General features: G+C 66.7%; 58 protein-coding genes and 4 pseudogenes (2 of these 62 cut by a window edge). 41 read left to right on the top strand and 21 right to left on the bottom strand.

The window, feature by feature from the left end; translation table 11 throughout:
- The 8 genes from J2S75_RS19625 to J2S75_RS19660 form a co-directional block, all read left to right on the top strand.
- Positions 1-47 carry the 3' portion of a VIT1/CCC1 transporter family protein gene (locus J2S75_RS19625; protein ID WP_307022442.1) on the top strand. The gene continues 655 nt to the left of window position 1, outside the view, so only the last 47 of its 702 coding nucleotides appear in the window; the start codon falls outside the window, past its left edge; the stop codon is at positions 45-47.
- 120 nt (positions 48-167) lie between these two features.
- Complete coding sequence (locus tag J2S75_RS19630; protein ID WP_307022444.1) at positions 168-1,523, top strand: ferredoxin reductase family protein; 1,356 nt, start codon at positions 168-170, stop codon at positions 1,521-1,523.
- A 492-nt stretch (positions 1,524-2,015) separates the two neighbouring features.
- Entirely contained in the window at positions 2,016-2,417 is a 402-nt protein-coding gene (locus J2S75_RS19635) for a hypothetical protein (protein WP_307022446.1), read from the top strand.
- 98 nt (positions 2,418-2,515) lie between these two features.
- Positions 2,516-4,021, top strand: coding sequence for a multicopper oxidase family protein (locus tag J2S75_RS19640; protein ID WP_307022448.1), 1,506 nt, complete (start codon positions 2,516-2,518; stop codon positions 4,019-4,021).
- A gap of 120 nt (positions 4,022-4,141) precedes the next feature.
- On the top strand, positions 4,142-4,735 hold the full coding sequence (locus J2S75_RS19645; protein WP_307022450.1) for a Spy/CpxP family protein refolding chaperone: 594 nt from the start codon (positions 4,142-4,144) through the stop codon (positions 4,733-4,735).
- A gap of 34 nt (positions 4,736-4,769) precedes the next feature.
- The gene (locus tag J2S75_RS19650; RefSeq protein ID WP_307022452.1) at positions 4,770-5,072 is read left to right on the top strand and encodes a DUF2933 domain-containing protein; all 303 of its coding nucleotides are present in this window, start codon (positions 4,770-4,772) and stop codon (positions 5,070-5,072) included.
- Positions 5,069-5,746 (top strand): methyltransferase family protein, encoded by a 678-nt coding sequence (locus J2S75_RS19655; protein WP_307022454.1) that lies wholly within the window; start codon positions 5,069-5,071, stop codon positions 5,744-5,746. The genes J2S75_RS19650 and J2S75_RS19655 overlap by 4 nt, the downstream gene beginning before the upstream one ends.
- Positions 5,739-7,865: a heavy metal translocating P-type ATPase gene (locus tag J2S75_RS19660; RefSeq protein ID WP_307022455.1), complete on the top strand. Its 2,127-nt coding sequence runs from the start codon at positions 5,739-5,741 to the stop codon at positions 7,863-7,865. Before J2S75_RS19655 ends, J2S75_RS19660 begins: the two co-directional genes overlap by 8 nt.
- Before the next feature lie 61 nt (positions 7,866-7,926).
- Here J2S75_RS19660 and J2S75_RS19665 read toward each other — a convergent pair whose 3' ends face one another.
- From J2S75_RS19665 to J2S75_RS19680, 4 genes and pseudogenes are all read right to left on the bottom strand, one after another.
- On the bottom strand, positions 7,927-8,724 hold the full coding sequence (locus J2S75_RS19665; RefSeq protein ID WP_307022457.1) for a sulfurtransferase: 798 nt from the start codon (positions 8,722-8,724) through the stop codon (positions 7,927-7,929).
- An 18-nt stretch (positions 8,725-8,742) separates the two neighbouring features.
- Positions 8,743-9,984, bottom strand: coding sequence for a chromate efflux transporter (gene chrA / locus J2S75_RS19670; RefSeq protein WP_307022460.1), 1,242 nt, complete (start codon positions 9,982-9,984; stop codon positions 8,743-8,745).
- Entirely contained in the window at positions 9,981-10,283 is a 303-nt protein-coding gene (locus J2S75_RS19675) for a PadR family transcriptional regulator (protein WP_307022462.1), read from the bottom strand. Before J2S75_RS19675 ends, chrA begins: the two co-directional genes overlap by 4 nt.
- A 166-nt stretch (positions 10,284-10,449) precedes the next feature.
- A pseudogene (locus J2S75_RS19680) lies at positions 10,450-10,533 on the bottom strand (exodeoxyribonuclease III); the annotation flags it as partial.
- Here J2S75_RS19680 and J2S75_RS19685 point away from each other — a divergent pair.
- Positions 10,532-11,205, top strand: a pseudogene (locus J2S75_RS19685) (DUF932 domain-containing protein); the annotation flags it as partial. The pseudogenes J2S75_RS19680 and J2S75_RS19685 overlap by 2 nt on opposite strands.
- 291 nt (positions 11,206-11,496) lie before the next feature.
- Here J2S75_RS19685 and J2S75_RS19690 read toward each other — a convergent pair.
- Positions 11,497-11,751 carry a LysR substrate-binding domain-containing protein gene (locus J2S75_RS19690; protein ID WP_307022464.1) on the bottom strand — a complete coding sequence of 85 codons (255 nt, stop codon included), beginning with the start codon at positions 11,749-11,751 and terminating at the stop codon, positions 11,497-11,499.
- A 342-nt stretch (positions 11,752-12,093) separates the two neighbouring features.
- On the opposite strand from J2S75_RS19690, the gene J2S75_RS19695 reads away from it, so the two are divergent.
- The 4 genes from J2S75_RS19695 (at position 12,094) to J2S75_RS19710 (ending at position 19,412) form a co-directional block, all read left to right on the top strand.
- On the top strand, positions 12,094-13,050 hold the full coding sequence (locus tag J2S75_RS19695; RefSeq protein ID WP_307022466.1) for a DUF3991 and toprim domain-containing protein: 957 nt from the start codon (positions 12,094-12,096) through the stop codon (positions 13,048-13,050).
- Positions 13,051-13,195: 145 nt separating this feature from the next.
- Complete coding sequence (locus tag J2S75_RS19700; RefSeq protein ID WP_307022468.1) at positions 13,196-13,798, top strand: DUF1419 domain-containing protein; 603 nt, start codon at positions 13,196-13,198, stop codon at positions 13,796-13,798.
- An 8-nt stretch (positions 13,799-13,806) separates the two neighbouring features.
- Positions 13,807-14,205, top strand: a complete 399-nt coding sequence (locus J2S75_RS19705; RefSeq protein WP_307022470.1) for a DUF3085 domain-containing protein — start codon at positions 13,807-13,809, stop codon at positions 14,203-14,205.
- Positions 14,206-14,312: 107 nt separating this feature from the next.
- Positions 14,313-19,412, top strand: coding sequence for a helicase-like domain-containing protein (locus J2S75_RS19710; RefSeq protein ID WP_307022472.1), 5,100 nt, complete (start codon positions 14,313-14,315; stop codon positions 19,410-19,412).
- A 5-nt stretch (positions 19,413-19,417) separates the two neighbouring features.
- On the opposite strand, the gene J2S75_RS19715 is transcribed toward J2S75_RS19710, so the two are convergent.
- Together J2S75_RS19715 and J2S75_RS19720 are read right to left on the bottom strand one after the other, a co-directional pair.
- A complete protein-coding gene (locus J2S75_RS19715) occupies positions 19,418-19,915 on the bottom strand; it encodes an RES family NAD+ phosphorylase (RefSeq protein WP_307022474.1) in 498 nt (165 codons plus the stop codon).
- A gap of 6 nt (positions 19,916-19,921) precedes the next feature.
- Positions 19,922-20,272 (bottom strand): MbcA/ParS/Xre antitoxin family protein, encoded by a 351-nt coding sequence (locus J2S75_RS19720; RefSeq protein WP_307022476.1) that lies wholly within the window; start codon positions 20,270-20,272, stop codon positions 19,922-19,924.
- A gap of 325 nt (positions 20,273-20,597) precedes the next feature.
- On the opposite strand from J2S75_RS19720, the gene J2S75_RS19725 reads away from it, so the two are divergent.
- The 3 genes and pseudogenes from J2S75_RS19725 to J2S75_RS19735 form a co-directional block, all read left to right on the top strand.
- Entirely contained in the window at positions 20,598-22,274 is a 1,677-nt protein-coding gene (locus J2S75_RS19725; protein ID WP_307022666.1) for a ParB/RepB/Spo0J family partition protein, read from the top strand.
- An 88-nt stretch (positions 22,275-22,362) separates the two neighbouring features.
- Positions 22,363-22,839, top strand: coding sequence for a UCP036055 family protein (locus J2S75_RS19730; RefSeq protein WP_307022478.1), 477 nt, complete (start codon positions 22,363-22,365; stop codon positions 22,837-22,839).
- 66 nt (positions 22,840-22,905) lie between these two features.
- Positions 22,906-23,094 (top strand): annotated as a pseudogene (locus tag J2S75_RS19735) (DUF7007 domain-containing protein); the annotation flags it as partial.
- Here the strand turns inward: J2S75_RS19735 and J2S75_RS19740 are convergent.
- Positions 23,043-23,321 carry a hypothetical protein gene (locus J2S75_RS19740; RefSeq protein ID WP_307022481.1) on the bottom strand — a complete coding sequence of 93 codons (279 nt, stop codon included), beginning with the start codon at positions 23,319-23,321 and terminating at the stop codon, positions 23,043-23,045. The pseudogene J2S75_RS19735 and the gene J2S75_RS19740 sit on opposite strands and share 52 nt — an antisense overlap.
- 139 nt (positions 23,322-23,460) lie before the next feature.
- On the opposite strand from J2S75_RS19740, the gene J2S75_RS19745 reads away from it, so the two are divergent.
- Complete coding sequence (locus J2S75_RS19745; protein WP_307022483.1) at positions 23,461-23,673, top strand: hypothetical protein; 213 nt, start codon at positions 23,461-23,463, stop codon at positions 23,671-23,673.
- 913 nt (positions 23,674-24,586) lie between these two features.
- The gene (locus J2S75_RS19750; RefSeq protein ID WP_307022485.1) at positions 24,587-25,174 is read left to right on the top strand and encodes a hypothetical protein; all 588 of its coding nucleotides are present in this window, start codon (positions 24,587-24,589) and stop codon (positions 25,172-25,174) included.
- Between the two features lie 83 nt (positions 25,175-25,257).
- Here J2S75_RS19750 and J2S75_RS19755 read toward each other — a convergent pair whose 3' ends face one another.
- Together J2S75_RS19755 and J2S75_RS19760 are read right to left on the bottom strand one after the other, a co-directional pair.
- On the bottom strand, positions 25,258-25,731 hold the full coding sequence (locus J2S75_RS19755; RefSeq protein WP_307022487.1) for a type II toxin-antitoxin system VapC family toxin: 474 nt from the start codon (positions 25,729-25,731) through the stop codon (positions 25,258-25,260).
- Positions 25,728-26,033 (bottom strand): type II toxin-antitoxin system Phd/YefM family antitoxin, encoded by a 306-nt coding sequence (locus tag J2S75_RS19760; protein WP_307022489.1) that lies wholly within the window; start codon positions 26,031-26,033, stop codon positions 25,728-25,730. The genes J2S75_RS19755 and J2S75_RS19760 overlap by 4 nt, the downstream gene beginning before the upstream one ends.
- A 307-nt stretch (positions 26,034-26,340) precedes the next feature.
- On the opposite strand from J2S75_RS19760, the gene J2S75_RS19765 reads away from it, so the two are divergent.
- From J2S75_RS19765 to J2S75_RS19795, 7 genes and pseudogenes are all read left to right on the top strand, one after another.
- A complete protein-coding gene (locus J2S75_RS19765; protein WP_307022491.1) occupies positions 26,341-27,270 on the top strand; it encodes an ArdC family protein in 930 nt (309 codons plus the stop codon).
- A pseudogene (locus J2S75_RS19770) lies at positions 27,270-27,915 on the top strand (hypothetical protein). The gene J2S75_RS19765 and the pseudogene J2S75_RS19770 overlap by 1 nt, the downstream one beginning before the upstream one ends.
- A gap of 57 nt (positions 27,916-27,972) precedes the next feature.
- A complete protein-coding gene (locus tag J2S75_RS19775) occupies positions 27,973-28,278 on the top strand; it encodes a type II toxin-antitoxin system RelB/DinJ family antitoxin (RefSeq protein WP_307022668.1) in 306 nt (101 codons plus the stop codon).
- Complete coding sequence (locus J2S75_RS19780; RefSeq protein ID WP_307022492.1) at positions 28,275-28,568, top strand: type II toxin-antitoxin system RelE/ParE family toxin; 294 nt, start codon at positions 28,275-28,277, stop codon at positions 28,566-28,568. The genes J2S75_RS19775 and J2S75_RS19780 overlap by 4 nt, the downstream gene beginning before the upstream one ends.
- A gap of 266 nt (positions 28,569-28,834) precedes the next feature.
- On the top strand, positions 28,835-28,993 hold the full coding sequence (locus J2S75_RS19785; RefSeq protein WP_307022494.1) for a hypothetical protein: 159 nt from the start codon (positions 28,835-28,837) through the stop codon (positions 28,991-28,993).
- Between the two features lie 721 nt (positions 28,994-29,714).
- Entirely contained in the window at positions 29,715-30,029 is a 315-nt protein-coding gene (locus J2S75_RS19790; RefSeq protein ID WP_203196896.1) for a DUF736 domain-containing protein, read from the top strand.
- Between the two features lie 69 nt (positions 30,030-30,098).
- Complete coding sequence (locus J2S75_RS19795) at positions 30,099-30,290, top strand: hypothetical protein (protein ID WP_307022496.1); 192 nt, start codon at positions 30,099-30,101, stop codon at positions 30,288-30,290.
- Between the two features lie 51 nt (positions 30,291-30,341).
- Here J2S75_RS19795 and J2S75_RS19800 read toward each other — a convergent pair whose 3' ends face one another.
- Entirely contained in the window at positions 30,342-30,590 is a 249-nt protein-coding gene (locus tag J2S75_RS19800) for a WGR domain-containing protein (RefSeq protein ID WP_307022670.1), read from the bottom strand.
- A 253-nt stretch (positions 30,591-30,843) separates the two neighbouring features.
- On the opposite strand from J2S75_RS19800, the gene J2S75_RS19805 reads away from it, so the two are divergent.
- Positions 30,844-31,254 (top strand): hypothetical protein, encoded by a 411-nt coding sequence (locus tag J2S75_RS19805; protein ID WP_307022498.1) that lies wholly within the window; start codon positions 30,844-30,846, stop codon positions 31,252-31,254.
- Positions 31,255-31,811: 557 nt separating this feature from the next.
- Entirely contained in the window at positions 31,812-32,318 is a 507-nt protein-coding gene (locus J2S75_RS19810; RefSeq protein ID WP_307022500.1) for a hypothetical protein, read from the top strand.
- 107 nt (positions 32,319-32,425) lie between these two features.
- Here the strand turns inward: J2S75_RS19810 and J2S75_RS19815 are convergent, their stop codons facing one another.
- The 4 genes from J2S75_RS19815 to traC all read right to left on the bottom strand — a co-directional run bounded on the left by J2S75_RS19815 (position 32,426) and on the right by traC (position 36,116).
- Positions 32,426-33,613, bottom strand: coding sequence for a DUF1173 domain-containing protein (locus J2S75_RS19815; RefSeq protein ID WP_307022672.1), 1,188 nt, complete (start codon positions 33,611-33,613; stop codon positions 32,426-32,428).
- A gap of 73 nt (positions 33,614-33,686) precedes the next feature.
- On the bottom strand, positions 33,687-35,606 hold the full coding sequence (traG, locus tag J2S75_RS19820) for a Ti-type conjugative transfer system protein TraG (RefSeq protein WP_307022502.1): 1,920 nt from the start codon (positions 35,604-35,606) through the stop codon (positions 33,687-33,689).
- Entirely contained in the window at positions 35,603-35,815 is a 213-nt protein-coding gene (gene traD, locus J2S75_RS19825; protein WP_307022504.1) for a type IV conjugative transfer system coupling protein TraD, read from the bottom strand. Before traD ends, traG begins: the two co-directional genes overlap by 4 nt.
- 4 nt (positions 35,816-35,819) lie before the next feature.
- Positions 35,820-36,116 (bottom strand): conjugal transfer protein TraC, encoded by a 297-nt coding sequence (traC, locus tag J2S75_RS19830; RefSeq protein ID WP_307022505.1) that lies wholly within the window; start codon positions 36,114-36,116, stop codon positions 35,820-35,822.
- A 253-nt stretch (positions 36,117-36,369) separates the two neighbouring features.
- Here traC and traA point away from each other — a divergent pair, with 253 nt between their 5' ends.
- The 5 genes from traA (at position 36,370) to J2S75_RS19855 (ending at position 42,534) form a co-directional block, all read left to right on the top strand.
- On the top strand, positions 36,370-39,672 hold the full coding sequence (gene traA / locus J2S75_RS19835) for a Ti-type conjugative transfer relaxase TraA (protein ID WP_307022506.1): 3,303 nt from the start codon (positions 36,370-36,372) through the stop codon (positions 39,670-39,672).
- Entirely contained in the window at positions 39,669-40,196 is a 528-nt protein-coding gene (traF, locus tag J2S75_RS19840; RefSeq protein WP_370874179.1) for a conjugative transfer signal peptidase TraF, read from the top strand. Before traA ends, traF begins: the two co-directional genes overlap by 4 nt.
- Position 40,197: 1 nt before the next feature.
- Positions 40,198-41,349, top strand: coding sequence for a conjugal transfer protein TraB (locus J2S75_RS19845; RefSeq protein WP_307022508.1), 1,152 nt, complete (start codon positions 40,198-40,200; stop codon positions 41,347-41,349).
- A 14-nt stretch (positions 41,350-41,363) separates the two neighbouring features.
- Positions 41,364-41,969 carry a TraH family protein gene (locus J2S75_RS19850; protein ID WP_307022510.1) on the top strand — a complete coding sequence of 202 codons (606 nt, stop codon included), beginning with the start codon at positions 41,364-41,366 and terminating at the stop codon, positions 41,967-41,969.
- Positions 41,970-42,030: 61 nt separating this feature from the next.
- Positions 42,031-42,534: a DUF3016 domain-containing protein gene (locus J2S75_RS19855; RefSeq protein WP_307022511.1), complete on the top strand. Its 504-nt coding sequence runs from the start codon at positions 42,031-42,033 to the stop codon at positions 42,532-42,534.
- Between the two features lie 10 nt (positions 42,535-42,544).
- Here J2S75_RS19855 and J2S75_RS19860 read toward each other — a convergent pair whose 3' ends face one another.
- Positions 42,545-43,015, bottom strand: coding sequence for a helix-turn-helix domain-containing protein (locus J2S75_RS19860; RefSeq protein WP_307022513.1), 471 nt, complete (start codon positions 43,013-43,015; stop codon positions 42,545-42,547).
- A gap of 72 nt (positions 43,016-43,087) precedes the next feature.
- Here J2S75_RS19860 and J2S75_RS19865 point away from each other — a divergent pair, with 72 nt between their 5' ends.
- The 3 genes from J2S75_RS19865 to J2S75_RS19875 all read left to right on the top strand — a co-directional run bounded on the left by J2S75_RS19865 (position 43,088) and on the right by J2S75_RS19875 (position 46,039).
- Positions 43,088-43,936, top strand: coding sequence for a class I SAM-dependent methyltransferase (locus J2S75_RS19865; protein ID WP_307022516.1), 849 nt, complete (start codon positions 43,088-43,090; stop codon positions 43,934-43,936).
- 70 nt (positions 43,937-44,006) lie between these two features.
- Positions 44,007-44,765: a MerR family transcriptional regulator gene (locus J2S75_RS19870; protein WP_307022517.1), complete on the top strand. Its 759-nt coding sequence runs from the start codon at positions 44,007-44,009 to the stop codon at positions 44,763-44,765.
- 953 nt (positions 44,766-45,718) lie between these two features.
- Positions 45,719-46,039 carry a transcriptional repressor TraM gene (locus J2S75_RS19875; protein WP_503128814.1) on the top strand — a complete coding sequence of 107 codons (321 nt, stop codon included), beginning with the start codon at positions 45,719-45,721 and terminating at the stop codon, positions 46,037-46,039.
- Positions 46,040-46,052: 13 nt separating this feature from the next.
- Here J2S75_RS19875 and traR read toward each other — a convergent pair whose 3' ends face one another.
- From traR to J2S75_RS19900, 5 genes are all read right to left on the bottom strand, one after another.
- A complete protein-coding gene (gene traR / locus J2S75_RS19880; RefSeq protein WP_307022521.1) occupies positions 46,053-46,754 on the bottom strand; it encodes an autoinducer-binding transcriptional regulator TraR in 702 nt (233 codons plus the stop codon).
- Between the two features lie 101 nt (positions 46,755-46,855).
- Entirely contained in the window at positions 46,856-47,800 is a 945-nt protein-coding gene (locus J2S75_RS19885) for a LysR family transcriptional regulator (protein WP_307022676.1), read from the bottom strand.
- 15 nt (positions 47,801-47,815) lie between these two features.
- The gene (locus tag J2S75_RS19890) at positions 47,816-48,526 is read right to left on the bottom strand and encodes a class II aldolase/adducin family protein (protein WP_307022523.1); all 711 of its coding nucleotides are present in this window, start codon (positions 48,524-48,526) and stop codon (positions 47,816-47,818) included.
- Between the two features lie 45 nt (positions 48,527-48,571).
- Positions 48,572-49,537, bottom strand: coding sequence for a PDR/VanB family oxidoreductase (locus J2S75_RS19895; protein WP_307022525.1), 966 nt, complete (start codon positions 49,535-49,537; stop codon positions 48,572-48,574).
- 64 nt (positions 49,538-49,601) lie between these two features.
- Positions 49,602-50,351: an IclR family transcriptional regulator gene (locus J2S75_RS19900; RefSeq protein ID WP_307022527.1), complete on the bottom strand. Its 750-nt coding sequence runs from the start codon at positions 50,349-50,351 to the stop codon at positions 49,602-49,604.
- A 197-nt stretch (positions 50,352-50,548) separates the two neighbouring features.
- Here J2S75_RS19900 and J2S75_RS19905 point away from each other — a divergent pair, with 197 nt between their 5' ends.
- The 6 genes from J2S75_RS19905 to J2S75_RS19930 all read left to right on the top strand — a co-directional run.
- A complete protein-coding gene (locus tag J2S75_RS19905; protein WP_307022529.1) occupies positions 50,549-51,892 on the top strand; it encodes a Rieske 2Fe-2S domain-containing protein in 1,344 nt (447 codons plus the stop codon).
- A 95-nt stretch (positions 51,893-51,987) separates the two neighbouring features.
- Complete coding sequence (locus J2S75_RS19910) at positions 51,988-52,200, top strand: hypothetical protein (RefSeq protein WP_307022530.1); 213 nt, start codon at positions 51,988-51,990, stop codon at positions 52,198-52,200.
- 2 nt (positions 52,201-52,202) lie between these two features.
- Positions 52,203-53,246 carry an aldo/keto reductase gene (locus J2S75_RS19915; RefSeq protein WP_307022532.1) on the top strand — a complete coding sequence of 348 codons (1,044 nt, stop codon included), beginning with the start codon at positions 52,203-52,205 and terminating at the stop codon, positions 53,244-53,246.
- Positions 53,246-53,767, top strand: coding sequence for a hypothetical protein (locus J2S75_RS19920; protein ID WP_307022534.1), 522 nt, complete (start codon positions 53,246-53,248; stop codon positions 53,765-53,767). Before J2S75_RS19915 ends, J2S75_RS19920 begins: the two co-directional genes overlap by 1 nt.
- 8 nt (positions 53,768-53,775) lie before the next feature.
- Positions 53,776-54,255: a hypothetical protein gene (locus J2S75_RS19925; protein ID WP_307022536.1), complete on the top strand. Its 480-nt coding sequence runs from the start codon at positions 53,776-53,778 to the stop codon at positions 54,253-54,255.
- A 508-nt stretch (positions 54,256-54,763) separates the two neighbouring features.
- Positions 54,764-55,150 carry the beginning of a LysR family transcriptional regulator gene (locus tag J2S75_RS19930; protein WP_307022538.1) on the top strand. 570 nt of this gene lie beyond the right edge of the window, so 387 of the gene's 957 nt are visible here — the first part of the coding sequence; its start codon is at positions 54,764-54,766; its stop codon lies off the right edge, out of view.

Consider the following 55,150-nt stretch of genomic DNA (forward strand, 5'->3'; position numbering starts at 1 on the left):
GCGTGACCGCCGCGGTCGGGATGATCTTCGGGGTTCAGGCCGGATAGCGAGCCTTCCGTCCACGACCTCGTCCCTCTCGCATGGTCGCCTCCGCCTTGAGGCCGCTCAATGCGGCAGGCAGGCGCCGGATGTCTGTTTCGCGAGCCTACCCGAGGAAAGTCGAAGACATGCGACACATCAAGCTGGCGCTTTTGGCCATCCTCGTCCTCATCTCCGTGCTGTGGATCGCGGCAGAGCCGGAGGTGTTCCGGTCGAGCGGCTTCTTCGCGGCGCGAGCGGCCGCCGTGCAATATACCGGCGCCCTCGCGATCACGGCCATGAGCGTGGCGATGCTGCTCGCGCTGCGCCCGCGCTGGCCCGAACGCTGGATGGGCGGGCTCGACAAGATGTACCGCCTCCACAAATGGCTCGGCATCACCGCGCTCGTCGTCGCCATCGTCCATTGGCTGTGGGCGCAGGGGCCGAAATGGGCGGTGGGCTGGGGTCTTCTGGAACGGCCGGTACGCGGCGGCCCCCGCCCGGTCCCCGCCAACCCGGTGGAAGCCCTGTTCTCGAGCCTGCGCGGCACTGCCGAGGGCATCGGCGAATGGGCCTTCTATGCCGCCGTGGTGCTGATCGCGCTGGCGCTGATCCGCGCCTTTCCCTACCGCTGGTTCTACAAGACCCACCGCCTGCTGGCCCTCGCCTATCTGGTGCTGGCGTTCCACGCGGCGGTGCTGCTGGATTTCGCCGACTGGATGACGCCGCTCGGCGTGGCGACGGCCCTGCTCCTGGCCGGCGGCGCCTATGCGGCCGGGATCGTGCTGCTGCGCCGCGTGGGCGCCGGGCGACAAGTGACGGGGCGGATCGCCGAGTTCAAATACTATCCGGGCGTGAAGGCGCTCGAAACCATCATCGATGTGCCCAGGGGCTGGCCAGGGCATCGGGCGGGCCAGTTCGCCTTCGCCATGTCGGACGCGTCCGAAGGCGCGCATCCCTACACCATCGCCTCCGGCTGGCACCCTGACCATCCGCGGATCGCCTTCATCACCAAGGAGCTGGGCGACCACACCGGCCGACTGCGCGAGAAGCTGCGCGCCGGCCAGGAGGTGCGGGTGGAAGGACCCTATGGCTGCTTCACCTTCGACGACGCTTGCCGCCGCCAGATCTGGATCGGCGGCGGCATCGGCATCACGCCGTTCATCGCCCGGATGAAGCACATGGCCCTGCGCGGCGACGCGCCCGACTGGCCGGAAGGCCAGACGGCGGACCTGTTCCATACCACCACCGATGTGGACGAGGTCGCGCTGGCGAAGCTCGCGCATGACGCGCGGGCCGCCGATGTGCGCCTGCATCTCCTGATCAGCGCCCGCGATGGCCGGCTCACCGGCGCCCGCATCCGGGAGGAGGTGCCGGACTGGCGCGAGGCGAGCATCTGGTTCTGCGGTCCCGCCGGCTTCGGGGCCGCGCTGCGGCGGGACTTCGCCGCCCAGGGCTTTCCGGTCGAGGAGCGCTTCCATCAGGAACTGTTCGACATGCGGTGAACGACCGGTTCTCAGTGACTGGTAACGTCCGCAAATGGCGCATCGCCCTCGGGCCTGACAGGGAATGACCCAACTCGGTCATCTGTCACGTTCGAGTCTGCCCCTCGGCGGCAACTGGCGGGCCGCGCAGGGCAGCGATGAGAACTACGTGTCCTGCGAGCTTTCGCGCGTTCTCGCGGATCACAGATCTCGTCGCCCGTCGATTTTGTTTGGGTGCCACTCCTCTGACCTGCGAAAATGGGAATAGTCCCCCGCAGTACCGTTCCCAGTCCATGGACGATGTTGTGGCGCGAGCGACGGCCGATCCGAATTCAATTTCAACGAGGCCTCCGGCGCTTGATCTCAGTCAAGGCACCGATCTGACGCTTCGATAATATCGGGAACAAAAGATTGCGGAGGCGGATATCTCGGCAGCGCCATCCGCACCCCCGAGGATGAAGGCAGGGCGCTCGGCGCTCATTCACGGATCGGTTGAAGAGGCAGAAGCGGGGCATGGTCCTTCGTCGGCATCTCGCCCAATGGCTCAAGGGATTGCTGGCCACCTTGGTCGCGATCGCCTTTGTCCTTGCGCCGATTGCCAGCGCGCAAACCGAATCCTGCCATGGCCTGCTGCCTCATCACCAGGATCACGACGGCTCTCGCCATGTCGCCGCGATCGAACAATCCATCGCGGCTTCCCTGCACCAGCAAGGTGATGTGGCCCCGGAGCACAGGCCCGCAGGTTCCAAGACTTGCTGCGCCAGCTCCTGCAGCGCGTGCCAGGTGGTTCTTGCCAGGGAAACCGTCGCGATCACGCACGGCCTGATGACCCATTCCGGCTTTGAATGGATCGATGAGGCCGGCGCGGGTGTCGCTGTCGCACCCATCCTCGGTCCTCCCCGTCTCCCGGTCTGAGCGATCCGTCGCGCCGAAGGCGCGCGGATCATGGGGCACGCCCGGCGCGCCCTGACCGATTCATCGGCATTGCCGATCGGGACACAAGGACTGAAGCCATGAACCGTCGTGATTTTCTTCACGGCCTGATGACCGGCGCCGCGGCGCTCGGCACATCGGCCGCCGCTTTTCCAATCCGCTCATGGGCGCAAGCCGGCGCCCCGGACCGCTCCATGGAGCCGCTGGCACTGCCCCGGCGTCTCGCCATCGTCCATCGCACGATCGAGGTCAGTGGCAAGGCTGCGCGCGTGTTCGGCCTGACCCAGCCGGACGGGACGCCGGGCCTGACGCTCGACGCCGGCAGCAGCTTCGATGTCGCGCTCACCAACGAGATCGACGAGCCGACCCTGATCCACTGGCACGGCCTGACGCCGCCTTGGGCGATGGATGGCGTGCCGGACAATCCGGCGGCGCTTCTGCGCCCTTCCGAAGTGCGCCGCTACAGCTTCCCGGTTGGAGCCGGCGGCACGCACTGGATGCACGCCCATACGCTGCAGGAGCAGAATCTGCTCGCCGCCCCGATGATCGTGCGGACGGCGGAGGAGATGCGGCTCGACGAGCAGGAGGTTGTGATCCTGCTGCACGACTTCTCCTTCACGCCCGCGGAGGAACTGCTGGCCAGCCTCAAGGCGGGCACTTCCTCGACCGGCGGGATGCTGATGGACCATGGCGCCATGGGCCACGGCGAGGTGATGCCAGCGATGGGCATGCAGCAAACGATGCAGGGTGGCATGCCCGGCGCGTCGATGCCCGGCGGCGCCATGGCCGGGATGGATCTCAACGACATCGACTACGATGCCTACCTCGCCAACGACCGCACGCTCGACGATCCTCAGGTCGTGACGGTCGAGAAAAGCGGCCGCGTGCGTCTGCGCCTCATCAATGGCGCGACCGCCACGGCCTTCACCATCGATACCGGGAGCCTCTCCGGCCAGCTGGTCGCGGTTGACGGCCGGCTGGTGCAGCCGCTCGGGGGCCGATCATTCCCGATCAGCATGGGCCAGCGGCTGGATATCCGCCTGACGCTGCCTGCGGCGGGCGGCGCGCATCCCATCCTTGCACTGCGTGAAGGCGGTTCGGAGCGGACCGGCATCATCCTCGCCTCCGCCGGAGCGCGTATCGGCAAGGTCGCCACGGTCGGCGAGCAGAAGGGACCGGTCGTCGGGCTCGATCTGGAGCCGCGGCTGCGCGCCGTCGCTCCGCTAGCGGAGCGCAACGCCGCCCGCCGCTTCGCGCTTGTGCTGAGCGGAAACATGGCCGGCTACAGCTGGGGGATCGGCGGCGCCGATGCTCTGGCCGTGAAGCGTGGCGAGCGCATCGAGATGCTTCTGCGGAACATGTCGATGATGGCGCATCCGATGCACCTGCACGGCCATCATTTTCAGGTCGTCGACATCAACGGGACCAGGCTCGCCGGCGCCGTGCGCGACACGGTCGTGGTGCCGCCGATGGCAGCCGTGACCATTGCCTTCGACGCCGACAATCCCGGGCGCTGGCCGCTGCACTGCCACCACCTCTACCACATGGCGACCGGCATGATGGCCTTCGTCGGCTACGCGTCCTGACCACGGGTTGACGCCCAGCACGAGCCCCCCGGCTAGCCGATAGCGCCCGTTCAAGGGCGATCAACGCCATTCCAGACGAGAGAGCGGTTCCGGCCGCGTCATGAGAGGAGCAGCCATATCATGACCAAGTTTCGCAAGCTGATGACGACCGCCGCGCTCGGCGCGGCCCTGATCGCGTCCGCGTCCGTCCGCGCCGAGGATGCGCACCATCCGCCGGGCGCATCTTCGCCCGTTCCCCAGTCCGACGCTCCGATGGCCGCGCCGCAGCCTCCTGCGGCGCCCCCGGCGCCGGATTCCCCACAAGGGATGATGGGACCAGGCATGATGGGTGGCGCCAGCCCCATGGGCATGATGGGGCAGATGATGGCCCCGGCTCGCATCCAGGGCCGCATCGCGTTCCTGCGAACGGAGATCGGTATCACGACCACGCAGCAACCGCTGTGGGATGCCTTCGCCGATGCCCTGCGGGCGAACGCCCGCAGTATGGCGGGAATGATGTCCGCCATGCAGGACCAGATGATGTCCGGACAGGCTGCGTCGGCTCCCACCCTTCCGCAGCGGATCGAAGCGTACGAACGCATGCTCGCCGGGCGCCTGGAGGCGCTGCGCAAGATGAAGGCGGCGCTCGATCCCCTTTACGCGGCGTTGGACGACGCCCAGAGGCGCGCGGCCGACCAACTCCTCATGCCCATGCCGATGATGGGGCTGATGTGAACGGATCCGAACGACCTGTCCAGGAGAGCCCACCATGTCCATGCACCATGACGCGGCCCATCCTCCCGCGGGCCGGAACGACGATCGCGATCGGAACGGCGGGGGGCCGTCCTCCGGGTTCCTGCGTTCGAGGGGAGGACTCGTCGCGATCGGTTTCCTCCTCGTCGCAGCCTTCCTGCTCTTCTCCGAGCATCGCGCCCATGTGCTCGGCTTCCTGCCGTTCCTGCTGCTGCTCGCCTGTCCGCTGATGCATCTCTTCATGCATCGCGGCCATGGCGGCAATGGACATGGTGGTGCCTCGGGTGCTGCGAGCCAATCCGAGGGAGGCCCGCGATGAACGGATCGCCCGCCTACGGTCTCTGGAGCCTGGTGATCATCAACTCGGCGGTGTTCATCCTGTTCGCCGCGAGCTTTACCCGCCTCGACAGCAAACGGGACTGGCGCTCGCTCGGCGCCTTCTCGGCCTTCATCGTTGCGCTGTTCACCGAGATGTACGGGTTCCCGCTGACGATCTATCTGCTGTCGGGATGGCTCGGGCGGCAATTCCCGGGCATCGACTTCTGGTCGCACGACGCCGGCCATCTCCTGGAGATGATGTTCGGCTGGCGGGTGACCCCGCATTTCGGCCCGTTCCACATCCTCAGCTACGTCCTGATCTTTGGTGGCTTCTGGCTGCTCGCGGCGAGCTGGCATCGGCTCTACGCAGCCCAACGCGACCATCGCCTCGCCACCGAGGGATCCTATGCCCATGTCCGGCATCCCCAGTATCTGGCCTTCATCGTCATCATGGTCGGGTTCCTGTTGCAGTGGCCGACGCTGGTGACGCTCCTGATGTTCCCGATCCTGGTCATCGTCTATGTGCGGCTGGCCCGAAGGGAGGAGACCGCAGCGCGGGCCGAGTTCGGCACAGCCTGGGACGCCTATGCACGCTCGGTCCCGGGCTTCATCCCCCGGCTCGGGCACGCCCCCTCGGCGAAGTTTCCGACGCAGGGAGGTGCGGCTCATGACTGATCAACTCCCCGGCCGGTCACTGGGCCATGCGCACCACGGCGGCCATCAGCATCACGGGCACGCGCCGGGAAGCGGGCCGGATCAGGCCGACCATTCGAAGATGATCGCGGCCGCCGGATCCAGCCACTCGGCGCATGCCGGCCATGGCGGGCACGACCATGCCGCGATGGTGGCCGATTTCCGACGCCGCTTCTGGATCACGCTGATCCTGACACCGCCGGTTTTGCTGCTGTCGCCGATGATCCAGCATTGGCTCGGGCTGGCTCAGGCGCTGGCATTCCCCGGGGATGGCTTCGTGCTCTTCGGGCTTTCGACCGTCGCCTACGTCTATGGCGGATGGCCGTTCCTGACTGGCTTCACCTCCGAGCTGCGTACCGGTCGGCCCGGCATGATGACATTGATCGCGCTCGCGATCTCGGCGGCGTACTTCTTCTCCGCCGCCGTCACCTTCGGCTTTCCGGGAGAGGCATTCTACTGGGAGCTGGTGACGCTCATCCTCATCATGCTCCTCGGCCACTGGGTGGAGATGCGCTCGGTGATGGGTGCCTCGCGCGCCCTTGAGGAACTCGTACGCCTCTTGCCGGACAGCGCGACCCGGATCGACGCCGATGGCACGACGCATGACGTACCGATCTCCGATCTAAAGCCGGGCGACCGTGTCATCATCCGCCCGGGCGCCAAGGTCCCTGTCGACGGCGAGATCATCGAGGGGTCGTCGGGCTTCAACGAGGCGATGCTCACCGGTGAATCGCGCCCTGTCTCGAAGACGGTCGGCGCCACCGCGATCGGCGGAGCCATCAACGGCGCCAATGCCGTAACCATCAAGGTGACGGCCACGGGGGATTCGACCTACCTCGCCCAGGTCATCGACCTCGTGAAGAAGGCGCAGGCAAGCCGCTCCCGCACCCAGGACGTCGCCAACCGGGCGGCGGCATGGCTCACCTATATCGCCCTCATCGTCGGCTTCGGCACGCTCTTCGTCTGGTGGGCCGTGCTCGGCTCTCCGCTGGAGTTCGCACTCGAGCGCATGGTGACGGTGATGGTCGTGGCCTGCCCGCATGCGCTCGGACTGGCGGTTCCGCTGGTCGTCGCGGTCAGCACCTCTCTCAGTGCCGGCAACGGTCTGCTGATCCGCGACCGCGCCGCGTTCGAACGAGCGCGCAATCTCGACGCCGTCGTCTTCGACAAAACCGGCACGCTGACCGAAGGACGGTTCGGCGTCAGCGACATCGTGGTGCTGGGAGACGGCGACGAAAACAAGGAGCTGTCCCTTGCCGCGGCGGCCGAGAGTCAATCCGAGCACCCGATCGCCCACGGCATCGTCGCCGAAGCGAAGCGCCGCAAGCTTGAGGTCCCTCGGGCCACCGACGTCAGCAACATCACCGGCGAGGGCATCACCGCAAAGGTCGGAGGCGAGGACGTCCGCATCCTCAGCCCGGGTCATCTGGCCCGGCAGGGCAAGCCAATCCAAGATCCGCAGCTCAGGAAGCTGGAAGCCGACGGCAAGACGGTGGTCGTGCTCGTCCGGGATGGCGAGCCACGCGCGCTCTTTGCCTTGGGCGACATCGTGCGGCCGGAATCCAGGCAGGCGATCGCGGAGCTTTCCCGTCTCGGCATCAAATCGGTCATGCTGACCGGCGATGCGAAGGGGGTCGCCGAGACGGTCTCGAAGGAACTCGGCATCGCCGAGTTCTTCGCCGAGGTCCTGCCGGAACAGAAATCGGACAAGATCAGGGAACTTCAGGCACGCGGCCTTGCCGTGGCGATGGTGGGCGACGGCGTAAACGACGCGCCGGCGCTCGTGCAGGCTGATCTCGGGGTCGCGATCGGCGCCGGCACGGATGTGGCCGTGGAATCGGCGGACGTCGTCCTGGTCAAGAGCGACCCGCGCGACGTCGGCGCGATCCTCGGCCTTTCGCGGGTCACCTATCGCAAGATGGTGCAGAATCTGATCTGGGCGACCGCCTACAACACGGTCGCGATCCCGATGGCGGCCGGCATCACCTTCGGCACCGGCTTTCTCATGACGCCTGCCGTCGCCGCGGTCTTCATGTCGGCGAGCACGGTGATCGTGGCGATCAACGCCCAGTTCCTCCGCTTTTACCGAAGGCTCACGTAAGAACCTCGCCCACTTGCTATTCATCGTGGTCGCCGGCGAGCCGCGTGTGGGCCTATGCGGTTCAATCGCCAACGATCGTGCAGCTCTCATCCTTCGCCCAATCGGCGAAACTGAGATAATAGGCGCGCACGTCGTCATAGCCGGCCCGGGCCGCCGCTGCCGCCGCGAGCGCGGCACGGCCGCCACCGTCGCAATGGGTGACGATATGGTCGTCGGGCCGGAAGCCGGCCTGCGCCAGGAGGTCGTGCAACTCCGCCGCCGGCCTCAGACGCGCGCCGTCCAGCAGATTCGCATGCGGCAGCAGCCTTGCGCCGGGCAGATGGCCGCCGCGCGTATTGCGGCGCAGGTCCTCGCCCGTGTATTCGCCCGCCGTGCGGGCATCGAAGATGCGCACGTCGCTGTGGAGCTCAGCCTTCAAGGTCAGCCGATCGACGAGACCGACAAGGCCAGCGCCGGGCCGGGCCTGGAAGGGCCCTGAGTTGCGCGCCGCCTCAGCCGCTCCCGACAGGTCGTCGCGCCCTTCGATGGCCGGCCATCCGCCGTTGAGGATGAAGGCCCTTGCCCCGAAATATTGCAGGATGAACCAGACCCGCGCGGCCTCGGTCATGCGCCCGTCGTCATAGACGATGGCCGGCACGTCGCCATCGACACCGAGTTCGTCAATGGCACGCTGCCAATAGGCGACGTTCTCGAAAAAGGTCTCTCCGGTCTTCGCCGCCGCCTCCCAGATCTCGATCGGCACGCGCACGGCATTGCGCGCATGACCGGAGGAGAAGGCCGTCCGATCACGCACGTCGAGCAGGCGGAAGGCGGGCAACGAGCCCAGCGCGGATGGTTCGACGACGGGATCATGGGACATGGGGAGCTCCGAGGGGCCTCAGATCATGTGGAGGAGCGTGCCGCCCGCCGCCAGCAGCAGGACGACGATCCAGGGCTGCGCCTTCCAGACGGTGAGCAGAAGGAAGCCGGCGAGCGCCAGCGCGAAGTCCGGCGGCGAGAGCACGGCGCTCGTCCAGACCGGGCTGTAGAGCGCGGCGCCGAGGATGCCGACGACGGCGGCGTTCGCCCCGCGCATCGCCGCCTGCGCCGTCGGCCGCAGCCGCAGCGCATCCCAGAAGGGCAGCATGCCGTAGACCAGCAGCAGGCCCGGCAGGAAGACGGCGACGAGCGCGATCACCGCCCCGGCAAGCCCGTGGGGCGCCGGGCCCATCACCGCGCCGAGATAGGCGGCGAAGGTGAAGAGCGGTCCGGGAACCGCCTGCGCCACGCCGTAGCCGGCCAGGAAGGCTTCGTTCGTCGCCCATCCCGGCGTCACCACTTCGGCCTGCAGCAAGGGCAGCACGACATGGCCGCCCCCGAACACCAGCGCGCCGGAGCGGTAGAAGGCATCGAACAGCGCGACGGCCTGATGACCGGTGGCGCCGGCCACCAGCGGCGGGACCAGGAAAAAGCCCGCGAACAGGGCGAGCGCGGCCGCGCCGCCCCGGCGCGACACCGGAAAGCTCAGATGACCCGGCGGCGCGGGCACGTCGCTCCGGCAGAGCCGGAGCCCGGCGAGCGCGCCGAGCGCGATCGCGCCGATCTGGCCGAAGGATCCGCCGACGAAGACGACGATGGCGACGGCCGCCAATGCGATGCCGGCACGTTCGCGATCCGGCGTGAGGCTTTTGGCCATACCCCAGATCGCCTGCGCGACGACGGCGACGGCCACCAGCTTCAGGCCGTGGAGAACGCCCTCCGCGGCAGGGCCGGTGAAGGCGGCCGCGCCGAGCGCGAAAGCGAACAGGATCATCGCCGACGGCAGGGTGAAGGCGAACCAGGCCGCCAGCCCGCCGAGCAGGCCATTGCCGCGCAGGACGCCGAGCGAGAAGCCGACCTGGCTCGACGCCGGGCCGGGCAGGAACTGGCAGAGCGCGACGAGATCGGCATAGCCGGCCTCGTCGATCCACTTGCGGCGCACGACCAGTTCGTCCCGGAAATAGCCGAGATGGGCGATCGGCCCGCCGAAGGAGGTCAGGCCAAGCTTGAGGAAGGCCGCGAAGACCTCGCCGGCCGATCCTCGGGCGGCCTGTCCCCGGGTGGCCTGGCTTTCGTCGCGGCCCGTCGTCGTGTCCGTCATCGCCTCATCGCCTCGCCGGTAAACTCGCGGATGCGCTCCTTGGCCACGGCAAGGCCCTCGCGCCCTTTGTCGGTGATGGAATAGAGCTTGCGCGCCGTGCGTCCGACACGCTCCTCGCGCGAGGTGAGGTAGCCGTCGCGCGTCATCTTGTGCAGCAGCGGGTAGAGCGTGCCGGCCGACAGGCGGTAGCCGTGGCCCGCCAGCTCATCGATCATCCACTGGCCGTAAATCTCATGCTCGGCCGCGCGGTGGAGCACATGCAGGCGCACGAGGCCGGAAAGGAGATCGCGGTGCTCCATGTTCAGCGGATTCCTGCTCCCGGGCCGACTTTCCCGACCGGCCCCTGCCATGCGCCTGCCGTCTGGATCGCGGGGGAATCGGTTTATATTATCGATTTACGATAGCGAAAGCCGATTACAAAAAGAAGACATGGCATGCGCCCCGTCCTGGTCGGTCTCGGGACGATCTGCACAGCGCGTCGTCGACCCAGTGCTTAAGCTTGTCGACGTCGAGTTCCGTCGGCATGACATTGTAGTCGCCGGCGAGGATGGAGGCGGATGACGGCCGGATCGAGTTTCGCGCCGTGACCGGCCCGGATTATGGCCGTATCTGGGATCACGGGCTTGTCGGCGCCGTGATGAAGATCGCCGGGAACGGCATCGGCGATACCATGTGGAAGGTGCGTGCTGGACTGGGCGAGCATGACGCATAATCCCTTCGTGGACGTGACCAAGGACACGACGACGTTCTATGCCAGCGACCGCGACGTGTTCCTCTCCTCGTCGACGATGCCCACCCGATCGAGGCCGGGCGCCTGCCGAACGGCGAGCCGGACCTTTATTTCCGGGGCTTCTGTTGCTGGAACAGCGAAGTCGGATCGGAGACACTCGGCATCGCCTCTTTCTATCTCCGGGCGGTGTGCATGAACCGCAATCTTTGGGGCGTGGAAGGCTTTGAGGAAATCAGCATCCAGCACAGCAAGTTCGCGGCGCAGCGCTTCGCCCATGAGGCGGCGCCCGCGCTCACCAGCTTCGCCCATTCCTCGCCCGCGCCTTTCGTGCAGGCACCCGGGCGGCGCGCGAGCGGATCGTCGCCCGCATTGACGAGGACCGCGAAACCTTCCTGCGCAAGCGCGGCCTCGGCAAGGCCGAGACGGCTAAGATCATCGATACCGTGTTGCAGGAGGAAGGCCGCCCGCCGGAAACGATCTTCGATTTCGTGTAGGGCATGACGGCCCTTGCGCGCGCCAAGGCGTATCAGGACCTCAATGAAGCGTGATAACGGCTCCGAGGGGGTCTTGTCGCGCATCATCAGCCAAGTGTTCACCTCGGCCGGCGCGTCTCGCAGCGGCCGCAGCATGAGATCGTCCACACCAATCGCCTCGAGCTGCGCCGCCGCAGCGATGCTGATCCCGTAGCCCGCGAATACCAACATCACCAACATGCATAGCGTCGTCGGGCGATCGACGATGTTCGGCGTCGGCGTGGCCGCCCGCACGATCTGTTCGATCTGTCATTGCTGGCCGAGCCCGGTATCGGGTCGGTAAAGCACCAGCGGCTCATCGACGACATCGCCGAGATCGAGCCCGTCCTTCGCCGCAAGGGGGTGGCCGCGCGGGAGGACTGCGACCGGCCTGTGCTGCCAGATCGGCTCGGCGACGAGGCCCTTGCCGTAGCCGCTTTCAGGCGCGAGCGCCGCGTCGAGGAGGCCGCTTCGCAACTCGTAGACATTCTGCGCCATGGGCAGGTCATGCACATGCACGCTCATATCCGGATAGGATTACGGATCGCCCTGGAGTCCGCACGCAGCGAAGTTCTGCCGCTGCAGCCGCCGGACATTGCGAGCAGGGTGTTGGGCAATGTTCAGCGCGAGCGGGTGCCACGTCCTGCCCCGTGTAGGCCTTCCTGCGGGGGGATGCCGCTTGCGAGCGGGCGGCGGCAAGGGAAGCTGCGCCGCGGCTGGCTTGCGAACCGCACTGCCGAAATCATCAGTTGCCAGCCGCGCCCTTGCCCCCTTCGCTCTTCGCGGCAGCTGGGGATCGCCTCGCGACATGCGAGGAGGAGACCTCGAGCAGGAAAGGCCGGACGCCGATGGGTGCCGGGAGAGGTGATGGAAAGGAATGACGTTGAAGAGCTGAAGGAGCGTGTCCTGTGCGCGGCCGTGCTGGAAAAGGCCGGCTTCGCGATCGACCTGAAGGAGAGCACGCGCCGAGCCGTCAAGTATCGCCGGGGCGACGACATCATCATCGTCATCCACGACGGCAAGGGCTGGTTCGATCCACTGTCCGACGCGAAAGGCGACATCTACGCGCTCGTCGCGCATCTCGATCGGGTCGGATTCCCCGAGTGCCTCGAGCATGTGGCGAACCTGGTGGGTTTTGTCCCCACGGAGCCCCTCTGGACGCGGACTGCGCGGAAGCAGGAGGCGGACGTCGCCGTCGGCGAGCGCTGGCGCCGCCGCCGCAAACCCTGGCCCGGATCCTTGACCTGGCGCTACCTCGGCGAGGAGCGGGCACTTTCCGATGCAACGATCCGCGCTGCGATCCGTCATGATCGGCTGTGCGAAGGTCCGCATGGCAGCATGTGGGCGGCGCACACGGATGACGCGGGCCTCGTGACCGGTTGGGAGGAGCGGGGACCCGAGTGGCGCGGCTTCGCCACCGGCGGCGCCAAGGTCCTGTTTCGCTTCGGCCCCGTCGACGCCTTCCGGTTCTGCCTCACCGAGGCGGCGATCGACGCCATGAGCCTGGCGGTGATCGAGGACATGCGGTCCGACAGCCTGTTTCTCAGCACCGGCGGCGGCTGGTCGCCATCCACGGACGCGGCGATCCGGGCCCTTGTCACCCGAGACAACGCCTTCCTGGTCGCTGCCACCGACAACAATGGGCAGGGTGACGTCTACGCCGAGCGACTTCGGGCGATCGCGAATGAGGCGTCCTGCCGCTTCGAGCGCCTGCGTCCGACCGCAGAGGACTGGAACGCGGATCTCCGGATGATGAAGAAGAAGGGAGGAGAGAAGGAAGGCGACACCCTGCTGCCGCATGCCCGCCGGTCGCGTCAAGGGTGAAGCTTCGCCCGGCTGCGCCGGCCCTTGACCCGCCCGGACGGAGAGGCGGCCGCGAGGGAGGGGTCATGAAGGGCTGAAGAGAAGATGGTGATCCCCGGGGAAGGGGAGCCGCGCTCCGGCCCGACGAGGCTGAAAGGAGCCCGCCATGAACCTCCCACCCGTCCGCAAGGTCTTCGAGGGCGTCGCCGACCGGCGCCAGATGTTCCGTATGTTCGACCGCCACGTGCAGCGTCCGGACCGCTGGGAGGGCGGCGACAGCGCGCTCTATCGCGGCGAATGGTTCGAGATCGGCCAGGCCGAGCACGACTACATGTTTGAGGTGCTGCCGCCGCTCTGGATGCGTGGCGACATGTTCGCCATGGGCGAATTCCTGACCGGAAGCATCACCAGCGTCTTCTTCTCGCTGACGATCGACGGCCGGTCGCGCTATTTCCACGGCTATTGCGATGTGTTGGACCGGTCGTCGCCGGCGCAGATGCGCAACGCCATCGTCGAGCGGGAATCGCGGCCGGTCCGGGCGATGACGCGGGAGGAACGCCTCGAGCACATTTGGAGCGCGACGAACGACGACTATCGTGGCTATGCAGACCGGCGATTTCCGACCGGTCAACGCGGCAAGCGCGTCGTCATGATGTGCGCATCCTGGCAGGCCCGCGCTTTCAAATTGCTCGATCAGCTCACCGACGCGGAGATCGGCACCAAGCTTCCGGTGCATCTGCGCTACCTGCCCGACGTGATCGCCGCGTAGGTGCCGCCATGTTCACCTTCTCCGTGACAGACGTCCATGCGGTCATCACGCGTGGCCGTATCGATGCCCTCGCCAATGGCGGCTTTCGCAATCCTCACTACGGCCTCCGCCCCGGCAAGGACGAGACGCCCGGTCTCTGGCTGGTCGGCGACGAGGGCGTCTACATCATGTCGAACGGCGAGCTCGCAGAGGGGCAGCGCCCCCTCGTGGTCTATGCCGCGGAATGCGATCCGAAGACCAACCCCGACTACTGGCACTACAAGCGCCAGCATTTCGGCGGCGATGACGGCATCGAGTTTCTCGATGCCGAGATGCTCGTGAAGCAAATCGCCGCGGTTCCTCGAGCCACACATGTACGGATCGAAATGACCGACACCAGCATGTCGATCACGCCGATCCGCCGCTGACATCCCGGGCCGGCCGGCCCGTCCCCACCATCACCGCGACCATTGCTCCTGCCGGAACCCCGCCGGCGGGCCGATGCCGCGCGCCTTCAGCACAGGAGACATTCCCCATGGCGCAGGACGATCCCTTCACGCTTGATCTCTTCGGCAATACCGCCCTGTCGTCGGGGCTTGGCCTCGGGGTGACGGCCTTTGCCGGTACCGAAGCCTCCGGCCCCGACGATGACGACGATCCCGATCCAACGACTCCGGCTCCCGCGGCTCCCGCTGCGGGGGCCGCACATTCGACACCGCGGGCGGCTCGCAAGCGCGGAACGAATTTCCAGCTCGTTGGCGATCGGGCGCTCGCGAAAGGCTGGAAGGACCGCGCGCACGACAATATCACGGCGATCCGCCTCGCCGCGGTGATCGAGGCAGAGGAGCGCCCCGCTACGCTCGATGAGCAGGAGCAGCTGATCCGCTTCACCGGCTTCGGCGCCACCGAGCTCGCCAATTTCGTGTTCCGGCGGCCTGGCGAAGCTGAATTCCGCAAGGGCTGGGAGACGATCGGCGCCGAGCTCGAGGACGCGGTTGGCGATCTCGATCACGCGTCGCTCGCACGCTGCACACAGTACGCGCATTTCACGCCCGAGTTCATCGTGCGGGGGGTCTGGGCGGGGCTTCAGCGGCTCGGCTGGCGCGGCGGGCGCATCCTCGAGCCGGGCGTCGGCACGGGCCTGTTTCCGGCGCTGATGCCCGAGTCTCTTCGCGACGTGTCGCACGTCACCGGCATCGAGCTCGATCCGGTCACCGCACGCATCGTCCGGCTGCTGCAGCCACGGGCGCGGACCATCGCCGGCGATTTCGCCCGCACCGAGCTGCCGGCGAGTTTCGACCTCGCCATCGGCAACCCGCCCTTCTCCGATCGCACCGTGCGTTCGGACCGCGCCTATCGGTCGATGGGGCTGCGACTGCACGACTATTTCATCGTGCGGGCGATCGACCTGCTGAAGCCCGGCGCACTCGCGGCCTTCGTCACCAGCGCGGGCACGATGGACAAGGCGGACGGATCGGCGCGCGAGCACATCGCGAAATCGGCTGACCTCGTCGGAGCGATCAGGCTGCCCGAGGGCAGCTTTCGCGCCAGCGCCGGCACCGACGTGGTGGTCGACCTCCTCTTCTTCCGCAAGCGCAAGATCGGCGACGCGGAAGGCGATCTCGCCTGGCTCGATCTCGACGAGGTGCGGCCGGCGACGGACGACGAAGGCGCCATCCGCGTGAACCGCTGGTTCGCCCGGAATCCGTATTTCGTGCTCGGCACCCATGCGCTCGCCTCCGGGCCCTTCGGCGACACCTATACCTGCCTTCCACGCGAGGACGAGGATCTCGGCGCCGTGCTCCCGGCGGCGATCGAGCGTCTTCCGGAAGCCACCTATGACGGCGAGCCCGGCATCATCGACCTTGACCTTGAGGAGTGGGAAGACGACGCGGCTCCCGACCTGCCCGGCGATCGGCATGTCCGCGAGGGCAGCTATGTCTTCGACAAGGCTCACGGCCTGATGCAGGTCCTCGATGGCAGGCCCGTCGCGGTCAAGGTCCGCAAGGGGCGCGGCGCCGACGGCGTCCCCGAGAAGCATGTCCGGATCCTCCAGAAGCTGATCCCGATCCGCGACGCCGTGCGCGAGGTGCTGAAATGCCAGGAGCTCGACCGCCCCTGGAAGGATGCGCAGGTCCGCTTGCGCATCGCTTGGTCGAGCTTCGTCCGCGATTTCGGCCCGATCAATTTCACCAGCGTGTCGATGACGGAGGACGAGGAGACGGGCGAGGTGCGCGAGACGCATCGCCGGCCGAACCTCCAGCCGTTCCTGGACGATCCCGATTGCTGGCTGGTCGCCTCGATCGAGGATTATGACCTCGAGACCAATACCGCGAAGCCCGGCGCGATCTTCACGCAGCGTGTGATCTCGCCGCCGGCGGCGCCGGTCATCACAAGCGCGGCCGACGCACTGGCCGTGGTGCTGAACGAGCGCGGCCGCGTCGATATCGACCACATCGCCGAACTGCTGCATCGCGACCGCGACGATGTCGTCGCCGAGCTCGGCAGCGCCATCTTCCGCGATCCCGCCGACGGCTCCTGGCAGACGGCCGATGCCTATCTCTCCGGTGCTGTCCGCGACAAGCTGAAGGCAGCGGAGGCGGCCGCGGCGCTCGACCCGGACTATGAGCGCAACGTCAAGGCACTGCAGGGCGTGCAGCCGGCCGATCTCAGTCCCTCCGACATCACCGCGCGGCTCGGCGCGCCCTGGATTCCGGCCGCGGATGTCGTCGCCTTCGTCAAGGAGACGATGGGTGCCGAGATCAGGATCCACCACATGCCGGAACTGGCCTCCTGGACCGTCGAGGCCCGGCAGCTCGGCTACATGGCGGCGGGCACGTCGGAATGGGGCACGGACCGCCGGCATGCCGGTGAGCTTCTCGCCGATGCGCTGAACAGCCGCGTGCCGCAGATCTTCGACACAGTGAAGGACGGCGACAGCGAGCGCCGCGTGCTCAACGTCGTCGACACCGAGGCGGCGAAGACCAAACTGCAAAAGATCAAGGACGAATTCCAGTGCTGGATCTGGTCCAATCCCGACCGTACCGATCGGCTGGCACGGGTCTACAATGACCGCTTCAACAACATCGCGCCGAGATCCTTCGACGGCTCCCATCTGAAACTACCGGGAGCCTCTGGCGCCTTTGTTCTTTATGGTCACCAGAAGCGTGGCATCTGGCGGATCATCTCGGCCGGGTCGACTTACCTCGCCCACGCCGTCGGTGCCGGCAAGACCATGACGATGGCGGCGGCGATCATGGAGCAACGCCGTCTCGGCTTGATCGCCAAGGCGATGCTCGTGGTGCCCGGGCACTGCCTGGCGCAGGCCGCGCGCGAGTTCCTGGCGCTCTATCCGAACGCGCGCATCCTCGTCGCCGACGAGACCAACTTCGTGAAGGAGAGGCGCCACCGCTTCCTCTCGCGCGCGGCGACGTCGACCTGGGATGCGATCATCATCACGCATTCGGCCTTCCGCTTCATCTCCGTGCCCTCGGCTTTCGAGCAGCAGATGATCCAGGACGAGCTCGAGCTCTACGAGACGCTGCTGACCAAGGTCGAGAGCGACGACCGCGTCTCGCGCAAGCGGCTCGAGCGCCTGAAGGAGGGACTGAAAGAGCGCCTGGAATCGCTGGCGACCCGCAAGGACGACCTGCTCACCATCTCCGAGATCGGCGTCGATCAGATCATCGTCGACGAGGCCCAAGAGTTCAGGAAGCTCTCCTTCGCGACCAACATGTCGACCTTGAAGGGCGTCGATCCGAACGGCTCGCAACGGGCCTGGGACCTCTATGTGAAGTCCCGCTTCGTCGAGACGAAGAATCCCGGCCGCGCGCTCGTGCTCGCCTCCGGCACGCCGATCACCAACACGCTCGGCGAGATGTTCTCGGTGCAGCGGTATCTGGGATACGCGGCGCTATTGGAGCGCGGGCTGCACGAGTTCGATGCCTGGGCCTCGACCTTCGGCGATGTCACGACCGAGCTCGAGTTGCAGCCATCGGGCAAATACAAGCCGGTGACCCGCTTCGCCACCTTCGTCAACGTGCCGGAGCTGATCGCCATGTTCCGCTCCTTCGCGGACGTGGTGATGCCGGCGGACCTGCGCCGCTATGTGAAGGTGCCGGCGATCTCGACCGGCCGGCGGCAAATCGTCACCGCGAAGCCGACGGCGGCGTTCAAGCGCTACCAGCTCCTGCTGGACGAGCGCATCAAGGCGATCGAAATGCGCGACCGGCCGCCGGAGCCGGGCGACGACATCCTGCTCTCGGTCATTACCGACGGACGCCACGCCGCGATCGACCTGCGTCTGGTCGATTGCGACAACGACAACGAGCCGGACAACAAGCTGAACCAGCTCGTCGCCAACGCCTTCCGCATCTGGAAAGAGACGGCCGAGAACACCTACCTGCGGGCCGACGGCAAGCCGTTCGAGCTTCCCGGTGCCGCGCAGATGATCTTTTCCGACCTCGGTACGATCAGCGTGGAGAAGACGCGCGGCTTCTCAGCCTATCGCTGGATCCGGGACGAACTTGTCCGCTTGGGCGTGCCGGCCACTGAGATCGCCTTCATGCAGGACTATAAGAAGTCGGAGGCGAAGCAGCGGCTCTTCGGCGACGTGCGTGCCGGCAGGGTCCGCTTCCTTCTCGGAAGCTCGGAGACGATGGGCACCGGCGTCAACGCGCAGCTGCGCCTGAAGGCGCTGCACCATCTCGACGTGCCCTGGCTCCCCTCGCACATTGAGCAGCGCGAGGGCAGGATCGAGAGGCAGGGCAATCAGCACGATGTCATCGACATCTTCGCCTATGCGACGGAGGGCTCGCTCGACGCGACCATGTGGCAGAACAACGAGCGCAAGGCCCGCTTCATCGCCGCGGCGCTGTCCGGCGACACCTCGGTCCGGCGTCTCGATGATCTCGGCGAAGGCCAGGCCAACCAGTTCGCCGTGGCGAAGGCGATCGCCTCCGGCGATCAGCGGCTGATGCAGAAGGCCGGGCTCGAGGCGGACATCGCCCGGCTCGAACGGCTCCGCGCCGCGCACCAGGACGATCAGTTCGCCGTTCGCCGGCAGATCCGTGACGCCGAGCGCGAGATCGAGTTCGCGACGCAGCGCATCGGGGAGATCGAGCAGGATATCGCGCGCCTGGTCCCGACCACCGGCGACGCCTTCGCGATGACCGTGACCGGCAAAGTTCATGGCGCGCGCAAGGAGGCCGGCCGTGCGCTGATGAAGGAGATCCTGACGCTCGTGCAGCTGCAGCGGGAGGATGAGAGCGTGATCGCCTCGGTCGGCGGCTTCGATCTCGAATATTCCGGCGAGCGCTTCGGGCGCGATGACTATCGCTACAGCACCCTGCTCCTCCGGACGGGATCTGAATGCGAAATCGACCTGCCGGTGACCGTCACGCCACTCGGCGCGATCTCACGTCTCGAGCATGCCCTCGACGATTTTGATGGCGAGCAGGAGCGATTTCGGCAGCGTCTCGCTGATGCTCGGCGACGCCTCGCCTCCTACCGGTCCCGCGACGGGGGCGCGTTCGCCTTTGCCGAGGAGCTGGCGGAAAAGCGGCGTCAACTCGCGGCGATCGAGGCTGATCTCGCCGCTGATACGGAAAATCCGGCCGAGCGGGCTGCCGCCTGACCGCTTCAGCGCGACAGGCGGTTCTGGTCGTCGATCAGCACGAGCCGGGCCGGCGGCGCGTTGGACCATCGCCACAGGACGATGTTCAAATCCTCCGCCGTCGAGCCGGCGGCGAAGCTGCGGACCAGCAGGCCGTTATAGCCGGCGCCGATCAGGCGCCGGGCGAGAGCCTGGGTCTTCGCCTCGCCGTTGGTCCTCATCTGATCCCGCCAGGTCGTGTCGGCGATCGCCGCCGCATTCATTCCCTCTGCTGCCAGCGCGGCATCATCGCGGCAATCGAAGATGCCGTCGATCTCCGCCTCATAGGCGACGAGCGTCGTCGGCTGAAGATTGCCGACCTGATTGGCTTCGCGCAGCGCCGTCATGACCGATAGCGAGGTGTAGAGGGCCGGCACGCCTTTGGGATTGAATCGTCCGCCATAGAGTTCGGCGCCGCGGCCCGACAGCGGCTCGCGGGCATAGATCGGATTCAGTGCCCGGTAGAGCTTGCCGTCATGCCGCATGCGCGATCAGGTGTGAACGCCGGCGTCGACCGCGTCGATATAGTCGAGCACGTCGTCGGCGCGGCCGCTGCGCACGAGCTGCATCGCTGACTGCCCGGAAAATCCCGGCAGCGGCTCCGACCGATACCAGGCGTAGGCCATCAGCGCCGAACCGAAGCGCGGCTCGACCTTGTTGATGACCTCGATCATCTCGCGCAGGCGCCGCTGCGTCTTGTCCGAGCGGATCCGCTCCCTGCGCTGGATCGCGTCCTTGCCGAGACCGGCTGTGCGGGCGATCTCCTCGCTCGTGGTCCGGAAGGCCTCGGCAATGCGCCGCGGTGCGAAAATGCCGTCATCTGCGTATTGGGCGAGGCCCATGGCTGAGACCTCCATGTCTTCTAGGCCGGTAATCTTGACGCAATATAGCGTCAGAAATAGCGGAATTCAAGAGGAGGAAAGAGAGGAGGAATGCCCGCTCGCAGATCGGGCGGACCGCTGACGCTGGCGCTCAACCGCGCCGTTCGCGATCCCGGCCCGTCGTCCTGCGCAGGGCTGGAAGCCCTGCTGGTCCGGCCGGGCAGGGATGCTCCGCCGCAGTTGCACCGGCCCGTCCGCTCCGCGGGTCGGAGGGGGTCTTCGGGAAGAAGACGAGAGAGGGCCGCCCGGACGGGTTGGTCCGCAACCCCCTGGAAGGAGCACACTCATGCACCTCATGAAAGTCGATCCGCGTGCGCTGAAGGAAAACTCCGATCGCGCGCGCCTGACCAAGGCCACGCCGCAGGCCGACGCCTTGCTGCTCGCCACCATCAAGGCCGTCGGCATCGTGCAGCCGCCCGTCATCACGCCGGAATCCGGCGGCGGCAACGGCTACATCATCAATGCCGGACACCGCCGCGTGAAGCAGGCGATCGCCGCCGGCCTAGAGGAGATCGACGTCCTCGTCGCCGACGCGTCGAACGACAACGGCGCCATGCGCTCGATGATCGAGAACATCGCCCGCGAGCCGCTGAACCCGGTCGATCAGTGGCGTGCGATCGAGCGCCTGGTGGCCCTCGACTGGACGGAGGAAGCCATCGCCATCGCGCTGGCGCTGAACGTCCGTCGCATCAAGCAGCTGCGGCTGCTCGCCAACGTGCTCCCGGCCATGCTCGATCATATGGCCAAGGGCGACATGCCCGACGAGCGCCAGCTGCGCACCATCGCCGCGGCCTCGCTCGACGAGCAGAAGGAGGTCTGGAAGAAGCACAAGCCGTCGAAGGGCGATCCGCAGGTCTCGTGGTGGAGCGTCGCGCAGGGCCTGCAGAAGAAGCGCATGTTTGCCCGGCACGCGAGCTTCGGCGACGACCTCGCCCAGGCTTACGGAATCGAATGGGTCGAGGACCTGTTCGCTCCGGCCGACGAAGACAGCCGCTACACTACCAACGTCGAGGCCTTCCTCGGCGCGCAGCAGGAGTGGATGGCGAACAACCTGCCGAAGAAGGGCATCATCGCCGAGTCCACCAACTGGGGCGAGGTGAAGCTGCCGCCGAAGGCGGAGCGTGTCCACGGCAAGGCGACGAAGTCGGATTGCACCGCCATGTATCTCGATCGCGACGGCCGCGTGCAGAGCGTGCATTACCGGATGCCGGAGGCGAAGAAGCCCAAGGGCAAAGCCGGCAGCGGTTCCGACAGCACAGTCGACGACGTCGGCGTCGTGGCGAAGACCCGTCCTGACGTGACGCGCAAGGGCGTCGAGATGATCGGCGACTTCCGTACCGACGCGCTGCGCGAGGCGCTCGGCCGCGCGCCGATCGAGGACGACACGCTGATGGCCCTGCTCATCCTCGCCTTCGCCGGCCAGAACGTGTCCGTCACCACCGGCAGCGGCGGCGTCTATTATGGCCACAGCCGGCTGGCGAAGCATGCCGCCATCCTGTTCGACGGCGAGGGCAAGCTCGCCTTCGACATGGACACGCTGCGCGTTGCGGCCCGTTCGATGCTCGTCGACGTGTTCTCGTGTCGGGAGAACGCCACCAACAGCGGCATCGTCGCCCGTATCGCTGGCGCCACCGTCGGAGCGGACGGTTTCCTCCCCAATATGGGGACCGACGACTTCCTCTCCTGCCTGGCGCGTCCGGCACTGGAGGCATCGTGCAAGGACACGCCGGTCCTGCCGCGTCAGCGGGTGAAGGATACGCGCGCCGCGCTCGTCGACCACTTCAAGGAAGCTCGCTTCGTCCACCCCTCCGCGCTTTTCGCTCCGGATGCGACGGCGCTCAGCGCGTGGCTGACGTCCAGCGCGTCGGCCGAGGATGGCGACGAAGCCGATGAAGCTGCCGACGACGCGACCGCCGAGCCGTCCGACACGGACGGCGAGGCCTTCAGGGACGCCGCCGAATAGCCTCTTCCTCTTCCCCTCCGACTGAACCCCGCCGCCGGCATCGCCGGCGGCGGCTCTGTTTCCAACACCCCGCAGAGGGAGACTGTTCATGTCCGCACAACTGATCTTCGACCGCGCGCCGCTCGGCGCGCTCATCCGCTACGCCGACGGTTCGCCGCGTCCGCCCGAGCGTCATCGCAAGAAGCTCGCCGCGTGGGAGAACCGCAACAGTAGCGGCCGGCTCATCGCCAAGCGCACGCAGGCCGTCGTCGGCAGCACGACGCTGCCGGCCACAATCACCCTGCACAAGGGTGACTTCGGCAGCGGCGGCGTCATCGTGCTGCGCGTTCACCAGACCTTTTCGGTGAACAGCGACCTCAGCTTCACTATCGTCGAGCGGCCCGCCATCGGCTCGGTCCTGGTCCTCGACCGTGCCGGCGAGGACGCCGAGCTCGTCCACCTCACGGAAAGCCGCGAGGCGGCGGAAGCCTGGCTGAAGACCCATGGCTACCCGCACGCCGTGCTGCGCGAGGTTTCGGCCGACGAGGCCGCTATCGGCGCCGACGGGGGGAGGGCCGCGGCATGAACGCGACAGCTCCCGCCAACGACATCGAAGAGGCCCCCGGAACTCCGGGGGCTTCCTTCGGCCGAGCCCGGCTTCGTCGAGGTCGTCGCGACGCTCGGCGGCAAGCGCGGGCCGGGGAGCGAGGAACGGCGCTTCCTTGTACCGTCGGGCGAATACCGCGTCGGGCGCTTCGGCTTCGTCGTCGATCCGGCGCGGCATCGTGTCTATGGCGGTCCGTCGAGCTTCATCGGCTGGAGCGGGAGGGTGGTCACATGACCGCGCGGGCCGATCGCTTCGCTGAACTCTCCCGCATGCAGGAGGCGCGCCGTCAGATCCAGCGTCAGCTCGACGGGATCAATCGTCAGATCACGCGGCGGATGACGACCTTCATCCCGCAGCTGAAGCCGCGCCACAGCTTCTTCCGTCGCGGCAAGGCCCCCGAGCCGAGCGCTTTCCTTGAGCGCTATCGTGCGCAGCTTGCGGCGCTTACAGCCGAGCGGCAACCCGAGATCGATGCCTTGTCGCGAAACTCGCCCGGCAGGACGAGGCGATCGCCGCGCTGCGCGACCGCCTCGGATGCGCGGAGCACGAACCGACAGAGGCGCGCCGCGATTCCCAAAGCCGGGCGAAGGGCCAAACGCCATGAAGCGCAAGGCGTCGCGACCCCCCAACCATCCTTTCGTCGCTCATTGGGACGATGAGCGCGACATCGGAAACGGCATCATCGTCACGCTGAGCCCCGGCCAATTCTTCTACGACGATTGCGGCGTGATGGGCTTCGACACGGTGCGCGCCGCGCGTGAAGCCCTTCGGAGCATCGCCGCCAGGTCGAAACGGCAGGCGCAGCGCTCATGAGGTTCCGCTGCCATCGCTGCGGCCAGACATGGCCGGACCATCCCGTTACCCGGGTTCCTTGCCCGACATGTCGTGCCGCGGCAGGGACGTGGTGCCGCCGGCCGTCGGGGCACCGCGCCATGGAGCTCCACGTCGACCGCGAGCACAATGCGCTCGCCATGGGATGCCTCAAGCGGTGCCCAGGCCCAGGCGGCGACGCGCAGCTGAGCTTCAACCTGCAGCCGTCGCCTCGCGCGCTGAAGATGCTGCCGAGCGTGTATTCGTCTGCCGGCCGTTCGACGCCGCGGGGCGCATGAGCCCTGGGCCGTCGTGGGCAGCCTCCCCGCCCGGATGCGCCCCTTACGCCCCTGGCGGCGACGATGATCCACATCGTGCGCAGGATCGCCTGTCTCCGCCCGATCGCGCGATCGTCGTCTTCGGCGGCGCACTCTCTGCCGGCGTGACTTGCCCGGGAAGCCTGACACGCCGAGGTCGAGGGCTCGTCCGGCTCTGCCGAGCGAAGACCGGGCGCGTCCGATCGCGCGCGCGACGCTTCGTGAGCTCCCTTTCGTCACCGACGAGGGCTCCTGCACGGCGCACGGCCTGTCATGGGAGTCGCCGGTCGGCTTCCCATGTCGAGAGTCCGGTCCGCCGGACCTCGCCGCGGGTTTGTCGCGGTCTTAAGCCGGCGGCCGGGCGCCTCAAGGCCGCTTCGCGCCGCGTTGCGGCCGGAGCCGCCACTCTCGCAGGGCGTGCCCGCGTCCCGCGCGAGGGCCTGAAGGCCCTGCTTGGCCGCAAGCCCGCCCCGCTCGATCCGGCGTCCCCGGACCCTGAAGCGCCCGTCTTTCCGCCGGCTTCTTCCGACCGCACCCGCAGGGAGGACCGGCTGGAGCCGGTCCGGGCCTCGGGAGAAACCGAACGAAAGGAAACCGCCATGACCAAGTCCGCTGCCGCTCCGCGCCAGGCCGCCAAGGTCGTCCAGCTCCGCAAGGGCACCACCCTCGAAATGGTCAAGCTGTGCTGCGCCGACGCCGCCACGGCCACGCTCATCTCCGAGCGCTTCGGCCTCGCCGTCGTCGACGGCGACGGCATCCGTGAACTCCATCACCGCCTGATCGTCGAGACCGCTGCGGGCCTCGACGAGGGCCTCGGCGAGCGTGCGATGCAGATCCATCTCCAGCGCATCGTCGGCGCCTACGTCGGCTCCGCCCATGGGGCCGGGCAGTTCTACAGCCGTGCGGTGACGGAAGCTCGGGACGCGACGGCCAAGGCCGCGAACGATATGCGCGACGAGGACCTCGACGGCCCTGTCGGCTTCGATAGCGCCGCGCAGCGCAAGCGCGAGTTCGCCGCTGACATGGCCTTGCAGTCCTACGCACTGCGCATGGCAGCCGAGGGCGCCGTCGCTGCCTACGAGCACGTCGTCGGCGAGCGCTGGAAGCCCTTCGAGCGCCCGGTCGAGAACCTGGGCCACAGCGTCGACCGCAAGGCGGCCGAACTGCAGATGTCGGCCTTCGGCTGAGCCGCCTCCGGGCGAGGCTTCGGCCTCGCCCCTCATCTTCGAGCAAAGGGCTGGCCCGACAGGGCCGGCCCTTTCTGTTGTCGCTACCTGGCTCTGCCGGTGCGCGGACTCAGCGGGAAGTCCGCCTCATCGTCATTCCACGGGTCGAACACGCTTGCGCCGGAAGGCTTCGTATCCCTCACATTGCGCGTAACGAGATACAGATCATGCTCGATCGCGCATGCGGCGAGCAGCGTGTCGATCACCGGCGGCGCATGTCCTCTGGCCCGTTTCACCTCGCCGGAGATTCGTCCCCACCGTCGCACGACGACGTCACTGACGGAAAGCACGCGCGGGCCGAACCTGTCGGCGAGCCCATCGCGCGCCACGATGTAACGCGGCCGCTCGGCGTGGTCAGCGGGAAGGTTGTGGATGCCCTTATCGTACTCGGCGAGAGTCAGCACGCTGATGTGGAAAGTGTCCTCGTCCTGCCGCGCCGCCCAGGATTTCACCGATGGCGCGCCTCTCGGATTGATCAGCGCAGCGACGACATTGGTATCGAGCAGCCAACCCTTCAAAGCTCGACATCCCGGCCGCGATCCGCCTCGCGTTCCAGGTCGAGGCCGCCGAGATGCAGGCTCTCCATGAACGCGACGAAGGGCGGCCGAGGTTTCGCCGGCGCGAGACGCTCGAATTCCTCGACGCTCATGACCACGACCGCGTCCTGGCCCCGCACCGTCACCCGCTGCGGGCCGTCCTCTCGGGCATGCCGCACCACCTCGCTGAAGCGCGCTTTCGCATCCTCGAGCTTCCAGCGTCCAGGCAGCGTTCGGCTGCCGGATGCTCGGCCTGTCCGGGCGCGCTCTGTTTGTTTGGCCATCGATCCGTACCTAGTCAGCTAGTCAGATAAATAGCACGCGCCTCCGCGAATTTCCAGACCGCGGTGGTGGGAGAGCGGACGGGGAATGGAGCGCTGGCGCGGCCCGTCCCGGACGGCGGTCCTGCCGGGTCCGGCGGTCCGCGCAACGGCTGCGCCGTCCTCCACTGCCGTTCCGGCCCTGACCACCCGTCGCGCAGGCGCGCCGGGGACCCCGGTCGGGTGCGCGGACCTCATGACCGTCCCCGGCTGGCGGACCTCCGTGACGGGGCCGCGATCGGCGCGGCCTCCATGAAGGAGGTTCAGGACGATGAAAAGGAAGGAAAGCGGGCCGCGCACCGACATCTATGCGCGGATCACGGAAAAGCTCGTCGCCGCGCTGGAGAACGGGGTGCGTCCCTGGGTGCAGCCCTGGAGCGCAGGCCATGTGAAGGGCCGCGTCACGCGGCCGCTGCGCCACAATGGCGAACCCTATACCGGCATGAACGTGCTGCTGCTCTGGTCGGAGAGCATGGCGCGCGGCTTCGCCTCGCCGATGTGGATGACCTTCAGGCAGGCATCCGAGCTCGGCGGCCATGTCCGCAAGGGCGAAAGTGGCGCGACCGTCGTCTATGCCAGCCGTTTCAAGCGCACGGAGACCGACGCGCGCGGCGACGAGGTCGAACGGGAGATTCCGTTCCTCAAAGCGTACAGCGTGTTCAATTGCGACCAGATCGAGGGCCTGCCGGAACACTACTATGCCCGGCCCGTCGAACCGATCGCCAATCCGATCGAGCGGGTCGCGCATGCCGACCGCTTCTACGGCAATACCGGCGCCGTGATCCGCCATGGCGGGACGAAGGCCTTCTTCGCGCCCTCCAGCGACCATGTGCAGATGCCGTTGTTCGAGAGCTTCCGCGACGCGGCGAGCTACTACGCCGTTCTCGGACATGAATGTGTCCACTGGGCCGGCGCGGCACATCGGCTCAACCGGGACCTCAGCCGCTACCACCAGGATCGCAGCGAGCGGGCGCGCGAAGAGCTCATCGCCGACATCGGTGCGAGCTTCCTCTGCGCCGATCTCGGCCTGGTGCCGGAGCTCGAGCCGCGCGCGGATCACGCGAGCTACGTCGCCTCCTGGCTCAAGGTGCTGCAGGACGACCGTCGGGCGATCTTCGCCGCGGCCGCCCATGCGCAGCGGGCGGTCGCCTATCTGCACGACCTTCAGCCTCCGGTCGAGAGCGAGCGGGAGGCGGCCTGATGCTTCACGCTCCGCCTTCGAACGGGGAGGGCGCCGAGCCCTCCCCGGCGATCCGCCTGCGCGTGCTCAGCCTCGGCGCCGGCATGCAGTCCACTACCCTTGCGCTGCTCGCCGCCCATGGCGAGATCGGCCCCATGCCCGACTGCGCGATCTTCGCGGATACGCGCTGGGAACCCAGGCCGGTCTACGAGCACCTGGCCTGGCTGATGTCGCCCAACGTCCTGCCATTCCCGGTCCATATCGTGTGTGCCGGCGATATCCGGGCGAATCTCATGGCGGCGGCGGAAGGCCGCCGCTGGGCATCGATCCCCGCGTTCACGCGCCGTGTGGACCGGCAGGGGCGCGTCTCGATCGGTATGATCCGGCGCCAATGCACCGGCGACTACAAGATCGCTCCGATCCGCCGGAAGGTGCGCGCGCTCGCCGGTCTGACGCGCCGGCGGTCGCCGGCCGTGCCGGTCGTCGAGCAATGGATCGGCATCTCGACCGACGAGATCATCCGCATGAAGCCCACGCGGAATCCGTGGTCAGGTCTATCTCCATCGCTCCGCGACCCCGCTGGAGCACGCCGACCTCACCACGGCAAACGATTATGGCCAGCTCGATCTCTGGCCCAACGAATGCGAAGGGATGTGCGGCCTGTAGGCCGGGGATGGCATCCGTCATTCAATTGCATTACATTGCAGAGAAGAGGAGACGATGATGGCCGCCAACGCACTTGTACAGACCCGCATCGACGCCGATGTGCGCGATCGCGCAGCGGCCGTGCTCGAAGGCATGGGCCTCACGGTGTCGGATGCCGTGCGCATCCTGCTCACCCGCACCGCCAACGAGGGCGCTCTGCCGCTCGAGCTCGTCACCAACAGCGAGGCGCATGACGCCTGGTTCCGGGCAAAGGTGCAGGAGGCACTGCAGGACACCCGGTCCGACATTCCCGATGAGCAGGCCGAGGCGCATTTCGCCGAGCGCCGCGCTGCGGCCCGGCGCAAGGCCACCCCCGGATCGTGAACCTCGTCTGGTCCGCCTTCGCGCTTGCTGATCGCGACGACATCTTCAGCCATATCGAAGCGGACAATCCGCGTGCGGCGATCACCGTGGATGAGCGGATCGCGGGCGCTGCGCGCCGGTTGACCGACTTTCCCGACAGCGGCCGTCCGGGCCGCGTCGCCGGTACGCGCGAGCTCGTCATCACGGGCACACCCTACATCGCCGCATACGCAGTGACGGCGCAGACGGTCCGGATCCTCCGTGTCCTGCACGGAGCTCAAAGGTGGCCGGACGAGCTGCCGGAGGGCTGAGACCGAGTTGGATCCAGCGAGGGGCGGCAGCGGTGCAAGGGAGCCCGGCCGCAGCGTTGTGCCAGGCCGTCTTCCTCTCAATGACGACCCATCATACCGGCAGTCGGGCCGCGTCAAGGACGCGCGGTGCCCCCAATTTTGCCGCCGCTGCGCGACGACAAATCGGCACCCCCACGCGCCGGCGCTGCCGGTCGCTGCGCGATCCTTGACCCGTCCCTCCAACGCCCGGTGCGCCGCCTCCCGTCATCGAGACGAAGGAGGTTCACATGACGAAGGTTCTCGACATCTACGCCGAAATCGCCGAGCTGCGCGCCGAGCTCGCGCACTGCATCCTCACCCGCAAGGAGCGCAGGGACTCGCTGCAGTGCCTCGAAGAGCTGCTCGCTGAGGCCGAGCGCCGCAGCCGCGAGGCGGAGGGGGCGTGAGCCCCCTTTTTTGTCGGCGCCGGCGCTCCCGGTCCCGCGTCTTCCGTTCGTCGATGCTTCTCCGGGGTGCAGGCCCGCCTTGCTGGCGGGCATTCTCGTCGCCGCAGTCCGCCAGCGGAAGGACCAGGCTGGGCGGTCTCGGCATCTTCCGACCACGGCAGGCCGTCGGTTGCAGGCCCCGATGGTAGAGCTTGAGCGGGGGGGCGTCGCGCCACCCTGAGCTGCTCCGCTGCCGGCCGGGGGACCGCGCTCGTCATTGTTGGCGACGGGATAGGGCGCTGGGCCGGCCGCAGGCGTGCGTGAGGGCTGCGGATCCGCGATCTGGGCGGAGCGAGCGGTTAGCGCGTGCCATTGTGCCGTCGGGAGCCTGGCGATCTTCGCGCATGTCGCATTCCCCCGGTGTTGCGACGGCCTCCCCCATGGCGAACCCGATGTGGCAGGTCTGGCCGAAGGACAGGCGCTGCGCGCCCTCGATCTTGTCCCCGCAACGGCCGGCGCCGGCTTTTTTCCGCCGCCGGCCACCCCGAAGGGGACCCCGGCCGGCTTTGCATCGCGAATCAAAAAAGCCAGCGCCGGCCGCCCTCCACTGCGTTCCGGCCCGAAGAACCACCCCATTGCGCAAGCGCAACGGGGACCCCGGCGGGTGCGGGTCGATCGCCTCCGGCCTCACGACCGCCATCGGGTCGCGATGGGCGCGGCCCGGAACCAAGGGAATGAGACAATGGCCAACATCGGCACCTTCACCTCCAATGGCAACGGCTTCACCGGCAACATCCGCACCCTCGGCCTCAAGGCCCGGACCCGCATCGTCCGCATCCCGAACCCCTCGGACCGGGGCCCCCAGTTCCGCATCTTCGACGCCGACAATGTCGAGCTCGGCGCAGCCTGGCAGCGGACCGCCGAGGAAACCGGCCGCGACTACCTCTCGGTCAAGCTCGACGATCCGTCCTTCCGCGAGCCCCTCTACGCCACCTTGGTCGAGGTCGACGGCGAGGAAGGCCTGCAGCTGATCTGGTCCCGGCCGCGACGGGATTGATCGCAGCGACGCGAGGGCTCCGCCGCGAAGCGGGGCCTTCGTCCTTCTCCGGCGCGCGAGGAGACCCCGATGACGCAATCCCACTCATCACAGCGCCAACAGCCGCACCCCGACGACATCGTGCTCTGGCCCGACGGCACCTGGGCCACGCTCGAGCAAGTGCGCAACGGCGATTTCGACTGGATGTCGGACGACTATGAGATCATCGACCACCTGGACGCTCGGCTGAAGGCGGCCGGTGTCATCGACGAGACCATGTAACGCCTCCTGGCCGGCAGGGCTCCGCGTGCCGGCCATTCTTATGGAGCCGGTTCAATCCGCGTCGCGATAACCCCGCCGCCGCTTGCTGCGTTCGAGGCGGCTCAGCGCATCGTCGGCGTCGTCGGCCCGGTCGAAGGTCTGCATCAAAGCCTGGCCATTCGACCCGATCCGGCCCCAGTTGCGGACGACCGAGGCGCCGCCGAACAGGGTCGGCTGGATCGCCAGCGCGTAGAAGCGCCGCATGTTCTGCGTCGGGTCGATGCGGCGAAGATGGACGGGTCGGCAGCCCTTTTGGATCATGCCGTGAGTCTCGCCGCCGCCGCAGGCGGCGTCCAACGCGTATTTCGAATCGGTCCGGCTCGACCGATTCATTGAGCTGATGCCTCAGTCGCACCAGCTACGCCGGCCGCCGTCCCAGCGCCGGACAAGCCCCTTCGGCGACCATGCGCTCGCCGATCGACGATGACGGGGCATAAATCATGTCTCTGGGCAGAATTTTTCCTCTCCCAATTTGGATCGCTCTCGGGCATTTTCGGCCTGATCGGAGGTAGCCATGCCGAACCAGATTCCACTGGATCCGAAACTGCCAAAAGCGTTCGACTCGACCGCGAACGACGCACGAAGCAAGGCCCAGCTCGACGAATGGTGGGATCATCCCTACGCCATAACGGCGTCGGACGGCCGCATTGAAGTCCGGTGTCTGAATGGTGGGGCTTGGGACCGCTCGACCCGTCTCGGCATCGCGGACGATTATGATGCTACCTGCGCATTGGCCGAAGCGAAGCAGGCCGAATGGCTGAGGTTCCGTGAGCGCCCAGTGCTTTCGTTCGACGATGGCCGGGTCGTCGTGATGCGCGCGGCACAGCGGCCAGACGAGGAACCGGAGCGACTGGCCGAGTTCCCGACGCCGGAAGCGGCTAGCGAGTACCTGCGCGCAAACTTCCCCGAAGCGTCACCGCGATAACCCCTTCCGCCAAAAATCCCCATGTCTTGCTTCGCGTCGACGTTCGGCCATCGGCGTAGGGTCGGGATGTCGTCCAGGCTCGGTCTGGGTGGTCAGGTGCAGAACTTCCACGTCTCGGCATGATCTCGCACCCGACGCGGGCTTTGGGCGAGCCGCCTGCAGCGGACTGGCTCTACTCGCGCCGCTGGGCGGCGCTCCCGGAGCCCGCGGCGCGGTCTCCGCCCATGCGGGTGACGATCCATCTAGCGGGACGAGGCCGCCCGGATCGACCGGGCGCCCTGTCGCGAGGGCGACCCTCGCGCACCCTTCCGGCTGGTCGGCGGGTGCGGACACGGCGCCTGGGCGGCACCGTGGCTCTCCTCTCTCTGACGTCCCATCATACACCCGCCGCTCCGGCGTCAAGGACATCGCGGTTCCCCCAATTTTCCGCCGTCGCCCGGGAGGCGCCGCCGCAAAATCGGCTCCCCCGCTCGCCGCCGCAGGCGGTCGCTTCGCGATCCCTGACTCCTCGCGCCTACGGTGCGGCCGCCTTTCGTCAGAACGAAAGGAGACACCCCATGTCCGACATCGACTACCTCTCGCTGTTCACGCGCTTCAACGGCTTCAGGCTCATCGCCCGGATCAATCGCGTTGGCTGCGACAACGATCTCGCGCGTTGCGCTCACGACCGGCTTGTCGCCAAGCTCGGCGAGCTGATCGAACTGATGACGCGCGCGATCGAAGCGAAGCGCTGCCTGCAGGACGGCGGCGATCCGGCGCGGGCCGAGCAGGCCGCCGAAGACCTCTATTGGATCGAGGCGGAGTTCGAACACCGCTGGATCGGGCAAGCGCAGCCGCTTCTCGATCATCTCGACACCGACCTCGCAACGCAGGAGATCTTCGATCCCCGCACGAAGCGCTGGTACGCGCTCGCCGAAAGCGGCCCGTCGCTGCGCGAGGTGAGCGACCAGAGCCTCTGCGGCCTGCGCCAGATCATCGACCAGATCACTTGCGAGACCGGCGTAAGCTTCCACGCCCACCGCATCGTCTACGGTTCCATCGAGGCAGTGCCGAGCGGCTGCTGAGCGGCAGAGGAGAGGCGGCTTGGCCGCATCTCGCCCTCGCCTCGGCCGAGGGCATGGAGCGCCGGAGCAAGCGTCCCGCGCTCGCCTGTAAGCCGCGAATGATCCCGTCATCCCGGAAGCTCCGGCATGGCGCCGTCGCCGATATTCCAGGTCCAGGCAGCGATGCCGCTCTCGGCGATCAGCTCGTCCAGCTTTTCCCGATAGTCACCCTCGGCGCCGTCGGGCACGACGTACATACCGAGCGGTGCTGCACCGTCCTGTCGCAGAACAACGCAGGCCATAGGCTGCGCTGCCGGCATGTTGTAGCGCAGGCTTTTCACGAAGCTGGCGCCGCGCTTCGCCAGCGCGTTGATCAGCGCCCCCTCGTAGCGATTCTCGAACGGCAGCCAGCGGTCCGTCGCGACCATCAGCGCGATCGACTCGATCGAGGCGATGCCGGCGGCATCGATGCCGAAGGTGGCGATTGCGATCAGATGCGACTCCGCGGTCGCGTTCCAGAGCGCAAGCTCGGGGGCGAACACCGCGTTCATCCGCCGATGCGCGTCCTCGTTCAGCATGAAGGGAAAGCGCGGGAGGTGCTTGATCACGACGCGGTGGCCGAAGCGCGCCGGCGCGACCTCCTTGACCTCGCCGATCAGCACGGCGAGCGACCGGCGCTTGCCTTCCGCCTTCATCGCGCGGCTGAGGAATGTCTCGCGCCGCTGCGAGATCGCGGCGTCACGCTCGGCATCAAACATCTCGGGGATGAACAGGACGTCCGCGAGCGCCTTGCCTTTCGCGGTCTTGCCCTCGGCCGCCTCGAGCAGGAACTTGCGCAACACCGCCCAGTTGCGTCGGCCGGTCATGGCCGGTCGCCAGCGATTGAACTCCGCCTGCTCCCACAGGTAATGCAGCAGCGCGCGCAGCGAGAGAAGCGAACCGTCCGTCTTCACCGCGCCGGCATCGCTTGCCTCGCGCGCCGCCGGCGCCATCCGACCGGCCTGCTTCGACAGGCTGAAATCGAGCTTGAGCAGGGTGACGCCGTCCTCGGCATTCTCGACGATCGCCTCGCCGTGGACGGCGCCGAGGCCGGAAAGCGCGTGCGGCGGCTCATAGGAATCGCAATCGGGACCGTGCCGCGGTCCGCTGCCCGGCATCCGCTTCAGCACATGGCGTCCGCCGGCGCGCGCCACATACATCGGAACGCCGACCGGCTGGCACAGGCACAGCGGATGCTCGCGGCGGGCAAAGGCCTCCGCCAGCCGCTCGCTGATGCTGCCGGCACTGTCCTCGACCTCCATGTCGCCGATGCGCACCCGTCTCAAAGCACTTCTCCCTGCGATCAGCTGATCGCTCCTGCCGCCCGCGGAATTCCCCTATCGCCGCCGATCATCGCACCGCTTCCTTCCGGTGGAATCTGTTATCGCCGACACAGGCCCTCATGTCGTCGCGGCGAAACCAGATGGCGCGCCCGCAGCGCAGCGCCGGGTTGCCCGCCGTGAAGACGATCTGCTCATCGGCGCGCATGCGCAGTACCTCGTGCGGCAGGATCAAAGGACGACGCGCCAGCTGCTTCGAGCGCGTCCGCGACGCGCCCGACATCTGCGACGAGCGGCTGATCTGGTCGACCTCCACCGTGGTGTCGCCGCCGCGCCGCGAGATGTAGTCGGCGGTCTCCGGATCGTTGATCGCGGCAAAGCTGATCCACGACGCCGACTCGAACCATTTCGAGGTGGCGTCGCGGCCACCATAGGCCTCGCGCATTTGCCCGATGGACTGGAAGAGCAGGGTCATGGTGATGCCGTATTTGCGGCCGGCGTCGCGGGCGGTCTCCAAGATTCGCAGGAAGCCGAGCCGCGCGACCTCGTCGAGCAGGAACAGCGTGCGATCTTTCACCTCGCCATTGCGGTTGTAGATGGCATTCATCATCGCGCCGATGATGACGCGGGCCAGTCCCGGATGCGCCTCCAGCACCTTCAGGTCGAGCGCGATGAAGATGTCGGTCCCGCCGTCGGCGAGCTCGTCGGTGGTGAAGCTGTGACCGGAGATCAGGGCCGCGTAGTTCGGATAGGACAGCCAATGCGTCTCCTTCACCGCATTGGCGTAGACGCCGGAAAAGGTCTCCGGCGTCATGTTGACGAAGACCGCGACATTCTCCTTCACGAAGTCCGATCCCGACTGCTCGTAGATCCTGGTCAAGCGCTCGCGCAGCTTCGGCTCCGGCTCCGAGAGATTGGCGCGGACCTGGCGGAGCGTCTGGTCCTTCTTTTCCGTATGACCCGACAGGCAGACATCCGCGATCAGCGCGGTCAAAAGCTGCATCGCGGAGGCGCGAAAGAAGTCGTCGCGCGCCGAGGCCTGGCGCGCCGTGTCGGTCATCACCCAGGTCGCGACCGCGACGATATCCTCTTCCTTCGTTCCGCCGAAACGCCCGATCCAGTCGAGCGCGTTGAAGCCGGTGGCGGCATCGGCCGGGTCGAGCACCACTACCTTGCGCCCCGCCTTGCGCCGATGGCCGATCACCATCGGCGCGACCTCGGATGAGGGGTCGAGCACCACGAGGCCGCCGCCCCATTTCAGCGCCGAGGGGATCGTCACCGACGTCGTCTTGAAGCCGCCGGAGCCGGCGAAGACGATGCCGTGTGAGGAGCCGAACGAACCGTCGAAGCAGAGCAGCGGCGAGCGCCCACCGCTGCCCCAGGTTTCGCGGCTGTCGGCGCGGAATGCGACGCCGGCGACGGAATCGAGATCGACCCGGTAGCGCTCGCCGATGACGATGCCGCCGGCATCGCCGAACAGCTTGCCGGCGGTCTCCATCCGCATCCAGTCGGTCTCGCCATGGATAGCGCGCCGGCCCTTGATGCGGCGCGGAGACGCCGCGGCGAAAGCGGCATTGCCCTTGATGGCGACGCGCAGCGCGAACATCCCGCAAACGAGCGCGATCGCCGCGCCGACCCCCGTCCCCGGATCGGCATAGGCGAGCACGGATTGCCCCGCTGGCACGCGGTCCGCCAGAGCGGCGAGACGCGCGCCTTCGCGGATGACGGCGATGCCGATGACGACGGCGCTGCCGGCCACAACGCCCCACCCCACCGCCCGGATCGCGATCGCGCCCGCCGCGGCGAAAAGCAGGATCAATCCGACCGCGCTTGCCAGCGCATAGGGCAGCGCGAGCCCGGCGCGGCCGAGCATCAGGCGCGCGGCTTCGGTCTTGCCGAAGCCCGCCAGCCAGTGCTCGGCGCCGGTGGTCGCGATCGCCACGGCGATCACGATCGCCGCCTGCAGCCCGGCCAGAAGCACCCTAGTCATGATCCGCGCCCGAAGGCTTCCGCGCCGATGGCGCTCAGCCGCATTCGCTCGGTTTCGTCCTCGCTGGCGCGGCGATGCCCGTCGATCAACAAGCCGAGCAGCAGTGCGCGCTTCTCGTAGCGCAGCCCCGCCTTCACGATCAGCCCGCCGAGCTCGATCTTCTCGCGTGTATCCTTCTTGCGGGCGTCCGATGAGCTCGACCGGTGCATGCGCTCAAGCCTCGCGATCGCCGCCCGGAGGCGCGTCAGCCGCGAGCGTCGTGGACGTCCCGCCATTTGGCTGCCGGCCAGCGCCGCCCTTTCTCCCGGTCGATGCGCTGCTGTCGTCGCGAAACCGTTTCGCCGCCTCCTCGAAGGCCGCGAGCAGCGCCGTCTCCTCGATGTCGATTTCGCCGAGCCCCGCCTTCAGCGCGATCCGGCCGATGCGCTCGGCCTCGCGCGTCTCGGCGTGCCGCAACTGGTCCTGCAGCCTGGCGATTTCTTCCCTGATCTGTCGCGACGGCTTCTTCATTCCGGTTGACCTTCCACTGCCCGGTTTGTGCTGGGTCGAGGCCCAGCTTTCCCCGGATGAGCGCCAGCGGCGACTAGTAAAAAAGCTAGTCGGCGAAGCCGACGCCGCTTGAGATCATCCCGGTCGTTCCGAAGGAGCGGCATCCAAGGGCGCAGTAATACGTCGCTGCCGCGACGTGCTGCGCCGGCCCTGGCGGGGCCGGCCTCTCCCGACGAACACGCTGTTCGAGCTTTCACCGGGAGACGCCGTCACCGTGGCGATCACGCATTTCACGCCCCAGCTCATCGGCCGCGGCAATGGCCGCAGCGCCGTGCTGTCGGCGGCGTATCGCCATTGCGCCCGCATGGAATATGAGGCCGAGGGGCGCACGGTCGACTATTCCAACAAGCGCAATCTCGCCCATGAGGAATTCCTGCTGCCGGCCGATGCGCCGGAATGGGCGAGGGCGCTGATCGCCGACCGCTCGGTCGCCGGCGCCGTGGAGGCGTTCTGGAACAGGGTGGAAGCGTTCGAGAAGCGCGAGGACGCGCAGTTCGCCCGCGAATTCATCATCGCGCTGCCGGTCGAGCTGTCGAAAGAGCAGAACATCGCGCTGATGCGGCAGTTCGTGCTTGAGCAAGTGCTGGCGCGCGGGCAGGTGGCCGACTGGGTCTATCACGACGAGCCCGGCAATCCGCATGTCCACCTGATGACGACGTTGCGGCCACTGACGGAGGACGGCTTTGGCCCGAAGCGCATCGCCGTCATCGGTGAGGATGGCGAGGTCCTGCGCAACAAGGCGGGCAAGATCGTCTATCGGCTTTGGTCGGGCGAGAAGACCGAGTTCCTCGAGCAGCGCAACGGCTGGCTCGCCCTGCAGAACCAGCATCTGGCGCTCGCCGGTCTGGAGATCCGCGTTGATGGGCGGTCCTATGCCGAGCGCGGCATCGACCTGGTGCCGACCACGCATATCGGCGTCGGCGCCAAGGCGATCCAGCGCAAGTCAGCCGGCGAGGGCGAGGCGGTCGATCTCGAACGGCTGAAGCTGTTCGAGGCGCAGCGCTCCGAAAACCGGCGGCGCATTCTGCTGCGGCCGGAGATCGTGCTCGATCTGCTGTCGTCGGAGAAGAGCGTCTTCGACCAGCGCGATATCGCCAAGGTGCTGCATCGCTATGTCGACGATGCCGGCACCTTCCAGCAGCTGATGGCGCGCATCCTCCAGAGCCCGGAGCTCCTGCGCATCGAGCGCGAGAGCGTCGACTTCGCGACCGGGGAGAGAATGCCGGCGCGCTACACGACGCGCGAGCTCATCCGTGTCGAGGCCGGCATGGCGCGGCAAGCGATCTGGCTTTCCGGGCGAAGCTCACATGGCGTTCGCGAGCGCGTGCTGGAGCAGGTGTTTGCCCGACATGAAAGGCTGTCCGAAGAGCAGCGCACGGCGATCGAGCATGTGACCAAACCGGGCGGGATCGCCGCCGTCGTGGGCCGGGCCGGCGCCGGCAAGACCACCATGATGAAGGCCGCGCGCGAGGCCTGGGAACTCGGCGGCTACCGCGTCGTCGGCGCGGGGCTCGCCGGCAAGGCGGCCGAGGGCCTCGAGAAGGAAGCGGGCATCCAGAGCCGCACGTTGGCGTCCTGGGAGCTGCGCTGGAAGCAGGGCAGGGACACGCTCGATTCCAGCACCGTCCTCGTGCTCGACGAAGCCGGCATGGTTGCTTCCAAGCAGATGGCCCGCTTCGTTGACGCTGCGGTGAAGGCAGGCGCCAAACTGGTGCTGATCGGCGATCCCGACCAGCTGCAGCCGATCGAGGCGGGCGCGGCGTTCCGCGCCATCGTCGAGCGCACTGGCTACGCCGAGCTGGAGACGATCTACCGCCAGCGCGAGGACTGGATGCGCGCCGCCTCGATGGATCTGGCGCGCGGCAGGATCGCGGAGGCGCTCTCGGCCTATCAGCAGCAGGGGAGGGTGCTCGGTTCGGTCATGAAGGCCGAAGCCGTCGCCAGCCTGATTGCGGATTGGAACCGCGACTACGATTCCGCCAGGAGCTCGCTGATCCTCGCGCATCTGCGGCGCGACGTGCGCATGCTCAACACGATGGCGCGCGAGAAGCTGGTCGAACGCGGCCTTGTGGGTGAGGGTCACGCCTTCCGGACCGAGGACGGCGCCCGGAAGTTCGATGTCGGCGATCAGATCGTCTTCCTGAAGAACGACAGCGCCCTCGGCGTGAAGAACGGCATGATCGGCAAGGTCGTCGCGGCCGCGCCGAACCGCATCATCGCGGCGATCGGGGAGGGCGACCAGCGCCGGCAGGTGACGGTCGATCAGCACCTCTATCGCAATTTCGACCACGGCTATGCGACGACGATCCACAAGGCACAGGGCGCCACCGTCGACCGCGTGAAAGTGCTCGCCTCGCTCTCGCTCGACCGCCACCTGACCTATGTCGCGCTGACCCGACACCGTGAGGACATGGCGCTCTATTACGGGCGTCGCTCCTTCGCCTTCAATGGCGGCCTCGCCAAGGTCCTCTCCCGGCGCAATGCTAAGGAGACCACGCTCGATTACGAGCGCGGCACGCTCTACCGGCAGGCGCTTCGCTTCGCCGAGAACCGCGGCCTGCACATCGTCAATGTCGCCCGCACGCTGCTGCGCGATCGTGTCGACTGGACGGTCCGGCAGAAACGGAAGTTCGCCGATCTCGCCCAGCGCCTGCGCGGCATCGGCGCGCGTCTCGGCCTGTTCGATCCCCGTCAGACACATAGCCCGAAGGAGGCCGCAGCGATGGTCGCCGGCGTCACCCTGTTCACGAAATCGATCCAGGACACGGTCGAGGAGAAGCTGCGCGCCGACCCTGCCGTCACCAAGCAGTGGGACGAGGTCTCGACCCGCTTCCGCTATGTCTTCGCCGATCCGGAGACCGCGTTCCGCGCCATGAATTTCGATGCGGTCCTGTCGGATCCCGCTGCGGCCAAGACGGCGCTCGACCGGCTGGTGTCGGAGCCGCAGGCGCTCGGCCCTCTGAAGGGCAAGACCGGGCTCCTCGCCGGCAAGGCCGATCGCGAGGACCGGCGCGTCGCCGAGCTCAATGTCCCCGCACTGAAGCGGGACATCGAACGCTATCTCAACCTGCGCGAGGCGGCCGTGCAGAGGCTCCAGGCCGATGAGCAGGCGATGCGCCAGCGCGTCTCGATCGACATCCCGGCCTTGTCGCCGGCGGCGCATCGCGTCCTCGAACGGGTGCGCGACGCCATCGACCGCAACGACCTGCCGGCCGCGCTCGGCTATGCGATTTCCAACCGTGAGGTGAAGGGCGAGATCGACGGTTTCAACAAGGCCGTCGCGGAGCGGTTCGGCGAGCGCACCCTGCTCACCAACGCAGCCCGCGAACCCGCCGGCAAGATCTTCGACAAGGCGGCCGACGGGCTCGCCCCGGGCGAGCGGCAGAAGCTCGCCGAGGCCTGGCCGACCATGCGGACGGCGCAGCAGCTCGCTGCCCATGAGCGGACCGCTGCGACGCTGAAGCAGGTTGAAACGCTGCGCCAGAGCCAGCGGCAGACGCCGGTGATGAAGCAGTGAGGCGGCGCGCCATCTTCATTGTGCCGGCCGCGGTCGCGTTTCTGATCATGCTTGCCGGCACCGCGCGGTTCGCAGGCTTGCGCCTCAATCTCACGCGCAGCTATCCGCTCGGGCTCTGGCGGATCGAGCCGCTCGACGGACCGCCCGCGACGGGCGATCTCGTCTTCATCTGCCCGCCCGACAGCACCACGTTCCGCCTGGCACGCGAGCGCGGCTATCTCGGCCGCGGCCTCTGCCCAGGCTGGTTCAGCCCGCTGATCAAGACGGTCGCGGCGACGGGAGGGCACGCGATCGCGATCGGCTCCGGCGTTTCCGTCGACGGGCGGCCGATCCCCCATTCCGATGTTCAGCGAGAGGACGCCGCGGGCAGGGCACTTGCGCCCTTCGCCGGCGGCGAGGTCCCGGCCGGTTTCCTGTTTCTCCACTCCGATTTCGCAGGTTCCTATGACTCTCGGTATTTCGGGCCGATCCCGGCCAGCGGTGTGCTCGGCCGCGCGCATCCGCTCCTCACCTTCGAGCCGTAAGATGGCGCGGGCTCTGGTGCTGATCCTGATCGCGGCGCTGGTCGGCGTCATCGGCTGGAGCGGCGAACCGCTGACGCTGCCGCTCGCGATGCTGTTTCCGGCGCTATGGGCTCGGGCCCCCAACCGCTTGGCCGCGTCGCTGGTCGCTGCGGCCTATTTCCTCGGGGCGTCGCGTGGACTGCCGCAGGGCGTCGCCAATTTCTACAGCTCCGACATCTCCCCGGGCTTGTTCCTCTGGCTCGTCTCCTCGGTCTCCTTCGTCTGCGTTCATGCGCTGCTCTGGACGAGCCGGCCGGGAGGGAGGGCGGTGCGGTTCGCGCTCGCGGCCGTGCTGATGACGGTGCCGCCGTTCGGGGTGGTGGGTTGGGCGCACCCCCTGACGGCCGCCGGCGTGTTGTTTCCCGGATGGTGCTGGATGGGACTGGCGGCCGCCGCGGTCGGGCTCATCGCGATGACGACGCGAGCCTGGCCGATCGCCGCCATCGCGCTCGGCGGGCTCTGGCTGTGGTCGGCCGCAACATGGGAAGCGCCGCGGCTCCCCGAGGGGTTCCGGGGAGTCGATCTCGACATGGGCCCGAGCCTCGGACGCGACGGCACGCTCGAGCGGCAGCGCGACCTGATCGCTTCTGTCATGCGAGCCGGAGGGCAGGGCAGCAGGATCGTCGTACTCCCCGAAAGCACGCTCGGATTCTTGACGCCGAGCGTCGAGCGTCTCTGGCGCGACGCGCTCGCAAGCAGCGACATCGTCGTGATCGCGGGCGCTGCCGTCATCGATCCGCAGGGCTACGACAACGTCCTGGTTGCGATCTCGGCGCAGGAGGCCGGAATCCTCTATCGCGAGCGCATGCCGGTTCCGGTCTCCATGTGGCAGCCCTGGCGCCGCTGGCTGGGACGGGATGGAGGGGCGCGGGCGCATCTCTTCGCCAACCCGACCGTCGAGCTTGCCGGGCGGCGGATCGCGCCGCTGATCTGCTACGAGCAGCTGGTCGTCTGGCCCATCCTGCAGTCGATGCTCCTCCGGCCCGACGCGATCGTCGCCACCGGCAATGGCTGGTGGACCGTCGGCACCTCGATCATCGACATCCAGAACACTAGCACGATCGCATGGGCGAGGCTGTTCGGGGTGCCGCTCGTCACCGCCTTCAACCGATGAACAGGGAGTTCTCCATGGTCGACGTCGCTCTCATCCAGCAATGCGCCGATCCCGGCCTGAAGCCGGCGATCGTCGAGAAATTCATCGCGAAGGCGGGCTCGCCGGATCCGCTGGCAGTCACCGTTCGGTCCGGCGGCCGCGTCGTACTGATTCCGCGACCCGGCACGGCGGAGGAGGCGATGGCGCTCGTCCGCCAGCATGTCGGCAAGGCCGTCGTGCGGGTCGGCGTCACGCAATATCCGGCGGGGGTCGGCATCACCGACGTCTCGGAGCTGAAGCCCGACCTGGTCGATGCCTGCGCCAATATCCGCATGGGCACGAAGCTCTTCGCCAAGGTCTACCGGATCGTCACCAAATGGTACGGCAACGCGGTCGACGAGGCCTTCGACGACGCGATCGACGCATGGAAGACCGGGAGCTTCGAGGGAAAGGCGATATTCAGCGAGCCCGATCCCGGCGATGTGAAACTCGCGGTGCCTGCGCCGGCAGAGGGGGACCGGAGCGAAGCGGCTGCGGCCGAAGCCGCGGGACCGGCTCGTCCCGAACCGGTCGATCCGAACAAGGCGGGCATCCGCATCGATTTGTCCGGCATCGGCGGCAGCCGGCCGAAGTCCGATTGATGAATTGTCGTCGCGCATAGCCTATATTGGTCCAAGGCAAGATCGGGCGATGGAGCAAGCCATGCGCAAGACGTCGATTGTCGCTGCTGGTCTCGCGGCCCTGACGCTGATGTCGGCAGCTGCCGACGCATCCGTCCAGGTGACGTTCGTCAATCCGCAGAACTACAATGATCGTGACTTTCGCAGCTCCGGGACCCGCGACGAAATCATCGCCGAGTTTCAGCGTTACTTTGATCGGCTAGGCTCGCGATACCTGAAGGACGGGCAGTCGGTGCGGATTGAGGTACTCGATGCCAGGCTCGCCGGCGAATACGAGCCGTGGCGACCGCGCTTCAACGACGTTCGCATTCTGCGCGACATCACCCCGCCGCGCTTCAAGCTCCGCTACACGCTCACGCAAGGCAGAAAGGTCCTCGCCAAGGGCGAGGAGACCGTGTCCGATATCAACTATCTCTGGAATCCCTCCGCCCAGCGCTCGAGCGAGCGCTTCGCCTATGAGAAGAACATGCTGAGCGACTGGTTCCGCAGGCGCTTCGTCGAGCTGAAGGCGGCGCGCGCGAGCTGAGGCGCGCTCGCTAGTCCTTGCCATTGGTCGTGCGATCGCCGCCCTTGCTGATCAGGCGGCGCGGCTTTCGCGCCGCCAATGGTCGTAGCGCCCCCGAGCCGGCCGACGACAGGATGCGCCGGAAGGTGGGGCACTCCATGTGACTTGGTGCGGGACACGCTGCGGCGTGCCGTAGCCCATCCCTCAGTGCGCTCAGCCGCTTGATGGTTCTGTCCAGCTCCTCGGCTTTGGCCGAGAGCTTGCCCCGCTCGATCCTCGGCTGCCCATCGGCCCCGAACATCCGGCCGATCTCGTCGAGCGAAAACCCCGCCGTCCGTCCCAACGCGATCAGCGCCAGGCGCTCGATCACCTCCGCATCGAAAAGACGCCGCAGACCCCGCCGTCCGCGTGAGGCGATCAGGCCCTTTTCCTCGTAGAACCGAAGTGTGGAGGCCGTGACGCCGGCGCGCCGCGCGACCTCTCCGATATCGAGTTCATTCACGCCTTGACCTCAAGCCAACTTGAAGTGGCAAGGTGCCGGCTCAGCATCGCGAAGGCAAGCGGAGACCATCAAATGAAGACAGCGGACGACATAAGGCGGGAGCAGCGCGAGCTGTGGAACGGGAGCAGCGGGAAGGGCTGGGTCGCGGCGCAGGATCTGCTCGACATGATGTTCCGGCCATTCGAGGACGTGCTGACGGAAGCGGTCGACTCGAGCCCTGCGAAGGCCGTCCTCGACGTCGGCTGCGGGGCAGGCGCGACGACGCTCGCGATGTCGCGCCTTGTCGGCTCTTCCGGGAGATGCACGGGCGTCGATATTTCCGAGCCTTTGATCGCTGTGGCGCGGGCACGCGCCGCGCGTGAATCCCTTCCGGCCGAGTTCGTCGTCGCCGACGCCGAGACCTGTGCATTCGACGCCGCTGCCTACGACGCCATCGTCTCACGTTTCGGGGTGATGTTCTTCGCCGATCCCGTCGCGGCCTTTTCCAACCTGCGGCGTGCGGCGCGTACAGGCGCCGCCCTGCGCATTGTGGCCTGGCGCGGAGCGGACGAGAATCCGTTCATGACGGCCGCTGAGCGCGCCGCGGCTGGCCTTCTTCCGGAAATGCCGATGCGCAGCGCGGGAGGTCCCGGGCAGTTCGCCTTCGGAGATCGCGAACGGGTGCAGCATATCCTGAGGGAGAGCGACTGGGTCGACATCGACCTCAGCCCGCTCGACCTGGTCTGCACCTTTCCCGAGGTCGACCTGATCCGGTACTTCACCACGCTTGGCCCGCTGCCGCGCCTGATCGGCGACTTGGACCAGGCGAGCAGAGCCCGCGTCATGGAGGCGGTCAGGCCGGCGTTCGATCCCTATGTGCTGGGCAGCGAGGTGCAGTTCACGGCGGCCTGCTGGTTGGTCACCGCGAGAGCTCCGCGCTGAACGGACAATTGAGGCTTGACCCGGACCTTGGGGCCAGCCCCACAAGGTCTGTGTCCGTGGAACGAAGCCTATGACTGCGTGCACGCCTTTTCGAACTGCTGCCGAAACAGCCTGCCTTCTCGGTGTCACCGTGAAGGCGCTCCGCGTCTTTGAGCGGCATGGGCTGGTGCAGGCACAGAGAACGGCTGCGGGTTGGAGGGTTTACGGCCCGAATGAGTTGCTGCGGCTGCACCAAGTCATTTGGCTGAAACGTCTCGGCCTCACGCTCGCTCAGATCGCTGCCGTCTTGCATGACCGAAGCGTCGACCTCGACAGGCTTTTGGCTTTGCAGGAGGAAGTCCTGCTCGATCGAAAGCGCTCGATCGATCAAGCGCTGCGCCTGGTCAGAACGGCCCGGGCCAAGCTGATGCTCGGTGAAAGCCTCTCCTCGGACGAGTTGATCGCTCTGACAAAGGAGACAGCGATGACAAGAGAAACCCCGGATTGGGCCGAAAGGATTTCGCCATCGATCGACCGCCATTTGACCGAAGCCGAAAGGGAAGAGCTCAAGGCACGCTATGATGGCGAAGCATGGGAACGCCTCATTGCGGACACGAAATCTCTGCTGGGAACGGACCCGGCGGCACCTGCCGCACTCGTACTCGCCGGCAGATGGAAAGCACTGACCGCGGGCCTCACAGGCGGAAATCAGGCCGTGAAGGAGAAACTCGAACACATACAGCGCGATGCTTGGGCGGACCCGCAAGCAGGGCAAACATTCCCGGTCACCCCTGATGTCCTCGCGTTCGTCAGAGCTGCCGTCGCAAAGCTCGACGCGCAAAATCACTGATCGATAGCAGGAGGACTCGATCCAGGGAGGCTGGCACGCGCCCGCCTCTTTGGAGCGTCCTGTTGAACTGAACAGGGCGGCATCTATCCCCCCGGCGCGTGTGAGAAAGCGGAAGAGCTCGAGCGGACCCTGGCCGTCCGGCGCGCATCGTGACGATCTCGACGCGCTTGTCGGCCGCCCAGGCCGGCGACACGTCCGGCGTTCTCCTTCGACCACGGCTCCATTGTGCGTTTCTTGACGCTGGTGAGGCGCGAGTGAGCGAGTCGCATAATCTGAATTATGGAATGTTATCAATGAGTTATGTCTAGTTCATTGCGCAATCGCTGGGTCGGCGGAACGTTAATCCTTGCGCCGACAACCACCGCTCGATGCGATCGGCGCTCGCTGGTCCGATCCCGCGTTCGCAGAGAATCTCGTCACGCGAGTACGACGTGGCAATGAGCGTGAGATTGCGTCCTCGCTCGCGCGGTGTTCTCCCGCCGACCCGGGCATGACGTCCGGAAAGCAGTGCGGTGACGATCGCCTGGGGAAGCCGCTTTGTACCGTTGGCATTTCTATCCATTTCTTGCAGTCGGCTCACTACTGACAATTGCACGCATGATCTTCTCACCTAAACCGCAGTGAAGCAGAGGTCGCTCAAACTAGTTTTGAGTCATTCGCTTCTGCGCGATTCACCGCTTCGCTCTAGCGATTGCGGCATCTCCTCTTTATAAGGGCCGCCAGGGCAGTACGCGCTGCCTCGGGGTGTGGAAACCCCTACTCAGCGGTCGGTGCCAACCGGGAAGGCACCAAGGATCCTCTGGCCTTACGGCCGGGGGCCTGTGACGCATGTCCAGGTGCCTCGGTGCTAAAGGTCGCAGGACCGTCTGAGTACGGTTTCCAACCCCCGGCTTGGGATCAGGGATTGACGTTTGCGGGGGCGCACCGCGGACGACCTTTGAAGAAGAAGACGGATGGGAAACGACACGAACTGCGCTGTGCCGCCGGAGCACAAGGTAACGCTGAGGCCGGTCGTCGGCCTGACCGAGCATCTCTCCAAGCGGGATCTCGAACAGATCACGATTCAGGCGATCAAAAGGCATCGGAGCCTTCGCGATGCCGCCGAGTCGAAATATGAGGAATGGCGCAAGGCGCCGCCTTCCTCCGGTTGCGACACCGTCGGTCCCGCCCGCATCGCTTATGTCAGCGCGATGATCGACATGCACGCCCAGCAAACGCTCCTCTCGACGCTTCTCGATGTGCTTGGCCACGTCCCGCTCGTCCCGGCGGACTGACGAGACGGCCTGTTCAGATCAGCTTGAGCTTAGTGGCGAGCGCCGTCGCCTGTGCCAGGCTTCCGGCATCGAGCGCCTTGCGGGCATTGTTCAGGTGAAAATTCACCGTGGCGAACGACATGCCCTCGATGGAGGCGATATCCTTCATCGTCTTCCCTTCGGCAGACCATTTCAGGCACAGAGCCTGCTTGGCCTTCAGGTCGATTTCCACGCTGGCGGTCGGCTCGGCATCATGTTGCTCCATCTTCGCATGGAGTTGGGCGACGGCCGTGACCGCCGCAATCTGATCGATATCGGTCTCAAGGCACAGTGACGGCTTGTGCGACGCCAGCGTCAGCATCGACATATGTCCAAACGCCGTGCGGATCGGGATTGAGATCCCGGACCTGATGCCGAAATCGCCGGCTTCCGAATAGAAGCGTCGCAATGGCTTGGACAGCGAGCGCGGCGCGCCAGCCGCCCATGTGAACGCCTTCATCTGCTCCTTTGCCATGGAGACGACCGGGTCAATGCTCGCGAAATTCTGCGTCAGATATCGGCCTTGCCACTCGGGATGGTAGTTGGAAACTGCGAAGACGCGCACGGGCTGGACGTTCAGATAGGCATAGCAGTCGAAGCCAAGGTCCTGCACCAGCTCCGCCAGCGCCTCCTTGAGCATCTGCTCGGTACGCGCCAGGGATGAGACATCGGTCAGCCGTTGGAACCAGGTTCTCATCTTATTCCTCCCTATCGCGGTCGCTCCGCCGCATGCCTTCAACGAGGCGTGTTCACCACGCTTCAGGGACGGAAGCTCAAAAGACCTGTTGGAAGCGCCGCTCAGGGCGCGCGATCGGACGCGCAGCGTCCGATTATTGCGGCATGCGGGCTGCGACTCACCAGCGTGTCAACCATCCGGTCGATGAAACCTAGCAGTTCGGCCTCCTGCCGTAGCGCGCGGCGGTTGGGTGAACCGACGAGGAAAAGGGTGCGCTTGATGGCAGGAGCCTCAATCGTGTGCGCCTGGACGGCGCCGCTCTCAATGTCTTCCCCGAAGGCGCCATAGGGCACGATGCTGGTCGCCAGCCCCCGTGCCACCAGGGTCTTGATCGTATCAAGTGACTGCACGTCGAAGCTGATATTGACCGGCAGAGGAAAGGTGGCGGCCGCCCGGTGCACCGCCCGCCAAATGTGATCCCGGTCGCTTGCCAGCGCTAGGCTGGAGGCTATGGCGTCCTTGAATTGCACTGGGCCGGAGGGGAACGAGCTGTCATTGGCAGTAATGAACAGGAGCCTCTCCTCGGCGAGTGGCAGCCGCAACGAGCCAGTACCCTCTGCCAGATCATAGAGCAGAGCCAGATCAACCTCATCGCGCATTAAGATATCGCGCAGCACGAAACTCATCTGCTCGACGAGGCTGATGGATAGATCTGGTAGTTCCGCTTTGAAATTGACCATAGAATCCGCGCCAACGAGGCGCATAATACTCGGCGTCAGGCCGAGCACGACATGCTCGCGCCCTGGTCCGGCTAACGCCGCAAGCTCGTTCTTGGTCTCGTCGACGAGCCGCAAGATGCCGATCCCCCGCCGATAGAGCAGTTCGCCGGCCTTGGTCACGGTGATGCCGCGGGAATGGCGGACGAGCAGCTCCACGCCAAGCGTCATCTCGAGGTTGCGCAGCTGCAATCCGAGCGCGGTCTGGGAGATATTCAACAGCTCGGCCGCCTTGGTGATGTTGCCTGCCTCGACCGAACGGATGAAGTTATGGAGCTGTTTGAGATTGATGGCTCGTGCCTTCCGTCAAAGCGTGATGGCGGCTCCCCGGCGGGCGCGGCGCACCAGATAATCGAAATTGATGATGTATTGGTCTGACCGGTCAAGATTGCGCTGGAGGCTCGCCACGTCCTTTTCTGCAAAAGTTGGTGAGGCTCCGCCCCAACTTTGCGCGAGGAGCTGATCCTCGCAGGCCCGCTCCAACATCATTAGACGGATCACCGCTTCCTCGATCGAGGCACCAGTCACCGCCACCCCGTGTGCGCGCATGAACACCGCCTTGCTCGCCCCGAGCGCCCGGGCCAGCGCTGCCCCGGTTTCCTGGCTGCGGATCAAATCGACCGTCTCGCTATAGGTCGACAGTCCGCCCGCGAACAGAGCGCAAGGCTGGGAGACAATCGGCCACGGCCGGTCCGTCGCGCAAAAGGCGATGGCGTATTTCGGATGGGCATGGATCACCGCATTCACATCCGGCCGTACCCGCAGGATCTCCGAATGGATGAACACCTCACTGTGCCGCCGGCCGCCACCGCCGACCTTTTCGCCCTCGATGTTGCAGGTAACGATGCTATCGAGGGTAAACTCCTCGAACCCGACGCTGTGCGGTTTCATTAAGAATAGCGTCGGGTCGTCAGGCGTACGCACCGAGATGTGGCCTCGGGTGAAATCCCCCTGCCCGGCCGCATCGAGCACCAGCCCGGCATCAATCAGCTTCTGCTTCAGATCATCGCTTGTCATGGTCTCTCCAGGAAACGACGCCCACGCGGCGCACGTTCGAACCGCTCACAGCGCCAGCACGAGGCGCGGGGATTTCGAGCCCGAGCAGCAGACCATGATGGCGTCGTTCTGCGCCTTCTCTCGCTCGCTGAGCACCATGTCGCGATGGTCGGGCTCGCCTTCCAGCACGGTTACCCGACAGGCCCCGCAAATCCCCTGCTCGCACGAGAAATCGACGTCGAGACCCTGTTCGCGCAGCACTTCGAGAATCGACTTGCCCTCGGGCACCACGAACTCCTTGCCGCTCGCCTGCAGCGCGACCACGAAGCCGCCCTGCGGCGCTTCCATCGGCGCGGCGGCGAAGCGCTCCAGATGTACTCGCTCGGCCGGCAGCGCGGCGGTGGCCGCCTCGAAGCCGGTCAGCATCGGCGCTGGGCCGCAGCAATAAAAGTGCGCGCCGTCCGGCGCCGCGGCGACGATCCCGGCAATGTCGAGGAAGCGGCCGGCGGATTCGCTGTCGATGTGCAGATGTGCGCCGAGCGCCTCGAGCTCGCGTGCGAAGGCGACGTCGCGCCGGTCGCGGCACGCATAGTGGATCTCGAACGATTGCCCCAGCGCGATCAACCGCTGTGCCATGCACCAGATCGGCGTGATTCCGATGCCGCCGGCGATCAACACGCTGTGCGGCGCGCCCTCCTCAAGGGGGAAATTATTGCGCGGTCGGCCGACCTTTAGCATCGTGCCGACGCGCAGCGTGTCGTGCATGGCGACCGAACCGCCGCGCCCGGCGGCGTCCCGCTTGACCCCGATCACATAGGAGGCCGGCGCCTCGCCGCTCGCCACCAGCGAATAGGGGCGGACCATACCGTTGGGCAGATGGATGTCGACATGCGACCCCGGCGCAACCGCCGGCAGCGGGCGGCCGTCGAGGCGCTCGAATTCATAGAGATTGGTGTCGTGGGCGGCGAGACGGATCGCCACGAGGCGCATGTCAATGGTCGAGCCCTCGCCTGAGCCCTCGGCGTGCTGCATATCGTTCTCCCTAGGCCGCGTCCTGCCCGGCGGGGCGGCGCGGTCGTCTTGTTCCTCGTTAAAATCAGCTATCGCCGGAACGGCGCAGGTCGATGTCCTCTAGGCGCGGCAGGCGGGGCGTGAGGCTGCCAGCCACCTCGATGAGCAGCTTGCGCGCGGCGGCGATTTCCTCGGCGCCGAACCGGTTGATCAGGCCGGAGACGGTCAGCGCGCCGATTACCTCGCTGAATTGGTTCGCAACCGGCACCGCCACCGCCGAGAGGTCTGGGTCGCGGCCGCCGCGCGAGACGATCGATCCGGTCTCGCGCAGCTCGCGCGCGGCCTCGTCCTCGCCCGGATTACCGAAATGGGTGAGCACCAGACCGGCCGCACCCAGTCCCAGCGGATGGCGCATGCCCTCCTCGAGGTGATGGCGTGCGCTAAGCGGTGAATTTTCGCGATAGAGGCAGATGCGCTCGTCACCATCGCGCACATAGAAGGAGGCGGTCTCGTGCGTCGCGGCGGTGAGGCGGCGCAGTATCGGGCGCACGGTGGCTTCCAGCGTCAGCTTGGAGCGGCTGAGCTCGCCAAGCCGGCGCAGCTCGGGACCGAGCATGTAGCGGCCGTCATTCGGCGTCCGGCGCAGGAAGCCGGTGTGCAGCAGCGAGCCGACGAGCCGCAGAATTGTGCTCTTATAAAGGCCCGAGCGCTGGGCGAGTGCCGCCAATGTCAGCGCCTCGCCGGGTTCCTCGAAGCACTGCAGCAATACGATGGCGCGCTCGACAGCCTCGACACGTTCACGGCTGTCATCGGAGCTCAGGATCATCTGGTTCATGCCTCCATTTTCGTTCAATCGCATCGTTCTGTCTAGCCGAATGTGTTCTTCTTGACAGAACGTTTGGAAGTTCCCTAAGTTAAAACACGCCGTTTGGTGACGACCGATTGAGCGGAGCAGCGCCGCAATTGCGCCGCCGACAGCCCCGTCAGCGGCGGGGTGCAAGCAACACAATCGAATATCAATGGGAGAAAGCGATGCTGAGCCAGGAACAGAACGATCGCCTGACGCGGGTGGGCCCCGGCACGCCCTGCGGCGAGCTGATGAGGCGCTACTGGATTCCGATCCGGCCCTATGCCCAGCTTTTGGAGAACCCCGTCCAAAAGGTGCGCATCCTCGGCGAGGACCTCGTCCTCTATAAAGACAACAGCGGCAATCTCGGCCTGATCGGCGACCGCTGTCTGCATCGCAATGTCGACCTGCAATACGGCATCCCGGATGATTGCGGCCTGCGCTGCCCCTATCACGGCTGGCTGTTCAACGAGACCGGCAAATGCGTCGAGCGCCCAATGGAAGGCGCGCCGCAAGCCGAGATCAAGCAGAAGCTCAAAGGCTATCCGGTGCGTGAGCTGGGCGGCCTTGTCTTCGCTTATATGGGCCCGCTGCCGGCTCCCGACCTGCCGCGCTGGGACCTTTTCGTGTGGCCGAACGCCATGCGCCAGATCGGCATCACCGAGCTCGACTGCAACTGGCTGCAATGCCAGGAGAATACCGGAGACCCGGCCCACAGCGCTTGGGCGCATGGCTACCTGTTCGAATATGCGATCAGCCGGCAGAAGGGTTTCGACCACCACAGCGCCGACCAGCTCCATACGCTGCACCAGCGCAAGAAGGTCGGCGTTGGCATCAAGGAACTTTATGCGGAGCAAAGCGAATACGGCTTTCGCAAGGGCATCCGCTATTCCAAGGCGCTGGGAGCCGACGAGGACAAGGATCAGGAGCACTCTGCGGTCGTCTTTCCCTTCTACACCCAGACCGGGCGTAGCGGCGCGCCGCGCTCGGAATACCAGATCCGCGTGCCGATCGACGACACCCACACCTACCACATCTGCTATCAGTGCTACGCCGCTCCGGAAGGCGTCGAGGTGCCGAAGCAGGACGTCGTGCCCTATTACGTGCCGCCCCAGTACGACGCGGAGGGCAACGCCATCCTCGACTATGTGCTGGCGCAGGACGCCATCGTCTGGGTCGCCCAAGGGCCGATCGCCGATCGCACCACCGAACTGCTCGGCCGCACAGACATCCCGATCGTGGTGCTGCGCCGCCAGCTCGACGAGCAGATCACCCGCGTCGAGCAGGGGCTGGCGCCGATGAACACCTTCGAGAAGAGCCCGGACATGCTGCACCCGACCGCCGGCAAGCCGGATTCCTTCCACAAGCACGCCTTCCGCAAATTCTACCACAAGGGCTTCGCCAATGACGACGCGGATCGCTACGGCCCGCTCATCGAAGAGGTGAAGGACCTGCACCGGCGCATCGAGGAGTTCCAGCTCAAGGCCCAAGCCGGCACCGGCGAGGCGCGCGCCCCGGAACACGCCTGAGCCCGCCGACCCTGTTCCGCGCGTTGCGGACGCCCTGTCGCATCCAGGCGGCGGGGCGTCCGTCCTTGTGGTGATGATTGCAAAGGATAGCCGTTATGCCGATCGCGCAAAAGGATATCGAGGCCATCTTGGAGGCCCTTTTCGATCAGGTGCCGACGATGGCAGTGCAGCAAATAACGATGACACCGGCATCCAAAGGCCCGAACATGATCGCTCGCGTCGACGTGGCCGATAATCGCTACGTGTTGTGGGAGATCGAGCCCGACGGGCGGGTGCGGTCGGCGCGCGTGATCGACCTGACGGCTTGATCATGCGATATCGCAATGTCGGCAAAACTGGCCTCGCCGTCTCCGAGATCGGCTTCGGTTGTGGCGGCAATGCCGGGCTCATGGTGCGCGGCACCGAGGCCGAGCAGCGTCGCGTCATCGAGCACGCGCTTGCCCGCGGCGTGACCTATTTCGACACCGCGCCGGACTATGGAGACGGGCTGGCCGAGATCAATCTCGGCCGCGCACTCACGGCGCTCGGTGCCCGCCCGGTAGTCACCACCAAGGTGGAGGTCCGCGCGGAGAATCTCGACGACATCGCTGGCCATGTCGAACGTTCCACCGAGGCCAGCCTGCAGCGGCTCGGGCTCGACGCGGTCGACGTGCTGCAAATTCATAACGGCCCGGTTCCTCAACCGACGGCGCTGACGGGTTGCGCCTATTCCACGCTGGGTCTGGAGGACTTCTTGCGTCCGGGCGGGGCGCTCGAAGGCGTCGAGCGGGTGCTGCGCGCCGGCAAGGCCCGCTATGCCGGCTTCATCTGCCGCGGCAACGATGCGGCGCAGGCGCTCGAACTGGTGCAGACGGATCTTTTCCGCCTGTTGAACGTGCCCTACACCCTGCTCAACCCGACCGCCGGCCATGCTTGGCCCGACGGGCCGGTGGCGCTGCCGGACTATGGCGATATCATCACCCGAGCGCAGGCGCTGGGCGCCGGCGTCGCGGCGTTCAGCCCGCTCGCCGGCGGGTTATTGACACCGGCTGTGCTGGAGGGACAGGGCGTCCACCCGCTGGCGCGCTCGCGCGATGTGGTGTCCTATGAGGCAAGCGGGCTGGCCCGCAAGGCCCGCGCCTTCGCCGCCCTCGCCGCCGACAACGGCATCAGCCTCGTCGAGCTCGCCTACCGCTTCATCCTCGGGCATGACGGCATAGCGACCATCATCGGTGGCATCTCCTCGGTCGAGCAGCTCGACGACAGCGTCGGGGCCGTCGCCCGCGGGCCCCTGCCGCCGCCGCTCACCGCAGCAGTGGAACGGATCTGGTGCGGATGGCTCGAGGATGGCGACGTCGGCCAGGCGAACCGGTAATGCACCGGGCCATCGGCACCTCGTTCTGGGTGTTCTTCGCCCTCGCCGCCGCCTCGGGAACCGCGTGCTGGATCGTTCTTGGTCCCGATGCTTTCTGGCGGAGCCTTGGCGAGGACGTCGCCCTAGTCATCGAACTCGCCCCGAAGCTCGCCGGCGCTGCGCAGGTCGCCGCGTTCGTCCCCATCCTGCTGTCCGGCGAAATGGTTTCCCGCATGCTCGGCGATCATGCCGGTCTCCGCGCCATTGCCATCGCCGCTGGCATCGGCGCTGTGACACCGGGCGGTCCGATCACCTCGTTTCCGCTGGTCGCGGCGCTGCGGGCAGCCGGATCCGGCGAGTTGGCCCTTATCGCCTTTGTCACCTCCTGGTCGACGCTCGGCATGCAGCGCATCCTGATGTGGGAACTGCCGCTGATGGGCGAGCACTTCACGCTTCTCAGAATACTGGTGTCGATCCCGCTGCCGTTCGTCGCGGTCGGGATGGCGATGATGATCGTGCGCCATGGATCGGGGCGGGCCTGACTATGGACATGGGTACCATTTTGCTGTGGGCGATCGCGATTGCCCTTATCGTGCAGGCGAAGCGGAAGGCGTGCCACGCTATCTGGCCGGTGTTCCGGCAGGGATTGACGAGCTTCATAGCAATCCTGCCGCGCTTCGTGATGGCCGTTGTGACGGCGGGCTTCCTGGGCAAGCTGCTGCCCGGCGACCTCATTGTCTCTCTGATCGGCGGCGAGAGTGGGCTCGGCGGCGTCTTCCTTGCCTCGCTCCTTGGTGGCTTCGTCCCGGGTGGACCGCTCATCTCGTTCCCGATAGTCGTCCTGCTCCGGGACATGGGCGCGGGGTTGCCGCAACTCATCGCCTTCCTCACCGCCTGGTCGGTTCTCGCTTTGCACCGGGTGCTGATGTACGAGTCGGCCCTGATGGGCTGGCGCTTCAGCGTCACCCGGCTGGCCTCGTCGCTGATACTCGCCCCCATTGCTGGCGTCGCAGCCCTACTGATCGTCTGATACTTCCCGCGAGTGACGCGCCTTTTGCTTGGCTCCACCGATGGGGAGATCCACCGATGGGGAGATCGGAGGACCGGTGGTTGAACCGCTCAGCGCACTTCCAATTTGTCGTGACGCACTTACCCTCAAGCAGCTCATCTACCCTCAAGCAGCTCATCCGTCGCCCAAAATGCACACTGGCACAGATCGATCGTAGCGGCGGACCGCCGGTCAACGGCACTGTGTCACGTGAATCGCGCCCGGCGAAACCGTCCCTGGCAAGGGGGCGATGGGTGGAGTGTTGTTGGTCCGGTAAGAGCCAAACCACGCTTTGAGGTCGACCGATCGGCGCCAGCTCTCTCAGCCTTGTGCGCAGTCTGCAACTTTGAATCCATGGCGCGAGAGGGTAGGCTGTAACTTGTCTAGATCGTAGCACGCGCTGGACTGGATAGCGGAATCTCTCTTCGTCCGGCCATTCGACGGCGACAAGGAAACAGCCAGACTTTCGACAGGAAAGAGAGCGGCAAAAGTGGCAATCGAATACAGGGACATTGTCGCTTTCCTGGCGGTTGCTCGTTGCGAGAGCTATTCTCGGGCGGCCGGCAAGCTTCATGTCGCGCAGTCCGCTCTTAGTCGCCGCGTTCTGCGGCTGGAGCAGCGGCTCGGTATCGAGCTTCTCGAGCGCCATCCTCGGGGTGTGAGAGCAACGGAAGCCGGGCAGATTTTGATGCGTCGAGCCGAACGGCTTGAAGCTGAGCTCCTCCAAGTCGAGCCGGAGCTGCGTGCTTTCGCGGCCGTGCCTCCGGAGGAAGTGAAGGTGGCGATGCCGCAGGGCGCAGCGCGGCTATTCACTACGCCGGTGGTAGCGCATTTCCACGGCCGCCACCCAAAGGTGAAACTGCGCATCTTTGAACGT

Origin of the sequence: Ancylobacter polymorphus (assembly GCF_030813495.1) — a bacterium.
In the GTDB taxonomy this organism is placed as follows: Bacteria; Pseudomonadota; Alphaproteobacteria; order Rhizobiales; family Xanthobacteraceae; genus Ancylobacter; species Ancylobacter polymorphus.

Excerpts from the sequence above, each read along its gene's own strand:
- traG (WP_307022502.1), bottom strand. The coding sequence starts at position 35,606 with ATGACTAGGGTGCTTCTGGCCGGGCTGCAGGCGGCGATCGTGATCGCC.
- J2S75_RS19910 (WP_307022530.1), top strand. The coding sequence starts at position 51,988 with ATGCCGATCGCGCAAAAGGATATCGAGGCCATCTTGGAGGCCCTTTTC.
- chrA (WP_307022460.1), bottom strand. The coding sequence starts at position 9,984 with ATGACGGACACGACGACGGGCCGCGACGAAAGCCAGGCCACCCGGGGA.
- J2S75_RS19645 (WP_307022450.1), top strand. The coding sequence starts at position 4,142 with ATGACCAAGTTTCGCAAGCTGATGACGACCGCCGCGCTCGGCGCGGCC.
- J2S75_RS19650 (WP_307022452.1), top strand. The coding sequence starts at position 4,770 with ATGTCCATGCACCATGACGCGGCCCATCCTCCCGCGGGCCGGAACGAC.
- J2S75_RS19855 (WP_307022511.1), top strand. The coding sequence starts at position 42,031 with ATGCGCAAGACGTCGATTGTCGCTGCTGGTCTCGCGGCCCTGACGCTG.
- J2S75_RS19635 (WP_307022446.1), top strand. The coding sequence starts at position 2,016 with ATGGTCCTTCGTCGGCATCTCGCCCAATGGCTCAAGGGATTGCTGGCC.
- J2S75_RS19710 (WP_307022472.1), top strand. The coding sequence starts at position 14,313 with ATGGCGCAGGACGATCCCTTCACGCTTGATCTCTTCGGCAATACCGCC.
- J2S75_RS19675 (WP_307022462.1), bottom strand. The coding sequence starts at position 10,283 with ATGGAGCACCGCGATCTCCTTTCCGGCCTCGTGCGCCTGCATGTGCTC.
- traR (WP_307022521.1), bottom strand. The coding sequence starts at position 46,754 with ATGAGAACCTGGTTCCAACGGCTGACCGATGTCTCATCCCTGGCGCGT.
- J2S75_RS19695 (WP_307022466.1), top strand. The coding sequence starts at position 12,094 with ATGGAAAGGAATGACGTTGAAGAGCTGAAGGAGCGTGTCCTGTGCGCG.
- J2S75_RS19865 (WP_307022516.1), top strand. The coding sequence starts at position 43,088 with ATGAAGACAGCGGACGACATAAGGCGGGAGCAGCGCGAGCTGTGGAAC.
- J2S75_RS19775 (WP_307022668.1), top strand. The coding sequence starts at position 27,973 with ATGGCCGCCAACGCACTTGTACAGACCCGCATCGACGCCGATGTGCGC.
- J2S75_RS19715 (WP_307022474.1), bottom strand. The coding sequence starts at position 19,915 with ATGCGGCATGACGGCAAGCTCTACCGGGCACTGAATCCGATCTATGCC.
- J2S75_RS19805 (WP_307022498.1), top strand. The coding sequence starts at position 30,844 with ATGCCGAACCAGATTCCACTGGATCCGAAACTGCCAAAAGCGTTCGAC.
- J2S75_RS19665 (WP_307022457.1), bottom strand. The coding sequence starts at position 8,724 with ATGTCCCATGATCCCGTCGTCGAACCATCCGCGCTGGGCTCGTTGCCC.
- J2S75_RS19925 (WP_307022536.1), top strand. The coding sequence starts at position 53,776 with ATGGGTACCATTTTGCTGTGGGCGATCGCGATTGCCCTTATCGTGCAG.
- J2S75_RS19660 (WP_307022455.1), top strand. The coding sequence starts at position 5,739 with ATGACTGATCAACTCCCCGGCCGGTCACTGGGCCATGCGCACCACGGC.
- J2S75_RS19640 (WP_307022448.1), top strand. The coding sequence starts at position 2,516 with ATGAACCGTCGTGATTTTCTTCACGGCCTGATGACCGGCGCCGCGGCG.
- J2S75_RS19890 (WP_307022523.1), bottom strand. The coding sequence starts at position 48,526 with ATGACAAGCGATGATCTGAAGCAGAAGCTGATTGATGCCGGGCTGGTG.
- J2S75_RS19920 (WP_307022534.1), top strand. The coding sequence starts at position 53,246 with ATGCACCGGGCCATCGGCACCTCGTTCTGGGTGTTCTTCGCCCTCGCC.
- J2S75_RS19790 (WP_203196896.1), top strand. The coding sequence starts at position 29,715 with ATGGCCAACATCGGCACCTTCACCTCCAATGGCAACGGCTTCACCGGC.
- J2S75_RS19845 (WP_307022508.1), top strand. The coding sequence starts at position 40,198 with ATGGCGCGGGCTCTGGTGCTGATCCTGATCGCGGCGCTGGTCGGCGTC.
- J2S75_RS19700 (WP_307022468.1), top strand. The coding sequence starts at position 13,196 with ATGAACCTCCCACCCGTCCGCAAGGTCTTCGAGGGCGTCGCCGACCGG.
- J2S75_RS19810 (WP_307022500.1), top strand. The coding sequence starts at position 31,812 with ATGTCCGACATCGACTACCTCTCGCTGTTCACGCGCTTCAACGGCTTC.
- J2S75_RS19850 (WP_307022510.1), top strand. The coding sequence starts at position 41,364 with ATGGTCGACGTCGCTCTCATCCAGCAATGCGCCGATCCCGGCCTGAAG.
- J2S75_RS19765 (WP_307022491.1), top strand. The coding sequence starts at position 26,341 with ATGAAAAGGAAGGAAAGCGGGCCGCGCACCGACATCTATGCGCGGATC.
- J2S75_RS19905 (WP_307022529.1), top strand. The coding sequence starts at position 50,549 with ATGCTGAGCCAGGAACAGAACGATCGCCTGACGCGGGTGGGCCCCGGC.
- J2S75_RS19785 (WP_307022494.1), top strand. The coding sequence starts at position 28,835 with ATGACGAAGGTTCTCGACATCTACGCCGAAATCGCCGAGCTGCGCGCC.
- J2S75_RS19690 (WP_307022464.1), bottom strand. The coding sequence starts at position 11,751 with ATGAGCGTGCATGTGCATGACCTGCCCATGGCGCAGAATGTCTACGAG.
- J2S75_RS19630 (WP_307022444.1), top strand. The coding sequence starts at position 168 with ATGCGACACATCAAGCTGGCGCTTTTGGCCATCCTCGTCCTCATCTCC.
- J2S75_RS19875 (WP_503128814.1), top strand. The coding sequence starts at position 45,719 with ATGGGAAACGACACGAACTGCGCTGTGCCGCCGGAGCACAAGGTAACG.
- J2S75_RS19895 (WP_307022525.1), bottom strand. The coding sequence starts at position 49,537 with ATGCAGCACGCCGAGGGCTCAGGCGAGGGCTCGACCATTGACATGCGC.
- J2S75_RS19800 (WP_307022670.1), bottom strand. The coding sequence starts at position 30,590 with ATGATCCAAAAGGGCTGCCGACCCGTCCATCTTCGCCGCATCGACCCG.
- J2S75_RS19915 (WP_307022532.1), top strand. The coding sequence starts at position 52,203 with ATGCGATATCGCAATGTCGGCAAAACTGGCCTCGCCGTCTCCGAGATC.
- J2S75_RS19900 (WP_307022527.1), bottom strand. The coding sequence starts at position 50,351 with ATGAACCAGATGATCCTGAGCTCCGATGACAGCCGTGAACGTGTCGAG.
- traC (WP_307022505.1), bottom strand. The coding sequence starts at position 36,116 with ATGAAGAAGCCGTCGCGACAGATCAGGGAAGAAATCGCCAGGCTGCAG.
- J2S75_RS19705 (WP_307022470.1), top strand. The coding sequence starts at position 13,807 with ATGTTCACCTTCTCCGTGACAGACGTCCATGCGGTCATCACGCGTGGC.
- J2S75_RS19760 (WP_307022489.1), bottom strand. The coding sequence starts at position 26,033 with ATGGCCAAACAAACAGAGCGCGCCCGGACAGGCCGAGCATCCGGCAGC.
- traD (WP_307022504.1), bottom strand. The coding sequence starts at position 35,815 with ATGCACCGGTCGAGCTCATCGGACGCCCGCAAGAAGGATACACGCGAG.
- J2S75_RS19655 (WP_307022454.1), top strand. The coding sequence starts at position 5,069 with ATGAACGGATCGCCCGCCTACGGTCTCTGGAGCCTGGTGATCATCAAC.
- J2S75_RS19725 (WP_307022666.1), top strand. The coding sequence starts at position 20,598 with ATGCACCTCATGAAAGTCGATCCGCGTGCGCTGAAGGAAAACTCCGAT.
- J2S75_RS19730 (WP_307022478.1), top strand. The coding sequence starts at position 22,363 with ATGTCCGCACAACTGATCTTCGACCGCGCGCCGCTCGGCGCGCTCATC.
- J2S75_RS19720 (WP_307022476.1), bottom strand. The coding sequence starts at position 20,272 with ATGGGCCTCGCCCAATACGCAGATGACGGCATTTTCGCACCGCGGCGC.
- J2S75_RS19750 (WP_307022485.1), top strand. The coding sequence starts at position 24,587 with ATGACCAAGTCCGCTGCCGCTCCGCGCCAGGCCGCCAAGGTCGTCCAG.
- J2S75_RS19795 (WP_307022496.1), top strand. The coding sequence starts at position 30,099 with ATGACGCAATCCCACTCATCACAGCGCCAACAGCCGCACCCCGACGAC.
- J2S75_RS19870 (WP_307022517.1), top strand. The coding sequence starts at position 44,007 with ATGACTGCGTGCACGCCTTTTCGAACTGCTGCCGAAACAGCCTGCCTT.
- J2S75_RS19745 (WP_307022483.1), top strand. The coding sequence starts at position 23,461 with ATGAAGCGCAAGGCGTCGCGACCCCCCAACCATCCTTTCGTCGCTCAT.